At 67.5% G+C, this 56,706-nt stretch carries 50 protein-coding genes and 3 pseudogenes (1 of these 53 only partly in view); 18 read left to right on the top strand and 35 right to left on the bottom strand.

Features of this window, described 5'->3' with window-relative positions:
- The 10 genes from BLV25_RS13985 to BLV25_RS13940 all read right to left on the bottom strand — a co-directional run.
- Positions 1-520 carry the beginning of an FtsZ/tubulin family protein gene (locus BLV25_RS13985; protein WP_021074772.1) on the bottom strand. The gene continues 707 nt to the left of window position 1, outside the view, so 520 of the gene's 1,227 nt are visible here — the first part of the coding sequence; its start codon is at positions 518-520; the stop codon falls past the left edge of the window.
- Between the two features lie 14 nt (positions 521-534).
- A complete protein-coding gene (locus BLV25_RS13980) occupies positions 535-2,613 on the bottom strand; it encodes a hypothetical protein (protein ID WP_092734431.1) in 2,079 nt (692 codons plus the stop codon).
- Positions 2,610-3,707 (bottom strand): hypothetical protein, encoded by a 1,098-nt coding sequence (locus tag BLV25_RS13975; RefSeq protein ID WP_092734428.1) that lies wholly within the window; start codon positions 3,705-3,707, stop codon positions 2,610-2,612. The genes BLV25_RS13980 and BLV25_RS13975 overlap by 4 nt, the downstream gene beginning before the upstream one ends.
- Entirely contained in the window at positions 3,704-3,961 is a 258-nt protein-coding gene (locus BLV25_RS13970) for a hypothetical protein (RefSeq protein WP_021074775.1), read from the bottom strand. Before BLV25_RS13970 ends, BLV25_RS13975 begins: the two co-directional genes overlap by 4 nt.
- The gene (locus tag BLV25_RS13965) at positions 3,948-5,126 is read right to left on the bottom strand and encodes an FtsZ/tubulin family protein (RefSeq protein ID WP_092734425.1); all 1,179 of its coding nucleotides are present in this window, start codon (positions 5,124-5,126) and stop codon (positions 3,948-3,950) included. Before BLV25_RS13965 ends, BLV25_RS13970 begins: the two co-directional genes overlap by 14 nt.
- A gap of 239 nt (positions 5,127-5,365) precedes the next feature.
- The gene (locus BLV25_RS13960; protein ID WP_092734422.1) at positions 5,366-6,943 is read right to left on the bottom strand and encodes a coiled-coil domain-containing protein; all 1,578 of its coding nucleotides are present in this window, start codon (positions 6,941-6,943) and stop codon (positions 5,366-5,368) included.
- A gap of 6 nt (positions 6,944-6,949) precedes the next feature.
- A complete protein-coding gene (locus BLV25_RS13955; RefSeq protein WP_092734419.1) occupies positions 6,950-8,665 on the bottom strand; it encodes a cell division protein FtsZ in 1,716 nt (571 codons plus the stop codon).
- 117 nt (positions 8,666-8,782) lie between these two features.
- On the bottom strand, positions 8,783-10,810 hold the full coding sequence (locus tag BLV25_RS13950; protein ID WP_218128646.1) for a hypothetical protein: 2,028 nt from the start codon (positions 10,808-10,810) through the stop codon (positions 8,783-8,785).
- Positions 10,811-10,932: 122 nt separating this feature from the next.
- Positions 10,933-11,178 (bottom strand): DUF5816 domain-containing protein, encoded by a 246-nt coding sequence (locus tag BLV25_RS13945; RefSeq protein ID WP_021074779.1) that lies wholly within the window; start codon positions 11,176-11,178, stop codon positions 10,933-10,935.
- Positions 11,179-11,271: 93 nt separating this feature from the next.
- Complete coding sequence (locus BLV25_RS13940; RefSeq protein ID WP_021074780.1) at positions 11,272-11,649, bottom strand: HesB/IscA family protein; 378 nt, start codon at positions 11,647-11,649, stop codon at positions 11,272-11,274.
- A gap of 168 nt (positions 11,650-11,817) precedes the next feature.
- Between BLV25_RS13940 and BLV25_RS13935 the strand changes: the two genes are divergently transcribed.
- The 4 genes and pseudogenes from BLV25_RS13935 (at position 11,818) to BLV25_RS13920 (ending at position 14,814) form a co-directional block, all read left to right on the top strand.
- Positions 11,818-12,147: a 4Fe-4S dicluster domain-containing protein gene (locus BLV25_RS13935; RefSeq protein ID WP_021074781.1), complete on the top strand. Its 330-nt coding sequence runs from the start codon at positions 11,818-11,820 to the stop codon at positions 12,145-12,147.
- A gap of 312 nt (positions 12,148-12,459) precedes the next feature.
- Positions 12,460-12,846, top strand: a pseudogene (locus tag BLV25_RS13930) (ArsR/SmtB family transcription factor); the annotation flags it as partial.
- 136 nt (positions 12,847-12,982) lie between these two features.
- Entirely contained in the window at positions 12,983-14,131 is a 1,149-nt protein-coding gene (gene arsB / locus BLV25_RS13925) for an ACR3 family arsenite efflux transporter (RefSeq protein WP_092734413.1), read from the top strand.
- Between the two features lie 221 nt (positions 14,132-14,352).
- Positions 14,353-14,814: an arsenate-mycothiol transferase ArsC gene (locus BLV25_RS13920; protein WP_092734529.1), complete on the top strand. Its 462-nt coding sequence runs from the start codon at positions 14,353-14,355 to the stop codon at positions 14,812-14,814.
- 44 nt (positions 14,815-14,858) lie between these two features.
- Here the strand turns inward: BLV25_RS13920 and BLV25_RS13915 are convergent, their stop codons facing one another.
- The 13 genes from BLV25_RS13915 to BLV25_RS13855 form a co-directional block, all read right to left on the bottom strand.
- Entirely contained in the window at positions 14,859-16,067 is a 1,209-nt protein-coding gene (locus BLV25_RS13915) for a cystathionine gamma-synthase (protein ID WP_021074785.1), read from the bottom strand.
- 176 nt (positions 16,068-16,243) lie between these two features.
- On the bottom strand, positions 16,244-17,392 hold the full coding sequence (locus tag BLV25_RS13910) for a hypothetical protein (protein ID WP_092734410.1): 1,149 nt from the start codon (positions 17,390-17,392) through the stop codon (positions 16,244-16,246).
- Between the two features lie 96 nt (positions 17,393-17,488).
- Positions 17,489-19,633, bottom strand: coding sequence for a ribosome rescue protein RqcH (gene rqcH, locus BLV25_RS13905; protein WP_092734407.1), 2,145 nt, complete (start codon positions 19,631-19,633; stop codon positions 17,489-17,491).
- Between the two features lie 100 nt (positions 19,634-19,733).
- Entirely contained in the window at positions 19,734-20,114 is a 381-nt protein-coding gene (locus BLV25_RS13900; protein ID WP_092734403.1) for a CBS domain-containing protein, read from the bottom strand.
- A gap of 107 nt (positions 20,115-20,221) precedes the next feature.
- Positions 20,222-21,943: a tRNA uridine(34) 5-carboxymethylaminomethyl modification radical SAM/GNAT enzyme Elp3 gene (locus BLV25_RS13895; protein WP_021074789.1), complete on the bottom strand. Its 1,722-nt coding sequence runs from the start codon at positions 21,941-21,943 to the stop codon at positions 20,222-20,224.
- Between the two features lie 111 nt (positions 21,944-22,054).
- Entirely contained in the window at positions 22,055-24,271 is a 2,217-nt protein-coding gene (locus BLV25_RS13890) for a DHH family phosphoesterase (protein WP_092734400.1), read from the bottom strand.
- Between the two features lie 85 nt (positions 24,272-24,356).
- Positions 24,357-24,980 carry a YIP1 family protein gene (locus BLV25_RS13885; RefSeq protein WP_092734397.1) on the bottom strand — a complete coding sequence of 208 codons (624 nt, stop codon included), beginning with the start codon at positions 24,978-24,980 and terminating at the stop codon, positions 24,357-24,359.
- A 143-nt stretch (positions 24,981-25,123) separates the two neighbouring features.
- Positions 25,124-25,408 carry a hypothetical protein gene (locus BLV25_RS13880; protein WP_021074034.1) on the bottom strand — a complete coding sequence of 95 codons (285 nt, stop codon included), beginning with the start codon at positions 25,406-25,408 and terminating at the stop codon, positions 25,124-25,126.
- Positions 25,409-25,545: 137 nt separating this feature from the next.
- A complete protein-coding gene (fen, locus tag BLV25_RS13875) occupies positions 25,546-26,526 on the bottom strand; it encodes a flap endonuclease-1 (protein WP_092734394.1) in 981 nt (326 codons plus the stop codon).
- Positions 26,527-26,552: 26 nt separating this feature from the next.
- Positions 26,553-27,203 carry a GNAT family N-acetyltransferase gene (locus BLV25_RS13870; RefSeq protein ID WP_092734391.1) on the bottom strand — a complete coding sequence of 217 codons (651 nt, stop codon included), beginning with the start codon at positions 27,201-27,203 and terminating at the stop codon, positions 26,553-26,555.
- A gap of 59 nt (positions 27,204-27,262) precedes the next feature.
- Complete coding sequence (locus tag BLV25_RS13865; protein ID WP_092734388.1) at positions 27,263-27,625, bottom strand: hypothetical protein; 363 nt, start codon at positions 27,623-27,625, stop codon at positions 27,263-27,265.
- Positions 27,626-27,734: 109 nt separating this feature from the next.
- Positions 27,735-28,892, bottom strand: a complete 1,158-nt coding sequence (locus BLV25_RS13860) for an MFS transporter (protein WP_092734385.1) — start codon at positions 28,890-28,892, stop codon at positions 27,735-27,737.
- A 103-nt stretch (positions 28,893-28,995) separates the two neighbouring features.
- Positions 28,996-30,690 carry a spermidine synthase gene (locus BLV25_RS13855; RefSeq protein ID WP_092734382.1) on the bottom strand — a complete coding sequence of 565 codons (1,695 nt, stop codon included), beginning with the start codon at positions 30,688-30,690 and terminating at the stop codon, positions 28,996-28,998.
- A gap of 176 nt (positions 30,691-30,866) precedes the next feature.
- On the opposite strand from BLV25_RS13855, the gene hisD reads away from it, so the two are divergent.
- Both hisD and BLV25_RS13845 read left to right on the top strand, forming a co-directional pair.
- A complete protein-coding gene (hisD, locus tag BLV25_RS13850; protein ID WP_092734379.1) occupies positions 30,867-32,162 on the top strand; it encodes a histidinol dehydrogenase in 1,296 nt (431 codons plus the stop codon).
- Positions 32,163-32,303: 141 nt separating this feature from the next.
- Positions 32,304-32,657, top strand: a pseudogene (locus tag BLV25_RS13845) (UDP binding domain-containing protein); the annotation flags it as partial.
- A gap of 72 nt (positions 32,658-32,729) precedes the next feature.
- Here the strand turns inward: BLV25_RS13845 and BLV25_RS13840 are convergent.
- On the bottom strand, positions 32,730-32,972 hold the full coding sequence (locus BLV25_RS13840; protein WP_021074044.1) for a hypothetical protein: 243 nt from the start codon (positions 32,970-32,972) through the stop codon (positions 32,730-32,732).
- 148 nt (positions 32,973-33,120) lie between these two features.
- Entirely contained in the window at positions 33,121-34,479 is a 1,359-nt protein-coding gene (locus BLV25_RS13835) for an alkaline phosphatase family protein (RefSeq protein ID WP_092734376.1), read from the bottom strand.
- A 190-nt stretch (positions 34,480-34,669) separates the two neighbouring features.
- On the opposite strand from BLV25_RS13835, the gene BLV25_RS13830 reads away from it, so the two are divergent.
- Positions 34,670-35,641 carry a phosphoadenosine phosphosulfate reductase family protein gene (locus tag BLV25_RS13830; RefSeq protein ID WP_021074046.1) on the top strand — a complete coding sequence of 324 codons (972 nt, stop codon included), beginning with the start codon at positions 34,670-34,672 and terminating at the stop codon, positions 35,639-35,641.
- A gap of 58 nt (positions 35,642-35,699) precedes the next feature.
- On the opposite strand, the gene BLV25_RS13825 is transcribed toward BLV25_RS13830, so the two are convergent.
- Positions 35,700-36,149, bottom strand: a complete 450-nt coding sequence (locus tag BLV25_RS13825) for a hypothetical protein (RefSeq protein WP_021074047.1) — start codon at positions 36,147-36,149, stop codon at positions 35,700-35,702.
- Between the two features lie 2 nt (positions 36,150-36,151).
- On the bottom strand, positions 36,152-36,691 hold the full coding sequence (locus tag BLV25_RS13820) for a DUF7342 family protein (RefSeq protein WP_092734373.1): 540 nt from the start codon (positions 36,689-36,691) through the stop codon (positions 36,152-36,154).
- A gap of 96 nt (positions 36,692-36,787) precedes the next feature.
- On the opposite strand from BLV25_RS13820, the gene glmU reads away from it, so the two are divergent.
- The 3 genes from glmU (at position 36,788) to glmS (ending at position 41,243) form a co-directional block, all read left to right on the top strand.
- On the top strand, positions 36,788-38,035 hold the full coding sequence (gene glmU / locus BLV25_RS13815) for a bifunctional sugar-1-phosphate nucleotidylyltransferase/acetyltransferase (protein ID WP_092734526.1): 1,248 nt from the start codon (positions 36,788-36,790) through the stop codon (positions 38,033-38,035).
- Between the two features lie 104 nt (positions 38,036-38,139).
- Positions 38,140-39,315: a sugar phosphate nucleotidyltransferase gene (locus BLV25_RS13810; protein ID WP_092734370.1), complete on the top strand. Its 1,176-nt coding sequence runs from the start codon at positions 38,140-38,142 to the stop codon at positions 39,313-39,315.
- Positions 39,316-39,317: 2 nt separating this feature from the next.
- Positions 39,318-41,243 carry a glutamine--fructose-6-phosphate transaminase (isomerizing) gene (glmS, locus tag BLV25_RS13805; RefSeq protein ID WP_092734367.1) on the top strand — a complete coding sequence of 642 codons (1,926 nt, stop codon included), beginning with the start codon at positions 39,318-39,320 and terminating at the stop codon, positions 41,241-41,243.
- Positions 41,244-41,343: 100 nt separating this feature from the next.
- Here glmS and BLV25_RS13800 read toward each other — a convergent pair whose 3' ends face one another.
- The 3 genes from BLV25_RS13800 to BLV25_RS13790 form a co-directional block, all read right to left on the bottom strand.
- Positions 41,344-41,760, bottom strand: a complete 417-nt coding sequence (locus BLV25_RS13800; protein WP_092734364.1) for a PIN domain-containing protein — start codon at positions 41,758-41,760, stop codon at positions 41,344-41,346.
- A gap of 8 nt (positions 41,761-41,768) precedes the next feature.
- Positions 41,769-41,999, bottom strand: coding sequence for a hypothetical protein (locus BLV25_RS13795; protein ID WP_021074053.1), 231 nt, complete (start codon positions 41,997-41,999; stop codon positions 41,769-41,771).
- Between the two features lie 239 nt (positions 42,000-42,238).
- The gene (locus BLV25_RS13790; protein WP_092734361.1) at positions 42,239-43,789 is read right to left on the bottom strand and encodes an alkaline phosphatase family protein; all 1,551 of its coding nucleotides are present in this window, start codon (positions 43,787-43,789) and stop codon (positions 42,239-42,241) included.
- 155 nt (positions 43,790-43,944) lie between these two features.
- On the opposite strand from BLV25_RS13790, the gene BLV25_RS13785 reads away from it, so the two are divergent.
- The 6 genes from BLV25_RS13785 (at position 43,945) to BLV25_RS13760 (ending at position 48,027) form a co-directional block, all read left to right on the top strand.
- Positions 43,945-44,619: a glycosyltransferase family 2 protein gene (locus tag BLV25_RS13785; protein ID WP_092734358.1), complete on the top strand. Its 675-nt coding sequence runs from the start codon at positions 43,945-43,947 to the stop codon at positions 44,617-44,619.
- A 33-nt stretch (positions 44,620-44,652) separates the two neighbouring features.
- Positions 44,653-45,039 carry a DUF2304 domain-containing protein gene (locus tag BLV25_RS13780; RefSeq protein WP_021074056.1) on the top strand — a complete coding sequence of 129 codons (387 nt, stop codon included), beginning with the start codon at positions 44,653-44,655 and terminating at the stop codon, positions 45,037-45,039.
- The gene (locus BLV25_RS13775) at positions 45,032-45,889 is read left to right on the top strand and encodes a polysaccharide deacetylase family protein (protein WP_092734355.1); all 858 of its coding nucleotides are present in this window, start codon (positions 45,032-45,034) and stop codon (positions 45,887-45,889) included. The genes BLV25_RS13780 and BLV25_RS13775 overlap by 8 nt, the downstream gene beginning before the upstream one ends.
- A 1-nt stretch (position 45,890) precedes the next feature.
- The gene (locus BLV25_RS13770; RefSeq protein ID WP_021074058.1) at positions 45,891-46,919 is read left to right on the top strand and encodes a lysylphosphatidylglycerol synthase transmembrane domain-containing protein; all 1,029 of its coding nucleotides are present in this window, start codon (positions 45,891-45,893) and stop codon (positions 46,917-46,919) included.
- A gap of 377 nt (positions 46,920-47,296) precedes the next feature.
- Positions 47,297-47,593: an AbrB/MazE/SpoVT family DNA-binding domain-containing protein gene (locus BLV25_RS13765; RefSeq protein ID WP_092734352.1), complete on the top strand. Its 297-nt coding sequence runs from the start codon at positions 47,297-47,299 to the stop codon at positions 47,591-47,593.
- Complete coding sequence (locus BLV25_RS13760; protein ID WP_092734349.1) at positions 47,590-48,027, top strand: PIN domain-containing protein; 438 nt, start codon at positions 47,590-47,592, stop codon at positions 48,025-48,027. The genes BLV25_RS13765 and BLV25_RS13760 overlap by 4 nt, the downstream gene beginning before the upstream one ends.
- A 125-nt stretch (positions 48,028-48,152) precedes the next feature.
- Here the strand turns inward: BLV25_RS13760 and BLV25_RS13755 are convergent, their stop codons facing one another.
- From BLV25_RS13755 to BLV25_RS13745, 3 genes are all read right to left on the bottom strand, one after another.
- Positions 48,153-49,970, bottom strand: coding sequence for a glycosyltransferase family 39 protein (locus BLV25_RS13755; protein ID WP_092734346.1), 1,818 nt, complete (start codon positions 49,968-49,970; stop codon positions 48,153-48,155).
- A 350-nt stretch (positions 49,971-50,320) separates the two neighbouring features.
- Positions 50,321-51,238: an NAD-dependent epimerase/dehydratase family protein gene (locus BLV25_RS13750; protein WP_092734343.1), complete on the bottom strand. Its 918-nt coding sequence runs from the start codon at positions 51,236-51,238 to the stop codon at positions 50,321-50,323.
- A gap of 161 nt (positions 51,239-51,399) precedes the next feature.
- On the bottom strand, positions 51,400-52,611 hold the full coding sequence (locus BLV25_RS13745; protein WP_092734340.1) for a glycosyltransferase family 4 protein: 1,212 nt from the start codon (positions 52,609-52,611) through the stop codon (positions 51,400-51,402).
- 102 nt (positions 52,612-52,713) lie between these two features.
- Between BLV25_RS13745 and BLV25_RS13740 the strand changes: the two genes are divergently transcribed.
- Positions 52,714-53,757 (top strand): glycosyltransferase family 4 protein, encoded by a 1,044-nt coding sequence (locus tag BLV25_RS13740; protein ID WP_092734337.1) that lies wholly within the window; start codon positions 52,714-52,716, stop codon positions 53,755-53,757.
- Here the strand turns inward: BLV25_RS13740 and BLV25_RS13735 are convergent.
- Entirely contained in the window at positions 53,739-54,878 is a 1,140-nt protein-coding gene (locus tag BLV25_RS13735; RefSeq protein ID WP_092734334.1) for a glycosyltransferase family 4 protein, read from the bottom strand. The two genes, BLV25_RS13740 and BLV25_RS13735, sit on opposite strands and share 19 nt — an antisense overlap.
- 241 nt (positions 54,879-55,119) lie before the next feature.
- On the bottom strand, positions 55,120-55,905 hold the full coding sequence (locus BLV25_RS16945) for a glycosyltransferase family protein (RefSeq protein WP_143114463.1): 786 nt from the start codon (positions 55,903-55,905) through the stop codon (positions 55,120-55,122).
- 574 nt (positions 55,906-56,479) lie between these two features.
- Here BLV25_RS16945 and BLV25_RS13725 point away from each other — a divergent pair.
- Positions 56,480-56,706 (top strand): annotated as a pseudogene (locus BLV25_RS13725) (IS6 family transposase); the annotation flags it as partial.

Below are 56,706 nucleotides of genomic sequence, written 5' to 3'. Positions count from 1 at the left end.
CCGCGTTGAACTGCTGTTGGGGCGGCTCGTCCTCGTAGGGCCAGACGCCGATCGCCGCGTGGATGACGTCCTCCATCCACGGCTCGTAGGCGTCGCTGTCGATCCCGTTCTTGAACGTCCGGATCGTGTAGGGGATCGACCCGTTTCCGGTGCCGCCGCCAAGCGTCGCGATGTGCATGAACGCGTCGGCGGTCGGGACCACGCCGCGGATCGAGCGGATGATCTCGTCGATGCTCTCCTCGGCGAGCCGCTCGCCGTCGGCGAAGACGTTGCCCGCGCCCTCGTCGCTGCCGAAGACCATCGCGTGGTCGCCCAGCGAGTCGGAGTCCCCGAGGTTGTTCTCGAGGCGGTCGATCGTGTTCCGGATGTCCGTCCGGTTCGTGTTCATCACGAGGATCCGGTCCTCGACGCCGGGGTTCTCCCGGCGGTTGAAGAACTGCGAGGCGATGCGGCCGCCGCCCTCCCCGGATGCGATGACTGCCCAGCGCGTGTACGTGTCGGTTCGTTGTTGTCGTGACATGCTTTGTTGTGGGGTTACGCCACCTTCGTCACTTCGGTCTCGTCACACTCGACGTCCGAGGCGACGGGCGATTCCTGGAGGGTGTCGACGATCAGTTCGTCGGGGGCCGGCACCGCGAGATACCGGTTGCGGATCTGCGTGTAGGGGATCGACTCCCCCTCCGCGAGGTTGTGGCGAACGATGTTCGCGAGCCGGTTGCCGAACTGCTCGCCGTCGTAGACCAGGACCTCGCCGTCGGCCCGCGTGGCGGTCAGTCCCTCCTCCTCGGCCCACAGCGCGAGCAGACACGGCAGGAATCGGTCGCTCATCGGGAAGTCCATCGACGTCGAGAGGTACTCCGTCTCGCCGTACTCGGACTCGAAGAGGTCGCGGGCGTCCGGCAGCGCCTCGCGTGCGTCGTCCTCGATCCCCGCACAGACCTCCTCGCGGAGCGCGATCTCCGGGACCGTCGCCTCCAGCTCGACGTCCTCGTCGACCACGACCTCCCGCTCGACGGAGCCGTATCCCTCCTCGTCGGTCGTGACGGTGAGGTCGTACTCGCCGTAGGGAACCTCCTCGAAGGTGACGACGTCGAGGAGGTGGGTCTCGATCGTCCGCGACTCCTCGAGGGAGCCGCCGACGAGCGAGACGTCGATCCGCCGTTTTGGCCCGCCCTCGTCGAAGCCGGCCTGCACGGTGACGTCGTAGGCCTCGCCGAAGTCCTCGGCGACGAGCGCCGGCGTCGAGGGCTCGTAGCTGACGTCCTCGTGCAGGTCGGCGTACAGCTCCAGGAACGCGGCCGTCTGTTTGACGTGGAGGTCGTCGCCCTCCACGCGGCCGGTCGCGCGCAGCGTCTCCGTGATGTCGTCCTCGACCGTCCCGTACGCCTCCGCGACGGCCGCCTTCTCCTCGACGGCGTCGATCGCCGCCGACAGCTCGCCCGCCGCGTTGAGCCAAACCGACCGGTAGTCATCGAGGTCGCTTGCGGCCCGCAAATCGCTCACGTACGACTCGTCGGCCGCCGACTGGTACTCGTAGTAGTCGTCCGGCACGTCCGCGTTCGCGAGGGTCCGGAGATGCTCGTCGAGCTCCGTGCTCATCGACTCGATCATCTCGGTGCAGACGGAGCGCGTCTCCTCGGTGAGCTCCCGGACCCGCGCCATATCCAGCGCGGAATCGACCGTCTCGAGCTCCTCGTGGACGTCCTCGAGCTCCTCGAGAAGGGCCGGCGAGACGTAGTCGGTCACCACCGACGAGGCGGCGGTGTCGACGAACGACTCGAGGCTCGACCGCTCGCTCTCGAAGTCCGTCGAGAGGTCCCGCTCGAGGTCGTCCCGTGCGTCCAACAGCGCGTCGGCCACGGCGTGGTACTCGCCCTCCGCGAGGGCGTCGTCGGCCCGGCCGACGCCACGGTCGATCGGGTCGAGCGGAGCGTCGGTCGCCTCGGCGATGGCGTCGAGCTCGGCGGCGGCGTCGTCGATCGCCGCGTCCATCGCCGCATCGGCGTCGTCGATCGCGTCCAGCAGCGCCCCGAACGAGTTCCCGTCGGGGGCCTGCGGTTCACGAACGCGGTCGATCAGTCCGGCATCCTTGAGTCGGCGCTGCGCGTCCGCGCAGTCCTCGAGCTTCGTGTGGACGTGCGTCCGTGCCGAGTCGGCGATCTCCGATCGCAGCTCCGAGACGCGGTCCTCGAGTCGCTCGAGGTCGCGGACCTCGCCGGTCCCGGTCACCTCGAAGCGGTTCGCCGCTCGGTCGAACTCGACGCCCGCCTCCGCGAGCTGGTCGAGCAGATAGGTCACTTCCTCCTCGATCGGGTCGGTGTCCCACTCCGACAGCTCGCCGGCGAGCCGGTCGTACTCCCGGAGCAGGTCCCTGACGTCCTCGCCGACGCGTTGGGCCTTGCCCTCGAAGTACTGGGTCGTCCCGCCCCCGCCGGTCGCGGACGACTGCCGGGCGTAGACGATCGCCGCACCGATCACGACCGTCGGGATCGCGACGATCAGGGCGTAAAAACCGACCTCCGAGCCGAAATACCAGAACGCACCCAACCCGAGGATCGTCGTCACCAGCACGATGCCACCGATCTGTAGCGTGTATCGAACGTTGTTCTTCATAGGAGCACCTCCAGGAGCGTCGATCCGAGCAGGACCGACAGCACCGTTCCGGCGATGACGCCGAGGGCAGCGATGGCGAACGCCTTCTTCAGATCGCTCCAGCCGTACTCCACCGAGCTCCGTCGCCGTCGTTCCCGGCGGATCGACTCGAGGTCACGTTTCGCGATCCACTGGCCGATCCCGCCCCCGACCGCGCCGAACAGGAGGAACGACCCGAGTAGCGCGCCGATGGCGGTCAGCCTCGCGGTGCGGGCCTCCGCTTGGGCGGCGGCGAGGTAGCGCTCGACCGACGCATCAAGCGCCGCGAGCGTCCGTTCGTGGTGGGCCTCGTGCCGAACGAACCCCTGCGCCGCGCCGGCGGTTCCGTTCTGGGCGGCGACGAAGAGCGCGCCGGAGAGGTTTTCGCCGGCGGCGTTCAGATCGCGTCGCGTCTTGCTCGCCGCCGTCACGTTGCCGTCGGCGCCGGTCGGCGACGACGAGTTGGCCGCCTCCGAGAGGGTCGTCCGGATCCGGGCCGCGTCCGTCAGCGACCGGTTGTACGCCGCCAGCTCCTCCGCGATCGGCCCGCCGTTGTCGCTTCCGGTCACGAACCGCAGGGTGACCGGATCGTCGAGGTACGACAGCGTCGTCCGCTGGGGCGTCACGATCGTCAGCGTCGGCCCCTCGACGCCCTCGCGTTGCTCCTCGAACGTCGCGATGTCGCCCTCGAAGGCGACGTCCCCGGTTCGCACCGTGTAGTGATACTCGCCGGACCCCTCGATCGACAGCTCTTCGGCGTCCGCAAGGGTCCACGCGTCACCGGCCGGTTCCTCGCCGCTTCCCCCACAGAACACGACGCGTGCTTCCGTTCCCGGATACAGCTCGACCGTCTCTCCGGGACCGACAACGTCGCCGTTCTGGAGCAGCAGGAGCATCGAGAACTCGCTCGTCGCCGCGTCGCTCGAACACGCCGCGTCCGCATCCTGATAGCCGACGTCGGCCGCGACCCCGGCGACCGCGCCGCCGCTCGCCAAGGCGACGACCAGCCAGCAGGCGACGAGGCCGGCCAGAATCCGGGATCGCGTCGACCGCAGCTGTCCTTCAGTCGACCTCATCTGTCCTCCACCTCCTGGTGGTACGCACGGAGGCCGCCGATCACGGAGCCGGCGGCGAGCCCGAACCCCGCGCCGACGCCGACCAGCAGCGGTAGCTGGTCGGCGAGCGAGACCGCGGCCTTCGCCGTCGCCAGCCGCGAGGCGGGGTCGCTCCCGGCCGTGAGCGGGAGGAACAGCAGGACCGCGACGACGGCGGCGCTGCCGAGCGCGATCGCGATGGCGAACTGGTGGGCGGGACGGTCAGGCCGCTTCATACGTGTCGGCTATCTCCTCGATCTCCCGGATCCGGTCGAGGTCGGTTCGCTCGAACGTGTACACCGTCGTACACGACACGAGGTTGCGGCTCGTGGGCACCATCCCGAGGTTCACCTCCGAACAGTGCTCGTTCAGCCGGCGGCGGACCTCCGAGATCTCGATCTGATACTCGGGGTCGGCGATGTACTTCCGGGGCGCGCGGACGTGGCCGATCGCCTTCCTCGCGTCCCCGAAGGTGACGTCGTCGACGCTCTGTTTGGCCTGCGCGAGATACGCGAGCTCGGCCGCGTCGACCTGCTGGTCGCCGATGACCGGGAGGAAGTATCCCGGCAGCGACATCGTCATCTCGATCGAGCGGCCGATCGTCCCGTATCCCGGCTCCCCGTCCGGGCCGGCCCCGAACGACAGCGAGGTGACGATGTCCTGGATGTCGATGATCGGCGCGTCGATCTCGTCGTACTCGCCCGGGTCGATCCGCTCGACGACGGGGCCCGAGACCAGGTCGACGACCGACCCGGCGACGTACTCGTTGTACTCCGCGAACCGGCCCTCGGCGGAGTCCTCGTATCCGAGCCGCTGGTTGTCGACCAACAGGATCCCGTCGACCGTCTCCTCGAGCCGGTCGAGTCCGTAGACCGCGTTCGAGGCCTGCCGGCCGGCACTCACCGTCTCCTCCTCGTCGTCGCGCACGTGGACCGACTCCTGCGTGTTCGGCAACACGGCGACGGCGATCACCTTGACGTCGCCGGCCGCGTATCGGCGGATCGCGTCCACGACGTGCGGGGCGATCCCGCATCCCGTGCCGCCGCCGAGCCCGAGGAAGACGAACGCGAACGGAACGTTCCCCTCCTCGCCGAAGCGCTCCTCGAGCATCGGAACGAGCTGTTGTCCGTGCCGTTCCATCACGTCGTTCGCGCGTCGCGGCCGCCGTCCGAACCCGCCGGTGACGACCTCCTCGAACCCCGCCTGGGTCCCCGGAACCAGCCCGTCGGTCTCCGAGACCCCGATCCACTCGTCGTCCTCGATGTGTGTGAGGTTCTCGAGGTCGCGCACCGTGGAGTTCAACGCGAGCGGTGCCGCTTCGATGCGGATGCCCTCGTGGGCGAACACCTCGTCCACCAGGGCGCTGCCCGCCTGTCCCGTACCCACGAATAGATACACCATACCCGAAAGTCAGCTAATACGTCTGTAAACTACCACATATATCTTCCGAGTGCGCGAGTGGATCCCCGGCAGTGTCGGCCGGTTTCGTCGCCGGCCATATGACCGACTGGCGGTCCTTACCGACTGGCGTCCCTTACCGGGGGTGCTTGACTGGCGGTGCTCACCGGCAGCGTCCTCATCGGCAGCGACCCCACCGGAAGCGGTCCCACCGACAGCGGCCTCACCGGCGGTGCCGACGCCTAACCGCGGAGGCTTCGCAACATCACGCTGTACTGGTTCTGGTCGTAGAGCCCCTCGACGTGATCGATGACGGCCTCGGTCACCGCACAGATTCCGGCGGCCCGCTCCGGTCGCCCGGCATCCAGCCGGTCCTCGGCCTCGGTGAGGTACGTGTCCGCGATCGACAGGAAGTACAGCGGGATGCTGTGGTTGTGGTCCGACCGCTCCTCGACGTAGTCGGTTTCGATCGTCTCGCGGCGCTCGCGCAGCGACGACACGCGCTCGCTGACGGCCTCCGCGTCGGTCGCGGCCCCGTTTCCGGAGTCATCGGCCGAGTCCAACGTGGCCAGCAGCTGTCGGTCATAGAAGGTCAGCTCCTCGTGGGCCGCAAACAGGAGGACGCGGTTCGTCTCGTCGATCCGGTCGAGTCGCGACTCGAGTTCCTCGACGCGCTCCGCCAGCCGGTCGGCGACCGGACCGTCGTGGTCCGCCAGCCGGTCGTCGATCGACGTGGCGAGTTCGGAGACGTCGCCGGGGGAAACGCTGTCGAGCATGCTCCGTGCGGTGGCCATCTCGTCGAGCCGCGTGGCCGCCGTCTCGAGCGCGTCCGCCGCCGGATCGGTGCGCCCCGCTTCGAGCGCCTCGAAGAGGTCGCGCGCCTCGCGCGACCGCGGCGTCGCGGACTCGCGGGCGCGCCTGACGGCGGTCCGCACGTCCTCGTCGGCGTCCTCGTCTGCGCCCGTCACGGCGTCCCCGCCGGCGCCCGTCACGGCGTCCTCGTCGGTTCCCCTCCCGGAATCCGCCGTGGCCGCGGCGTCGAACCGAGCCGCCTCGGGTTTCGCGCCCCGGTCGAACGATCCGGCGTTCGGATCGGCGTCGAACCCGGACTCGCGCTCGCGGACCTTCCGCGTCGCCTCGCGGACCCGGCGGTCGAGGTCGTCGTCCTCGGTCACCTCGACGTCGACCGCCGTGAGCAGCTCCGACACCGCCTCGCGCAGTCGGTCGCGGTCGCTCTCCTCGCGCCGACGGCGGCGCGACTGGGACCGTCGGCGCTCGGCGAGTTCCGCGACCGAATCGATCCCGTCGGTTCGGTCGACGACGTCGCTCGCGCGTTCGTGTTCGTCGAGCCGATCGAGAGCCTCCTGCAGCGTCTCCTCGATCTGCGATTCGGAGGCCCGCCGCGCCCCGGCCAGCTGGTCGAGCAGCCGGCCGGAGACCGACGCGCTGGGGCGGACGTCCCGGGAGACGCTCCGGGCCGCCTGCCGCACCGTTTCGGCCTCGGTCGCCGCCCCGTCGCGTCCGCCCGCGCGCCCCGGCGTCGCCTCCTCGATCCGGATGCGGTCCGTCTCGATCGCGCGCCGCAGCGACTCGGCCTTCGAGACCGGGTCGGAGTCGGGCGACGGCTCCTGCGAATCCGGCAGGTCGGCGGCGGACACGATCCGGTCGATCGACTGCCCGAGCGAATCGAGCCGCCGTTCGACGTCGGTCGCGGACGGGGACGCGCCCAACCGGTCCGCGATCCGGTCGATGTCGTCGCCGTCGTCGCTCGACCGGTCGAAGAGGCCGAGCAGGACGACCGGCAGGATGCTCGTCGTCATCGGTGCTCAGGCCATGTTCTCCCGGCCGAGACAGGAGAACAGCGGTTCGACGTACTCCCAGATCTCCCGGAGGTTCTCCGCCTGCTGGCTGTTCCCCTCCTTGATGTTCTTCGCGTGGTCGTACATCCGCTCCAGCGAGGGCATCCGCGGGTTCCACAGCGTCCCCCACAGGTAGACGTCGTCGAGGTCGGGCGTGACGAGCTGCTCGACGTGGATGTCGACCGACTCCGTCCCCGGCTGGTTGGCGGCGTCGAGGAAGTCCTCGCTGGCGAGGATGTCCCGCGCGACGCCGTCGGAGACGAGCCGTGAGACCTCGTCCATCTTCCGTTCCGGTCCATACAGCAGGAAGGTGCCGCCCCACGCCGTCTCGGGGTCGAACTTCGCGAGCCGGTTCTGGTACAGCGCGTTCGAGATGAGCGTCTCCAGCTGCGAGCGGTTGATCGTCTCGCCGCGCGCCCGGCCGAGCACCGGCGCGAGGATCACGGCCGGCCGGTGGTCGGCGTCGAGGTCGAGCGGGTACTTGTCCTCGACGGGGCGGAAGCTGTCCGCGACGTCGAAGACGTCGCCGTGGATCGACATCGACGCGTCCTGCTTGACGAACTGCGGCGTCGACGACATCGTGAACGCCTCCAGAAAGGCCACGAGCGGCCGGTTGAGGTCGGCGTAGTGTGGCGGGTTGTACTCCTGGAGCCCGTCGATCCGGGGGGTGATGTCCGCGCCGGCGGCCTCGAGCCGTTCGTTGTCGAACGGGACGATCGCGTCGACCGCTGCCGACATCCTGGCCAGTCCCACGACGCCGTTCACGCGCGCCTTCCCGCCGGACATTCCGTCGTTCCCGCCCTCGGAGGGGATCACGACGGACGACAGCAGCGCCTTGGAGATGACGTAATCGTTGTTGAGCACCTCCTCGCGGATCTTTCGGGCCAGCACCGGCGTGGATCCGCAACCGGTGCCCTTCGTGACGCTGTGGACGAACATGATCGCCTGCGCGTCCTGGATCGTCTGGGGGTCCATGTCCCACCGCTCCCGGAAGGGGTTCCGGCCGTCCTCGAAGTCCCGCTCCATCACCTGCTTGCCGTGGTCCCACCGACGACCCATCCCCTGGTAGCCGTGGGCTCCCTGGCCGATGATCGCGTTCATCATCAGCTGTTGGCGCGAGTAGCCCCGCTCCTCCTGGGCGTAGTAGGTCTGTTCAAGCTCGGCGATGTTCGTGTTGAGGATGCCGTAGCCGGCCAGCCCGCCCTCCCAGATGAGCGCGCGGTTCTCGTTGTTCCGGCGCAGCGTGTCGCGGCGCAGCAACACCGCGTCGAGGATGTTGTTTCCCGCGCCGCCGACGCCGATCATGAACCACTTCTTTCCGTAGCTGTCCTCGAAGTCGACGTCGGACTCCACGTCGGTGGGCGGGCTGGCGTCGGTTGGTGGGTCGGCGTCGGTCGGCGGGGTGGCGTCGGGCGCCGATCCTGGACCCGACTCGGCGGGCGGGGCCGTCGGCGCATCGCCGGGATCGCCGGTCCCCGCCGAGTCCGCTGCCGGCTCGGTCGCTCCGTCCGCGGCCGCGTCCGGCTCGGAGACCGGCTCGCCGTCCTCGAAGAGCCGTTCGTACCGGTCGGCGTAGACCGCGCGGATCGCCGGCTGTTCGTCCCGGTGCGTGGCGAGGAGGTGTTCGTCGAGGTCGCCCTCCTCCCACTGTGTGTCGGATAGTGAGCAGATCTTACAGCGCATAGGCCCGTTCGTACCCTATATCTGTCAGGACGATAGCTTAAGTCTACGGGAACTGCGGATCCTCACGCCGCCCGTCCCGTCGGCCGTCCGACTCATCCGTCGCGTCACCTCCCGCGGTCACCCGTATCGCTCGGTGAACCGCTCGCGGGCCGTCCGGATCGCGGTCGTCGCCTGCCGCTCGTCGGCGACGACCACCTCGAAGAACGCCGGCGGTTCGGGGTCCTGGAGGTCAACCTCGGCTATCAGGTCCGACTGGTTGCGGAGGAACCGCTCGACGTTCCTGAGCATATCGGGGTCCGCGATCGTCGAGGGCAGGTCCGCGATCTGGTACTGGACCCGCGATCCGTCGGTGGACCGGGCGTGCTCCTCGAGTTCCCGCAGGAAGTACAGCGCGGCGTCGAGGACCTCCTCGGGCCGTTTGGCGGTCCCGTCCCGGTCGTCCTCCGCCGCGGCGCCCTCGGCAGCGGCGCCGCCACGATCGGCCCGGTCGGTTGCGTCGTGGTCGGCGCTGCCGGCGACGCCGCGTCCGTTTCCTCCGGTTCCGTCGCCGCCGGACGTGCGTCCGGCCGCTCCGCCGGGGCCGGTCGGTCCCGTCGCGCCGGCCGGCGAGTCGAACGCCGATCCGTCCCCGTCGTCCCCGTCGCCGATCCGGACTCGGTCATCCTCGACGCTGACGGTCGTGTCGTGTGCCTCGGCCATCGTCTCCGCGACGGGAGCGACGGCGTCCGGGTTTACCGTCGCCGGGATGTCGACGCTGGATCCTCCGTGTTGGACGCGGCCGTCGAGGGCACGGAGGAACTCCGCGGCCGTGACCAGGCGTTCGCTCTCCTCGTCGGCCCGGTCGAGCAGCCGCTCGCACTCGTCGAACGCGCAGTCGTGGAGCGCGTCGGTGGCGTCCGAGAGCGTTCGTTCGATCGCGGTGCGTCCCGTGATCGATTCCACGCGGTTCTCGACGAGGACGCCGCGCGCGCTCGACCGAACCGATTCCGGGAGCCGGTCGAGCTGCTCCTCCACCGTCTCGAGCCGCGACCGAACGCGCTGTATCGTCCCGTCCGCGCGCTCCTCGTGGTCCGCGAGGAACGACTCGATGCGGTCCAGATGGGCGGCCGCCGCGCCGATCGCCTCGCCGACGTCGGGGAGGGGAACGCCGCGGTCGAGCCGTTCCTGGAGGACCCCGTTGAGGTCGTCGGTCCTGACCGCGTCGCCGTCCGGCGGCAGCGACACCTCGCGGTACTCCGTGGGGAGGTTCGCGAGGGTGTAGGCCCCGCCGTACCGCGACCGGACCGTGACGTCGCCGAACTCGGTTCGCACGCCGGAGACGACGCGCCGTCGGAGCTCGGACGCGATCCGGTCGACCTCCGCCTCCGGGTCCAGCGAGTCGATCCGTGATTCGAGCTTCGAGACCTCCTCCCGACGCCGGTCGGGGTCCTCGATCCGCTGAATGCGGTCGATCTCCGCGAGGAGGTCGTCACACCGGTCGTGGAAGCGGTCGGCCGCCGATTCGGCCTCGCCGACGCCGGTCGGCGCGACCGGCTCGAGGGCGTCCAACGACCCGATTCGCTGCTCGAAGACCGTCTCGAAGCGCTCCCGGGCGTCGCCGATGCGCGCCTCCTGGTCCCCGAGCCGCCCGGAGGTCTCCTCGAGGACCTCCTCGGACCAGTCGTGGATCCACGCCGCGGAGCCGACGAGCGCGGTCGCGATCACGGGGATCGCGAAGAAGCCGACGAGCTGTCCGGCCCCGACCCCCGACCCGAACAGCGACGAGTAGACGCCGAAGAACAACACGAGATAGAGGATCGACGCGAGCCCGGCCGCGCCGAACGCGAGGTCGCGGTGGTCGAGGACGATCATCGCGGCGCCCTGGACGACCCACGCGATCGTGATGAGCACGAACAGCGCCGCGACGAGCGACGGCTGGTCCTTGAACACCTCCGCGGCCTGGAAGACGACGTCGATCGAGTAGATCGGGTCGAGCACGCCGCGGAGCCCGAGCGTTTCGGAGGTCCAGTCGAGCAGCGACAGCACCGTCTGCACGAAGGTCACGAGCAACGGGATTCCGGCGATCCCCCACGCGACGACCGAGACGTCGAGGTCGTCGAGACCGGACCCGGAACCGAAGTCGGCGTCGAGGTCGAGATCCGTCATTATTTGGACAAGACGGGCGATGCATATTAAAAGTGTGTAGGCGGCCGGCGTCGGTCACGCTCGGGTAAGCCGGAGCCGCCGGGGTCGGTCACGCTCCGGAGAGTCGGAAACGCCGGCGTCGGTCACTCGTGGGCGGCGTCCCACTCCTCGGGCTTGCGCATGTTGCCGCACTCGTTGCACTCGATGCGTCCCATCGTGTCCATCGCGGTATCGAGGCTCTCACAGTTCCCGCACAGGAATCCCCAGCGCTCCTCGCCGCGCTCGTCGGCGTAGACGATATAAAAGGGAGCCTCGCTTCCGCGATCGCCCGCGGTGCGATCGACGTAGACCCGGTCGCCGTCGGGCGACGTTACGGCTTCGCGTTCCATACGGGACGATGCTCGAGCAGCGGTATAAACCGTGCCGTCTCGACCGGAGCGGGCCGGGTCGGTCGGTTCCGGCGAGTCGTGACTACGTCCGGATCACGTCCGGAACGACTCCCCGCAGCCGCACTCGGAGACGACGTTGGGGTTCTCGACGTGGAAGCCCGCGGCCTGGAGCCCCGACTCGTAATCGAGCGTGCTGCCGCCGATGTAGTTCTCGCTCGACGGGTCGACGAACACGCGCAGCCCGTGTCGCTCGACCACGAGGTCGTCCGCTTCCGGCTCCGTGTCGAACCGCATTCCGTAGGAGAGCCCCGCGCAGCCGCCCTGCTGGACGAACAGCCGCAGTCCGCCGACGTCGGCGTCCATCCCCTCCTGACGCATCAACTCGAGCGCCTGCTCGGCGGCGTCCGGGGTCACCTCGACGGTGGATCCCGAGTTCGCGTCACCGTCGCCGTCGGCCGTCTCGGTACTCATACGAAGACGTTCGGCGTCGACGATAAAAACCCTGGCGCTCGCTCGAGTCGAGCGACCGGTCCGCCGCCGTTCACGGCGGCCCCTCCGCCACGCCGCGGGAAGCGTCCCGTCACGCCGCGTTCCGTCCCCGGTCGTTTAAATATCGAGGGCCACTCGTTCCGAACACCGATGGGCATCGATCCGAACTTCGAAACCAACCGCGAGGACGTGGGCGAGGAACACGAGGTCACGGTGTGGGGGCCGACCGACCCGCCCGAGGAGCTGGGGATCCGGGGGACGCACGTCGCGGTCGATTTCGACATCTGTCTGGCCGACGGCGCGTGTCTCGAGGACTGTCCGGTCGACGTCTTCGACTGGGTCGATACCCCGGGCCACCCCGAAAGCGAGCGCAAGGCGAACCCGACCGACGAGGAGCAGTGCATCGACTGTATGCTCTGCGTCGACGTCTGCCCGGTCGACGCGATCGACGTCGACCCCGGCCGCGAAAACCGCGTCTGAGACGGCCCGCTTCACGAGGATCTCACTTCAGCTTTCATTCAACCGAACTCCGGCGGCGTGATTTCGTTTCATTCATCCGATCTCGCCGGCGTGACCGCCGTTCTTCGCCCTCGTTCCACCATCGTCGCCGTCACGATCGGCCGTGTTCCCGACCGACTATTCATTTAAATCAGCGGAAACGAGGCCGTCGGTCGTTCAACCACGATCGACATCGGACCCCGGATCGATCCGTGAGTCCGTATATACCGGTTGGGTACCCTATATATACGCGAACCGAAACGATTACTTGAACAGTCATTCAACCGATCGGTGATGGCACACGCGACACGACGGCTCCGGCGCTACCTCGAGGACGAGCTCGAGGAGTGTCGGAGCGAGGACGTCGACCGGCGTCTGGCGGAGCTCGACACGCTCGAGGCAGCGCTCGGAGCCGACCGGGTGGACGCCGAGTTGGACGTCCTCTCGGCGCTGGCGGCCGAGACGCGGTACACCCTCACCCGCGTCCTCGTGGCGGCCGGCGAGGAGCTGTGCGTCTGTGAGCTCAACGCGGTCGTCGACGTGAGCGAGAGCGGGCTCAGCCACGCGCTCTCGACGCTTGCCGACGCCGGGCTCGTCACCGGCCGGACGGACGGGCGCTGGCGGAAGTACCGCGCGACCAACCGCGCGGTGGCGCTCGTGACCGTTCTCGAGGGGAGCGTCGACGTCGGTGGCCGCATCGACGCCGACGCGGCCACGGATGATCCGGGCGCCGGCACGAACGCCGGCACGGGAGCCGCGATCGAGGATGAGTAGGGTCGACCGATGTGTGAGGGCGGCCGATGAGTGAGGTCGACCGATGAGTGAGATCGCCCACGACCACGGCCCGAACTGCGGCTGTGACGCCTGCGGCGACCCGCGGTCGATGGATTTCCTCGACAAGTATCTCACCGTCTGGATCCTCGGCGCGATGGCGGTCGGCGTCGGCCTCGGCTCCGTGGCGCCCTCGGTCACCGGCCCCATTCGGGACCTCCACCTCGTGGAGATCGGCCTGGTCCTGATGATGTACCCGCCGCTGGCGAAGGCCGACTACTCGCGGCTGCCGACGGTCTTCAGCAACTGGCGGGTGCTCGGCCTGAGTCTGGTCCAGAACTGGCTGATCGGCCCGACGCTGATGGTCGGCCTCGCGGTCGTCTTCTTCGGCGGCGTCGTGCCCGGTCTGCCGGCCCGTCCGGAGTTCTTCCTCGGGCTCGTGTTCATCGGAATGGCCCGGTGCATCGCGATGGTCCTCGTCTGGAACGAGCTCGCGGACGGCTCGACCGAGTACGTCACCGGCCTGGTGGCGTTCAACAGCCTCTTTCAGATCCTCACCTACGGCGTGTACGTCTGGTTCTTCGCGCTGGTGCTCCCGCCGCTTTTGGGTCTGGAGTCACTCGTCGCCGGCATCACGGCCTTCGACGTCACGCCGATGCAGGTGTTCCGCGCGATCGTCGTCTTCCTCGGGATCCCGTTCCTCGCCGGCTTCCTGACCCGCTTCGTCGGAACGCGGCACAAGGGCGCGGACTGGTACGAGGAGACCGTCGTTCCCGCGATCGACCCGCTCACCCTGATCGCGCTGCTGTTCACGATCGTCGTGATGTTCGCCACTCAGGGCGGCGCCATCGTCGCCGCGCCGGGCGACGTCCTGCTGATCGCCGTCCCGCTGACGATCTACTTCGTGGTGATGTTCCTCGTGAGCTTCGGAATGGGTCGAGGGATCGGCGCCGACTACTCCACGACGACCGCGATCGGCTTCACCGCCGCCTCGAACAACTTCGAGCTCGCGATCGCCGTCGCGGTTGCCGTCTTCGGCGTCGGCTCCGGCGTCGCCTTCGCGACCGTCGTCGGCCCCCTGATCGAGGTACCCGTGCTGCTGGCGCTCGTGAACGTGGCGCTGTTCTTCCGGCGTCGATTCGACTGGGACGGCTTCGACGCCGGCAGCCTCGAGCCCCCGTCGACGGACGACTAGCGGACGCGGACACCATCCCGGATCGATCAACCAACGAACCAACCAACGAACCATCCATGCCAACCCATCCCGACTCCACCGATCGAACCACCGCATCGAACGGGACGACCGACTCCGCTGCCGGAACCGGCGCCACTGGCACGACCGACGCCGCCGAAACCGACGCCGCCGAAACCGACTCCATCGAAACCGACGCCGCCGACACGATCCGCGTCGCGTTTATGTGCGTCCGAAACGCCGGTCGGTCCCAGATGGCGACCGCCTTCGCGGAACGCGAACGCGACCGTCGCGGGCTGACCGACCGGGTCGAGATCGTCACTGGCGGCACCCGACCGGCCGACCGCGTCCACGAGGCGGTCGTCGAGGTGATGACCGAGGTCGACGTCGATCTGGCGGACCGGACGCCACGGGAGATCACGATCGCGGAGTTGCGTTCCTGCGACTACGTCGCGACGATGGGCTGTTCGACGCTCGACGTCGGCGAGCTCGGCGCGGACGCCGACGTCGACGTCCGTGACTGGGCGTTGCCGGATCCGGACGGGAAGGACCTCGATCGCGTGCGGGAGATCCGTGAGGATATCGCCGGCCGTGTCGACGACCTTTTTAAGGAACTCGTCGATACGATGGACGCGAACGCCGGCGATCCGGCGGATCCGAGTTCCCCCGACGCCGACGCGGCCTAACGCCCTGGATCCGACCGTCCGACGATCGAAAACGTCGGCGCAGTTTAAAAGGCCGCGTCGAACGCCTGCTGGAGATCCGCCTTCATATCGTCGACGTGTTCGATCCCGACGGAGACGCGGATGAGTCCGTCGGAGAGCCCGGCCGCGAGACGCTCCTCGCGGGGGATCGCGGCGTGGGTCATCGCGGCGGGCTGTTCGATCAGGCTCTCGACGCCGCCCAGCGACTCCGCGAGCGTGAACACCTCGGTCTCGGCGACGACCGTCGAGCCCTGCTCGAGGGTGCCGTCGAGCTCGAAGGACAGCATTCCGCCGAAGTCGTCCATCTGCTCGCTCGCGAGCTCGTGTTGCGGGTGGCTCTCGAGACCCGGGTAATACACCCGCTCGACCGCCTCGTGGTCCGCGAGCCACCGGGCGAGTTCGGCGGCGTTCTTACAGTGCCGATCCATCCGGACCGGGAGCGTCTTGATCCCGCGGAGCACGAGGAAGCTGTCGAAGGGGCCGGGCGTCGCGCCCACCGAGTTCTGGTAGAACCCGAGCTTCTCGTCGAGGCCCTTCCCGTCCACGATGAGCGCGCCGCCGATCGTGTCGGAGTGGCCGCCGAGGTACTTCGTCAGCGACTGCGAGACGACGTCGGCTCCCAACTCGAGCGGACGCTGGAGGTACGGCGTCGCGAAGGTGTTGTCGACCGCACACAGCGCGTCGCCCTCGTGGGCGATCTCGGAGAGGGCCTCGATGTCGTTGACGTTCATCAGGGGGTTCGTCGGCGTCTCGACCCACACGAGCTCGGTCTCCGGGCGCATCGCGTCCGCCACCGCCTCGTGGTCCGTCGTGTCCACGAAGGTGGTCTCGATGTCGTACTGTTCGTACACCTGCGTCAGGATGCGGTGGGTCCCGCCGTAGACGTCGTCGCCCGCGACGACGTGGTCGCCGGACTCGAGCAGGTTGAGGACGGTGTTGATCGCCGCCATCCCGGAGGCGAAACACCGCGCGTCGGTCCCCGACTCGAGGTCGGCCAGGTTCGCCTCGAGGTCGGTCCGCGTCGGGTTTCCGGTCCGGGAGTACTCGTAGCCGCGGTGCTCCCCGGGCGCGTCCTGTTTATAGGTGGAGTTGGCGTGGATGGGCGTCATCAACGCGCCGGTCTCCGGGTCGGGCTCCTGGCCCGCGTGGATCGCCCGCGTCTCGAACCGGCGGTCGCCCCGGCCGCCGTCGGTCACGTCGTCGCCGTCCGCCTCGCGATCGGTCTCGTCGCTCATACCGGATCCTGTGTCGGGCGCCCGTGTGACTCTTGTCCTTTCCGTCCGCGCTTGCCGTCGTCTCGGTCGGTCTGCCCTCCGGTTCGCTCGCCCTCCCGGTCGGCTTGCCCTCCCGGTTCGTCCGGCTGTCCTCCCGGTTCGCCCGGCTGCCCTCCCGGTTCGCCCGGCCGCCCCCGTCACTCGTCGCCCGTGACGTTGGCGCCGATGTCGACCCCGTCGTCGGGGATCGGGAGGTCCCCGTCGTCCATCGGGATCGGGTCCTCGGTCTCCTGGGAGACGGAGACGATCGAGCTGTCGGTGATCCACAGCTCGGCCGCGTAGTATGCGTCGCCGACCGCGTAGTGGCTGCGCCACCCCGCGGCGTCGAGCTCTGACGGGATCGTTCGATCCTTGAACTCCAGCCGGGAGAGCACGGCGTCGAAGGCGTCGGAGATCGGTTCCTGCTCGCGGTATCCCGCCGCAGTCCGCGAGGTCGCGATCAGGTCCCGCTGGGCGGTCGAGAGCGACCCCGGATCGAAGCGGGCCGCGACGTGTTCGGCCTTGAGGTGTGACCGAAACGCCCCCGGGTCGTCGGTCACCGGATCGAGATCGTGGACGTACCGGGTCGTCCCCACGGTCTGCGGCGCCGCGTGTAGCTGCACCGGCAGCTCCGAGGGCACGCCCCCGCCGTCGGTCGTGTTCGCCGGGTCGACCACCGCAGCCGGGTCGACCACCGCGTGCCGGAACGGCGGGTCCGGGACCAGCTCGCTCGCTCCCGGGTCCAGCGGATCGAAGAAGACGACGCCGCGCCGGTACGCTCGGATCTCCGACTGCTCGCGGTCCTCGAGGTGTGCGATCACGGCGGTACGTGCGATCCGGTCGACGATCCGTCGGTCGGTCGCCGAGAGGCCCGCCCGCGGCGTCGCGGTGATTTCGGCGTCGGCCGGTCGCTCCGCGAGCGGTTCCATCCACACGACCCATCGGTCGAGCGTCGCCGGTTCGGACGCGACCCGAACGCGGTGGTACGTCCCGTCCGCGACCAGGTAGGCCGGCACGTATCCGCCCTGTCCGCTCGGCAGCGTCTCCAGCAATGGCTCCTCGAGCGTCGTCACGCGGCCGGTCTCGCGGAGCGTTCCGATCAATCGTCCGACGGCGACGCGGTCGTAGTGAAACGCGTCCGACCGCCGCGGCACGCCGAACAGGTCCGTCAGGGTCGTGCCCTCGGCCGGCGCGCTCCGAAACGCGTACCGCGTCGTTCCGAGGCGCTTGCATCCGGCGATCGACGTCCCCGCGGCGACGCCGAGGGACGCGAGGAGGCGACGGCGAGTCACGCCGGGACGCGGCATACCCCAGGCTGTCGAGTCAGGAATAAAGGTCTTTTCCGCCGCCTACCCGATGATCCCCGTTTCCGTCGCCTACCCGATGATCTCCGTTTCCGTCGCCTATCCGATGATCTCCGATCCGCCGGGCGGGAGGAACTCCTGGATCAGGTCCGCGCTCGCGACCTTCCGGACGAACGACTGGTCGGCGAACCGCTGCTTGAACTCCCGGTAAACCATCATCGCGGCGTCGTTCTGGGCGTACATCCCCGGCTCCAACTCGACGCTGGTCGCCACGCGGTCGCGGATCGCCGACGGCGGCCCCCCGATCACCTGCGTCACCGGTTCACACTGGACTCCGACCGCGACCCGGCAGGGGACGTCCTCGAAGTAGGTCCGGTCGCCGCGGATCGCGAACCCGCCCTTCTCGAGGAACTCGCCGCTCTCGGGCGTCTTCGAGACCTGGTCCGGCTCGACCATGTACGCGTCGCCGGCCCCGCGGCCGTCCTTCCAGTCCGAGGAGTACGAGACCGCGAACTGCGCCGCCTCCTCGAGGCTTGTTTCTGGAAAGTCGACCGGCTCCGAGGGCTCGGAGGGGCCGGACGCCTTCAGGAGGGTCACCGGTCCGCCGTGTGCCTGCGTGTGGAAGAAGCGGTCGTGTTTGTCCATATATTTCTTGACGAGTTCCTCGTTCTGGTCGGCGTTGCGCCCGCCGATCACGAGGAAGTCGTCCGACGTCCGGAACCACCGGAACCGCTCGTACCAGTCGTCGGTCGTCCGAATGGGGATCGACGAGCGCGACAGCCAGTCGATCTCGCGATCCGCCTCGTCCGCGTCCTCGTCGCCACCCTTGCCCTCCTCCTCGGCCGCTCCGGGCGCGCCGTCGGCCGCCTCCCACTCGGCCTTGCGCTCGCGAACCGCGGCGAGGTCCTCGCGGGTCGACTCGATCGCCTCCCGAGCGCCGGCCTTCTTCTCCTCGATCCGCTTGGCCTCCTGGTAGAGCCGGTCGGCGTTGACCTCGACGCCGGCGGTCGCGTCCAGCTCGATGGTGGTGTCGTCGATCCGGACCGTCACGGTTCCCTCGCTGCCGTCGACGTCCTCGACCGCCTCCGCCGCGGGAATGTCCCGTTCGGCCCCCTCCGCGAGCGTCTCCGCGATCGCGTCCCAGCCCAGGCCGTCCTCGCGGGCGGACTGCACGGTCGAGAGCACCTCGTCGACCAGGTCGTAGTTCGCGTACAGCAGCTCGGCGCGCTCGCGCTCGCGTTCGGCCTCGGCCTCGAAGTCCTCGATGGCCGACTCCTGCTGTTCGATGATGCGCTTCTGTTTGGCGATCTCCGCCTCGAAGTCCGGTTTTTCGGGCTCGGTCGCCCCGGTCCCGCCGTCCTCGCCGCCGCCCCCGCCGTCCCGGTCGAACCGGTAGAAGTACTCGTCGAGGGCTGCGTTGAACGAGTCGAACCCCTCGCTCGGCAGGTCCTCCCGTTCGGCGAGCGGGAACGGCGTCACGTCGACGACCCGGCCGTCCTCCTCGTAGACGCGGGGGTCGAACTCGCCCGACCGGAGGCGCTCGTCGATCCGGGCGATCGCGTTATGGAGGTCCCGGTAGACCGACTCGTCGGCGTCCGCGATGGCGAGCGTCTTCTCGACGCCGGCCCGCGAACAGACCTCCTCGGCGTAGAGCCCGCCGAGGTTCAGCTGCGTCGCGAGGGTCCGCACCACGTCGGTGTCCGACTCGTCCATCCGCCGCGAGAAGGCGTCGAGGGAGACGTCGAGCGGGTTGAGCCGGGAGGAGGGGTACTCGTACTGGGCCCCCGGCGCGACGGTCCGGGACTTCAGCCGGACCGTCGAGAGCGCCTGGACGACCTCGCCGGTCTCGTCGAGCACCGCGACGTTCCCTTGCCCGAACAGCTCCGCGACGATCCGGGTGTCCTCGTCGCCGCGCTCGAAGTCGAAGGTGAGGATCCGGTCGAACTCGTACTGCTCGACGCCGACGAAGTCGGCCCCCGAGAGCCGGTTCCGCAGCATCTTCGCGAAGTTCGGCGGGCGCCCCGGCGCGTCCGGCACGTGCTCGGCGTCCGCGACGTGTGCCCGCTTGCACTCGTCGACCTCGATCAGCAGCTCGACCCGGCCGTGGTCGAAGTCGCGCAGCTTCAGCCGGAGGAGGCTCTCGGGATAGAGATAGGCCTTGTCGACCTTCGCGCCCGTGTACCGCCCGAGCTCGGTGACGAGCGCGCGCAGGTCGATGCTCGACAGTTCCCGTTTCGGTTCCATACCGGACCCACGCGTGGCCGCGGAAAAGGCGTGTCGTTCCGGGCCCCGCAAGCGGTCGTCCGCCCCCGTGAACCGGTTACTCGTCCGACTCCCGACGTCCTCACGCGAGCTGCGTGGTGAGGTCCGTCGTGGAGACCATCCCGACGTAGTCGCCGTCGTCGTCGATCACCGGGAGGTGTTTGATCCCGAAGGTGGTCATCATCGCGGCCGCCTCCGTCAGCTCCTCGGCCGTGGTGATCCGCTCGACCGGCGCCGTCATCACGTCCGCGACCGTGGTCGTCTTGAGGTCCGACTCCTCGGCGACGGCCGCGACGACGTCCGTGGTGGTGACGATCCCGGCGTCGACCCCCGGGACGAACAGCGCGTTGATGTTCCGGTCGCGCATTCGCTCGGCGGCCTCCCGAACGCTCGCGTCCGCGGCGATCGTCTCCAGCGGGGACGTCATCACGTCCGCGACGAGGGTCTTCGTGGTTGATGCCATGGCTGATCACGGACCGCCCCGCGCTTGTGCCTTTCCCTCGCGTGGTCGGAGCGCCCGCTGCCTCTCACGGCGTCCCCCGTCGGTCCGCGCGGCCTCGCGCCCGCCGGTCACAGTCGCTTCGAGACGTAGGGGCCGTCCTGGTGGTAGCCGAGCTTGTCGCGGTAGTACTGCCGGGCGCCGATCCCGGAGATGACCGCGACCTTCGGGAAGCCGGCGTCGCGAGCCAGCTCCTCCGCGTGCTTGATGAGCCGACGCCCGTACCCCTTGTGCTGCCAGTCGCTGCCGCCCGCGCCCGCGTCCTCGCCGATCGCCGCCTCGCTGCCGTAGACGTGGAGCTCCCGGACGATCGCCGCGTCCGCCAGCTCGCGCCGGACCGGGTCGGTTTCGGTGCCCGGCGTGCCGGGCTGGCCGGTCGCGTAGGAGGGGAACCGGAGCCGGCAGAAGCCGACGAGGAGGTCGCGCACCGGGTCCTCGAACGCGATGAAGTGCTCGGTGCCGCCGGCGACCTCGTAGGTCGTGGTCGACAGCTCGATCGCGTCCGGGTCCGGGTCGGCGTCGTTCATCCCGACCTCCCGCGACCGGACGTCACGGATCTCGATGCCCTTCTCCGCCGCCCGCTGCTCGGCGAGCTGCCGGAGGTTCGACTTCCAGACGCCCGCGTCGATGAAGTCCGCCGGAATGTCCCGCTGGACGCGCTGGAGACGGGTGTACTCCGGGATCTCGCCCATAATTTCGGCGATCAGGTCCGCGGCCGTTTCGTTATCGAGGGGCTCGTACTCGTCGTTGTACCAGCTGTCGTACACGCGGGTTCCCCGAACCACGAGCGTCGGATAGATCTTCAGGTAGTCGGGCCGCCAGTCGGGGTTCCCGAAGAGCTGCCGGAAGTCCTCCAGGCACATCTCCCGGGTCATTCCGGGCTGGCCCGGCATCATGTGGAACCCGACCTTGAAGCCGGCGTCGCGGAGCCGCCGGTTGGCGTCCTTCGAGGCCTGCGTGCCGTGGCCGCGATGCATCTCGCGGTTGATCCGCTCGTAGGTCGTCTGGACGCCCACCTCGACCTTCGTGCCGCCGAGGTCGAGCATTCGGTCGATCTGCTCGGGGTCACACCAGTCGGGCTTCGTCTCGAAGGTGGTTCCGATGTTGCGGATCTCGTTCGTCTCGTTCTCGGCGATCACGTCCTCGAGGTACCGGAACTCGTACTCGGCGGGGTCCTGCGCGAACGACTCCTCCTCCGCCGGCTCCGGCTCGGAGTCGAGGTCGTAGTCGTTCATCGCCTCGAGGGCGCGCTTGACGAACCACTCCTGGTAGTCGTGTGAGCGGGCCGTCATCGTGCCGCCCATCAGGATGAGCTCGACCTTGTCGACGGGGTGACCGATCGCACGGAGCTGCTCGAGCCGGAGGGTGACCTGACCGTAGGGGTCGTAATCGTTCTGTTCGCCGCGGGCGGCGGCCGGCTCGTGGCCGGTGTACGACTGCGCCGAGGAGAACTCCGAAGCCGGCCCGCCCGGGCAGTAGAGGCATTTCCCGTGGGGACACAGCTCCGGCGAGGTCATGATCGCGACCGGGGAGACGCCGGAGGCGGTCCGAACCGGCTTGCGGCGCACGACGCGTTCGACCTCCTCGCGGGCCTCCTCGGGCGCGTGCTCGAGGATGTCGGTGTTCTTCGGCACCTTCGGCGAGGAGTGGGTCGAGCAGACGTCGAGCTTGGCCGACTCGAGGTCGTCCCGGTCGATCTCGCCGGCGACGATCCGCTCGGCGAGCTCCTCACAGGCGGCGACGAACGCCTCGGGAGCGTCGGCGGATCCCTCGCTCTGGGCGTCGGTACTCATTGTGCGTGGATCGGCGGGATTCGTGGTTAAGGGTGTCGCTCCGATGACTCGCAGCCGTCGGAGTCGAGGTCGTCGTCGGAGTCAGGGAGCGAGAGATGCGGCCGGCGCGAACTAGACGAGGGCGGCGACGGCGGCGATCACGGCGTCCTCGACCGCGTCGCGCTCGCCCGAGAGGAACTCGATCGTTCCGTCACGGACGCTCGCGGTCGTGACGTCGGCCTCCGGAGCGATCTCCGCGGCGTCGGCGGCGACCTCGCGGACGGAGAGGTCCGCGGTCGACCGGAGGTACAGCTCGTCGGTTCCGATGCCGAGCGTGATCGACTCGCCGTCCGCCTCGCGCGTCCGCCGGTGGAGCGTCTCGATCAGCAGCGCCGTCGGCGGGAAGTCGTAGCGGTGGGTGTAGGCGTCGGTGTCGAGAACGGTGAACCGGACGCCGTCGACGTTCTCGGTGTGGAGGTTCTCCCGTGCGGTGGCCAGCTCGGTCTCGAGCTTCTCGCGGAACTGCTCGGAGACGTGGGCCGCCAGGTCGCCGGCGTCGTCGAACAGCAGGTCCTCGACGAGCTCGCGTTTGTCCTCGTAGGACTGGTAGTACGCCTCGAGCGCGATCGCCTCCCGAAGCTCGGCGACGCGGTCGGCGTCGTAGCCGGCGTCGGCGGCGAGGTCGGCGTATGCCGCCGGCGCGTCCTCCCAGTAGCTCACGGCCGGGAGGTGGCGGAGGTCGTCGTGGACGTCGCCGTTGACGGTCGCGGCCAGCGAGGCCGCCAGCGCGCCCGTCGAGAGGTCGCCGTCGACGTCGGCGAGCTCCGGCGAGACGAGCGTATCGACCGACTCGCGGGTCTCGGAGTCCGCGACCGCGGCGTCGATGACGACCGACGCGGCGTCGTAGACGTCGAGCAGCCCGATCCCGTCGGCCGACTCCACGGTCGATCCGGTGCCGACGAGCACGAAGAGGGGGAGCTTCTCGTCGTGTCGGTCGCGGTCCTGTAGCATCCGGGTGACGTCCGTGGTCGCGTCGTCCATCTCGTAGACGGACCCCTCGAGCGGGCGCCGGGTGAAGTAGTGGTAGACCGCGTCGCGCTTCGCGTGTTCATCGCGGATGAGCGGCAGCGTCGCGCGCTCGATCGCCGCGCCGGCGACGTAGCCGTCGGCCGTGGCGGGGTGGCGAACCACGATCGGGCGGGACTCCAGAACGGCCCGGCGGATCGCCTCCGCGGCGTCGAGGACGTCGTCGGCCAGCGCCGTGACGGTCTCGTCCCCGACGAGCGCGTCGAGTTCGTCCGGACGGGCACGCTCGGAGAGCGCCTCGGCGAGGCGGCGTTCGACCGTCTCAGCCTCCGATCCCTCGAGAACGGCAAGCCCTTCGGTCTCGATCTGGATCTCCTCGCGGCGGCGCTCGACCTCGCCGTCGATCCGAACGACGTCGCCGAGCTCGACGCCCGGGTACGCCCGGACGCCGGCCTCGACGAAGGCGGCGACGTCGACGACGCCGGTCTCGTCGCGGACCTCGAAGACGGTCGGACCGCCGGTCTGGCGGACGCTGACGACCTCGCCCTCGATGCGGACCGGTTCCGACACCAGCTCGCCGAGCGTCTCGATCGGCACGCGGTCGTACTCCGCGGTCGGCGTGGGCTCGTCCGCGTCGGCCTCGTCGGCGGCCGCTTCTTCCGTCTCGGTCTCCCCGACGGGAGCGGTCGTCCCGGCGGCGTCGGCGGTCGCCTCGGTCTCGGCGCCCTCGTCAGCAGCCGCGCTCTCGGCGGCGCCGGCGTCCGCCGACGCGGCGGCCGCGCCGTCACCGCCGTGCGCGTTTCCCTCGTCGTCGGCTTCGGTCGACGTTTCGGCCGGTTCCTCGTCCGTCCCGTCTTCCGCCGCTTCGTCCGTCTCCTCTTCCGCCGCTTCGTCCTCGTCGGCCTGGTCGCCTTCGTTCGCCGCCTCGTCCTCGTCCGCCTCGTCCTCGGGCAGTCGCGAGGTTCCGTCCTCCTGGACGAGCGTGCCGCGGAACTCCCGCATCGACTGGCGGATCGACCAGCCGAGGTCGACGTTGCCGTTGTCGCGGACGTTCTTCACCTGGACGAAAACGGTGTCGCCGGGCTCCCACTCGAGCGACTCGAGCCGCTGGTCGAGCTCGGAGCGGTGCAACAGCCCGGTGACGCCGGGGGCGAGGTCGACGAAGACGCCGAAGTCGGCGTAGCCGTCCACGGTGCCGCGGTAGAATCGGTTCGAAACGAGTTCGTGCGGGCTGTCCCCGCGAAAGTCGAACACGACGTCCTCCTCGTGGGAGTCGCAGATGCGACCGTCCACGGAGGCGCCGCAGATGATACAGGATCCCATTTGTTGTCGTAGAAACCCTCCCGCCTAAAACGGTTGTCGAAAGCCGGTCGGCGTGTGAGGCGCAACCAATCGCCCGGAACGGCGGTTACCAGCCCGTCAGCGCCCGAAACGCGAACAGCGACCGATAGCCGAATCCGAACCCGACGATCGCCGGCGGAAGACCGGCGAGCAGAACGCGAGGCCAGGACAGGCCGTGAATGCGTCGGAACCCGATCGCGAGCAATCCGGTGGCGTAGATCGCACACGCGGCCCGGAGCGCCGGAACCGGCGGTCCGGCGACCGCGAAGGGCGCGGACGCGTACGCGACGACCTGGACGGTCTCGCTCACGCCGCCCCGGTCCGCGGTCCCGATCGACCCGGTCGACGTCCGACGCAGGCTCGCGACGATGACGGCCACCACGCCGGTGACCGCCGTCAGGTGGAGCCCGACCGGCGCGGCCAACACCGCGACGAGAACCAGCGTCACTGTTGCGGAGACCGCGGCCGAGCCGGCGATCGCCGGAATCGCGGTCGGGTCGGCGAGGAACCAGCCGGCGGTGAACGCCACCGCGACGGCAACCGCGAACGTCAGCCCCGGTGCCTGGTCGCCCGGGCTCACGCCGTTCCGGAAGAACCGCCCCGGCCGCAGGATGACCTCGATCCACGCCCGCGCCAGCCCGCGCGGACCGCGGTCGCGCCCGCCGCTCGGATTCTCGATCCACGTGGTCACGGCTCCCCGTTGGAACGGCGCGCGTAGAACGATTGCGATCGACCGCAGCAGCCGGCGATCGACGATCCGAATCGGATCAGTGCGACGTCGAGAACCCGGCGCTAGCCCTCGCGAAATCGGCGCTAGCCCTCACGGAATCGACGTTAGCCCTCAACGCCGTTGGCGGTTCCACCGGCGTCGGCCGTGCCGCCGGCGTTTTCAGCACCCGCACCGTCGGCACCGGCGCCGCCCTCGCCGCCGGGGGTCAGCTCGGAGATCGTTTCACCCAGTCCGCCCTCGCCGCCGCCGAACGACCGGATCGCGTCGTGGATGTCGCCCACGAAGTCGGGCACGGCGCCCGGCAGGTCGGCCGGCGGTCCGGCGAGCGCGATGGCGTCCGCCAGGTCGGTACTCCAGGTCGCCAGCAGCAGCGGGTCCATCTCGAACATTGCAACTCGGGGTACTGGCCGGGGGATAATGAGGGGTGGCAGTCGTGAACCCGATTTTGGCCGAATTGTGGCGATTCAACCGCTCTATCGGGGTTTTAAATCCGGATTAACCGTCCGCGACGAGGTCAGGGGGACGCTCACGTCCACCGGTCGAGGCCGGTCTGTGCGATCGACTCCTCGATGCGTTCGAATCCGCGCTCGACCTCGTCCGGATCGACCTCCCACTCCTCGGTCACGTACCGGCGGGCCGCCTCGAGGTCGGGATCGAGGGTCGTGTCGATCGCGTAGTCCTCGCGGACCGGCGGGTCGAGAAAGAGGTTCCGGATCGCCACCGCGTCGGGGATGCTCTCCCCGCGCGCCTCGAGGACGCCCCAGAGGTCGCCGTGCTCCTCGATCTCCGAGACGGCCGTCTTCGGGCCGATGCCCGCGATCCCCTCGTTGAAGTCGGTGCCGCAGAGCATCGCGACGTCGACGAGCCCCTCGCGCGTCAGCCCGAGGGTCTCGAGGGTCGCGTCCAGCTCCATCAGCTCCGGGTTCCCCTTGCTGGTGAGCTGCCGGAGCGTGGCGGGGGCGCCGAACAGCAGCGTGTCGTAGTCCTCGCTGCCCGCGTAGTCGACGTCGCCGACCGCGTTCATGTGGGCACACTGCGCCTCGCCCTCCGCCGGCGCCTCGATCACGGGCACGTCGAGGCGGTCGAGCAGGCCACGCGTCGTCTCCTGGATGACGTCGGTCAGCCGCTGGGTGCGCGCCTCCAGCCGGGCGGCCTCGACCGCGTCCCCGCGTTCCTCGGCCGCCGCGAGCCGATCCTCCGCCGCCTCCCGTTTCTCCCGGCGGTCGGCGATCTCCCGGCTTTTGAAATCGGTCACCTCGCCGTCGAAGACGAAGACCGGCACGATGTCGTGTTCGAAGAACTTCGGGAGCCCCTGAACGATCCCCACGAGGTTCGCGACCTCGGTTCCCTCGGCGGTCGTGTAGACGTCGTCACGCGTCCACTTGACCGTCGTCGTCAGGTATCGATACAGCCAGTTGTGCGCGTCCACCGCGACGACGCTCCCCTCGACGTCCGCGAACTCGACGTCGCGGATCGACGCCAGCGATCGCAGGTCGGCGTTTCCCATCGTTCGGGGTTCGTCGGCGCGACGACTTAAAAAGCCCCCTCGACCAGCGGCGGCGGATCGCTCCCCACGCGCTCGGCGAGGAACGACGTTTCCGGCTCCCCACGATCGCGCGTCCGATAGACGTCCAGCCCCGATCGATACGTCCCGGCGTCGCGGTCGGCCGGCGCGTCGACCGGCCGCTCGAGCACCAGCTCCGCGACCCCGGTCTCACGGCCGGTGAACGCGAAGCCGACCTTATAAAGCGCCTCGTACGCGAACGGGTTGTTCACCCCGATCCGGATCCGGTCGACGGCGTCGGCGTCGGAGTCACGTTCGCGAACGCGCTGCACCAGTTCAGCGATGAGTCGCGGGCCGAGTCCCTCCCCGCGTCGTGCCGTGTGCACCGACACGTATCGGATCCACAGGCTGCTCGGGTCCGTGCGGTCCGGGTTGAAGGCGACCGCGGCGACGACGTCGTCCGCGAGGGAGGCGGATTCGGCGTCGTCATTCGGCCGCGGCGCGGGGTCGGGACGCGACGGATCGGGCTCCCAATCCGGTGCGACCGTGTTCGGGCTGTCAGCCCGGATCACGGCCACGCCGGTCCCCGAGGTCGCGAACTTGCCGGCGTAGCTGAACGCCCGGTAGTCGAGCCGGAGCGTCGGGTCCTCGTCGGGCCAGCCGAGCAGTTCGAACTCCATCCTACGTTACGCTTCGCGCGCGGACCCTTGAGCGTGACCGTCACAGTTGAGCGTGACCGTCACAGACCGATGCCGAGGAAGATCGACGCTATCAGGCCCAACGCGAGGAGGAACCCCACCGAGAGGAGTACGCCGACGACGATCAGCAGCGGGCTGCCGTCGGACGAGTACGTTCCACCGACTTGCCTGCGGGAGTTCGTGATGACACGTCGAACGTGGAACGGAGCCACGATATGTGCAAGCAGTCCGAAATGAGCGGTAAAGAAGCACAGAGCCGCAATCCCCGTCTTGCCGACCAGATAGTAGGCTGCCGGCGGGTAGACGAGTGCGACCAGCGTCGTGGTGTTCTTCCCGCGTGCAGCCACCTTCCGTAGTTCATACTGTTGATACTCGTTCAGTTGCCCGGATGTTCCCGAATTCATGGCTATGTCCGCTATGCGACAACATATAAATTCAATGTTATTTATTTTATGTAATTATATATGGTTGGGATCATCGAGGAGTGGGATCGACGACACCGAGGAAGCCCCGTCAAGCCGGAAGCCGCCCGGTCCGTTCGAGACCGGCAAGCAGGGATAGGGTAACGAGGAGGCCGATCGCGGCCGTCACGAACACCGCGTCGTAGGTGTAGCCACGTTCTATCAGGGTTCCGAGAACCGCCGACCCGACCGACTGCGACAGCATCCAGACGGCGCTGAAGACGGCGTAGGCGCTTCCGCGGGTCGAATCCGGCAGCGCGGTCAGGACGTAGGCGTCCGTCGCCGGGAAGATGGCGTGGATGACGAACCCGATGACGGCGGAGACCACCGCGAGCGCGACGAGGCCGTCGACGGCGACCAGCACCAGGAGGCTCGCCGCGAAGGCGCCGCCGATGCCCAGCAGCACCGGGACCGACGGCAGGCGGTCGACCACTTCGCCGGCCACGAGGAAGGCGGGGACGCCGGCCGCGAAGACGATCGTCAGCATCGCGGACGCTGCCGCCCGCGACAGGCCGCGGGACCGCATATAGAGTTCATAGAAGTTGAACACGCCCTGCCAGACGAAGACGGCGACGCCGGCAAGCCCCAACGCGGCGAGGATGATCCGCCACTCCGAGCGCGCGCCCGCGATGAGCGATCGGTCCGCCGCCCCGGCGGCGGGCAGCTCGGTCGCGCGAGCCTGGATCGCAGTATAAACGGTCACCACGGCGGCGCCGACGGCGATCGTCCAGATCGCGTACCGCCAGTCGATCCCCACCCAGACGGCGACGAGGGGTGCCGCCGCCACGGCGGCCAGCTGGGTCGCCCCGCCGTGGATCCCGATCACGCGGCCGATCCGGCTCGGAAACAGTTCGCTCAAAAGCGGGTTCGCCGCGACGAAGTACGCCCCGGAGGCGGCCCCCATGAGGAAGGCCCCGACCATCAGCTGCGGGACGGTCACGGCCGCGCCGGTGAGCGCCGCCGACGCCGCGAGTATCCCCCCCGAGATCAGGACGAGATGATGTCGCGGGACGCGCGTGAGGAGCCACCCGGCCGGAAGCCGGAGCGATGCACTCCCGAGCCACGTGAGCGTCACGATCAGGCCCGCGGTCGCCTCGCCGATGCCGAACTCGGCGATGAAGACGTTCAAAAGCGGCGCGAAGACGACTCTCGCGAGGTTCAGAAAGAAGACGAGCCCGCACAGCGACCCCAGCAGGCGACGACGACTCACGGCGACCGTTCGAACGGCGGCGGGTCAAGCGTTCCGGATCCGGCTCGTCGGGGCTGTGGCTCCTATTTTTAAGTAGAAATTCGCAGGCACCGAGCGGCGATCTTCAATCGGCGAGGGGCGGTGCGGATTCGGCCGGCGCGGACTCCAGACGCACCGGTGAGACGCGCTGTCGATCGCCACCGTTCTCGGGAACGCCGCCGTCGCCCCCGCTGCCCGCCGAGGCGTTCTCGACCGACCCGGCCTCGTCGATCACGTATCGCTGGCCGACCATCGGGTCGAGCAGCGCGTCCACGGGCGCGTAGTCGTCCCGGAGGATCGGCGCGTCGCCGACGTCCTCCTCGGCGCGGTAGTCGTCGATCTCGGCGGACAGGTCGATCCCGATGTCGCGGCGCTCGTTGCGTTCCCGAAGGGTCTCCTCCGTCACGACCGCGGAATCCTTCGTCGCGACCATCTCGATGTTCTGGATGACGCCGCCGCCGGCGGTCGGGAACGAGTAGACGTTGGGATAGACCGCGTTCATCGTGGCGTACTCCGCGCGATAGAACCGCGAGGCCGGACCGCTGGGTGCGGAGATGACGTTCGCGAAGACCATCCCGTCCTCGCTCAGCCGGTCGTGCGACAGCTCCATGAACTCCTTGGTGGTGAGCTGGAAGGGGACCTTGTCCTTCTTGTAGGCGTCCAGGACGATCAGGTCGTAGGTCTCGTTCGTGTTTCGGAGGTATCGCCGACCGTCGTCGTTGTGGATCCGCAGCTGTTCGGACTCCTCGACGTCGAAGTAGCGCTTCGCGACGTCGATCACCTCGGGGTCGATCTCGACGACGTCGACCGTGGCGTCGTACTCCTCGACGAACCGCTTCGGGCCGGTGAATCCGCCACCGCCGATGAACAGGACGCGGTCGATGTCGTCGGGGTCGTCGGCGAAGAGGTACGGCAGGTGGAAGTATCGCGTGTAGGAGAACACGTGTCGGTCCGGGTCCGACAGGTCCATCGCGCTGTGGCGCTGGCCGTCGAGGTAGAGGGTTCGCGTGTCGCCGCTGTCGATGACCTCGAGCTGCTGGTAGGGCGTCTGCGTCTGGTAGACGACCTGTCCCTCGGGGGAGACGCCGGCCGCGCCGCTGGAGAACGCCGCCACGAGGACGACGAGGACGCCGAGGACCGTGAGGATCGAGTCCCGGGAGGGCGACGGCAACAGCAGGACTGCGGCAGTGGCGACGAGCAGCAGCCCGAAGACGAGCCCGATCGCGTCGACGCCGAGGCTCGGGATCAGGAAGTAGGTCGTTCCGAACGCGCCGACGATGCTGCCGATCGTTCCGACCGCGTAGACGTGGCCCGAGGCCCGACCGAGCCCCTCCTTCCGGGAGAGCTCCGCCCCGTAGGGACTGATGAACCCGAGCAGGTACGTCGGCGGGCCGAACAGCAGGACGACCGCGGGCAGCGACGCGACCCGGCTCGGCAGGGGGAACGCCACCGTCGACCGCAACAACAGGTCGCCGGCGAACACGAGCAGCGCGACCCAGACGGCGGTGCCCAACAGCAGCCGCGCCAGCCGTCGATCGGTCGCCTCCTCGGTCGCGAGCTTCCCCCCGCGGTGGTAGCCGGCGCTCAGCGCGGCGAGGAAGACGCCGATGATCGTGCCCCACGTGTAGATGCTGCTCCCGAACTGCGGGGCGATGATCCGGCCCGCGAGGATCTCGAGGCCCATGCTCGCGACGCCCGAGACGAACACCGCCGCCTCGGGTTTGCTCACGCGACCGTCGAGAACCGCCGCCGGGGTCGAAACCGGGGAGGGATCAGCCATTACCGTCGCTCGGGCGCGGATCGTGTTAAGGGTTGGCGACGGGGTGATCGGTCCCGGCCACGACCACGCGGTGCCGCTCCCGACCGCGACCGCACGGTTCCGATCCCCACATCCGGAACGCCTTTTTCGACGTATCGCCCAGTGGTAGGTATGACTACACGGATGGAGCGATACCGATGACCGAGGAGGGCGTTCCCACCGTCCGGCCGATCGCCGACCTCTCCCCCGACGACAGGCGCGCGTTCTTCGAGCGTGACGCCGGGATCGGGGCGATCCGCGACGACGTTCGAGACATCGTCGAGCGCGTCCGGACCGAGGGCGACGTCGCGATCCGGGAGTTCGCCGAGGCGTTCGACGACGTCTCGGTCGGCAACATCGACGCCACCGACGCAGCCGAGCGGGCACACGCCGAGCTGGAGGACGCCGACGATCCCCGGCTCGACGCGATCCAGGAGGCGGCCGCGAACGTCCGCGCCTTCCACGAGCGGCAGGTTCCTGACGACTACCGCGAGACGGTCGACGGACGCGAGCTCGGCCGCCGATTCCGGCCGATCGAGCGCGCGGGCGTGTACGTTCCCGGCGGGACCGCGGCGTACCCCTCGAGCGCGATCATGGGCGTCGTTCCCGCGACCGTCGCCGGCGTGGACCACGTCGCGGTGGCGACCCCGCCGGCGGAGGAGATCAACCCGGTCACGCTCGCGGCCATCCACGAGGCCGGCGCGGACGCGGTCTACCAGGTCGGCGGCGCGCAGGCGATCGCCGCGCTCGCGTACGGCACCGAGACGGTCACCGGCGTCCAGACGGTCGTCGGCCCCGGCAACCGCTGGGTGACGGCCGCGAAGGCCGAGGTTCGCGGCGACGTCGAGATCGACTTCCTCGCCGGCCCGAGCGAGATCCTCGTGCTCGCCGACGGGACCGCCGACCCGGAGTTCGTGGCCGCGGACCTGCTCGCCCAGGCCGAACACGACGCGAACGCCTCCGTGGTCGCAGTGACCGACGACGAGGCCACGGCGGAGGCGGTCGTCGAGGCGATCGACGACGGGATCGAGGGCCGCGAGCGCGCGGACACGATCCGCGAGGCTCTCTCGGCGGACGCCTCGGGCGTGCTCCTCGCCCGGTCGATGTCGGAGGCGGTGCTGTTCGCCGAGGAGTACGCCGCGGAGCACCTCTCGATCCAGGCCGACGACGACGAGGCGCTGCTCGACCGGATCACGAACGTCGGCTCGGCGTTCCTCGGCCCGTACTCGCCGGTCGCCGCGGGCGATTACGCCGCGGGCCCGAATCACGTGCTCCCGACCAACGGCGGCGCGAAGCGCTACGGCGGCCTCTCGACGGAGACGTTCCTCCGGTCCTCGACCGTGCAGCGGCTCGACCGCGAGGCGCTCGCGGATCTGGCGGACACGATCACGACGCTCGCCGAGGCGGAGGGGCTCGAGGCGCACGCCGAGAGCGTCCGACGGCGGCTCGAATAGGGCTTCGGCGCCCTACGTCGTTGCCGTTCCGTCCGCGTCGACCGGCGTCTCGTCGGTTTCGTCGCTCGTTTCCGTCTCGGATCCCGCGTCGCCGTCGGTGGTGAGCCGGCGTTCGGCCTCGTCGCGATCCTCGGGATAGCCGACGTCGCAGGCGAGCGCGTGGCGGTGTTGGGCCTCGCTTTTAAACCCGGGACGGACGACGTCCGCAACTCGCGCGCGATCCCGGTGATCGAGGGGCTTCGCGAGCGGGGCGCCAAGGTCGTCGGCTACGACCCGATCGCGACCGAAACTATGCGCGAGCGATTCCCCGACCTCGAATACGCCCCCGACGCAGCCACGGCGCTCGAGGGTGCCGCGGCCGCGGTCGTCGTAACCGACTGGGACGAGTTCGCGGCGCTTGACGAGGAGTTCGACGCGATGACCGATCCCGTGGTGGTCGACGGCCGCCGAATCATCGAACGGCGCGAGGGGATCACTTATGAGGGCCTGACGTGATGACCGGCAAACGGCGGGGTCGACGGTGATGAAGACGATCGTGAATCGCCGTGCGGTTCGATCACGCGCCAACTAGTCGCCGTCGACCGGCTCCCGATCCGGATCCGAGTCGGAGTTCGATCCGGACGTTCCCCCTCGGGTTCCGGACAGGTGGTCCCAGATCTCGGTACAGCCGGCGCCGACGGGCACGTCACGGAGGTGATCCGCGTCGTCGTGGGGATCGTCCGTCTCCTCCTCACGACGACGATCTTTCTCGGCCGCCGTCGCGGCCGTCTCGTCGGCGGCGGAGTCCTCGTCCGGATCGGGAGCGGTCATCGATCGACGGTCGGTGCTCCTCAGCGTTAACTGTTGTCACGGAACGTGGGACGAACGGCACGAACCGACTGCAAAGAACGACCGTCGGGAACGACCGTCGGGAACGACCGCCAGGAACGACCGTCGGGAACGACGATCCGGTCGTCGATCAGTCCGCGCGCAGCGACTCGCCGTCGAAGGCCGACCGGTCCGCGTCGACGTCGAGCTGGTCGAGGATGGTCGGGGCGACGTCGAAGAGGTTCACGTCGTCGCCGACCGTCACGTCCGCGTCGGTCGTGAACAGGCTGGCGTTGCCGAACTTGTGCATCCCGTTCCGGGGGCCCTCGCTGAAGACGTCCTTGTCGGTCCCGAAGCCGGCTTTCAAATCGAATCCGTCCGCGGGGATGACCACGAGGTCGGGTGCGATGTCGGTATGGTTGCCCGAGAAGGCCTCCTCGCCCTTCACGATCCGGTCGCAGACGGCCCGGCCGTCGGGGGCCTCCAGGGATTCGAGGTCGGCGATCAGCTCGTCACGGACGTCCTCGTAGTCGGCCTCGGCGACGCTCCCGCGGGGTTCGCGTCCCTCGAGGTTGAGGAACAGGCGACCGGGGATGAGCGAGTAGGCTCGCGCGTCGTCCGCGATGTCCTCGAGTCCGTCCGGATCGTCGGCGTCCGCCGCGTACGAGAGCCAGCCCGCCTCCTCGAGCCACCGGTTGACGTCGACCTCGAACTCCTCACGGGTGAAGCCGTGGTCGGAGGCGACCACGAGCTCGGTGTCGTCGTCGAGCCGGTCGCGGATCGCGCCGATCGCGGCGTCGAGCTCACGGTAGAACTCGAGGAACTCCGCGGCGTACTCGCCGTCGGTCGCGTAGTCGCCGAACAGGAAGTGGTTGACCCGGTCGGGGGTCATGAAGACCCCGAAGAAGAGGTCCCAGTCGTCCGCCTCGACGTAGTGTTCGAAGACCTTCCGTCGGCCCTCGAGCGTTTCGTGGGCGTTCTCGATGAAGGCGGTCTTGTCGTCGTCGTGGCCGAGCTTCGCGTCGGCGTCGATCGCGTAGTCGTACCGCTCGAGCGTTTGACGGACCTCGTCGTCGCTGGCGGCCTTCTCGATCGACGGCGAGAGGAAGCCCGAGACCTGCCGCTGGATCCGGCTCGAGGGCGGGAACGTCACGGGCACGTTCAGGACGGTCGCGTCACGGCCGTCCTCGGTCACCAGATCCCACAGCCGGGTCGCCTCGACGTGGCTCCCCATCGGGACGTACGTGTCGTAGGAGTCTCGTTCGCGGTCCTGGAAGCCGTACACGCCGGTCTTTCCGGGATTCTGGCCGGTTGTCAGGCTCGGCCAGCAGGCGCTCGACTCCGGCGGGACGATGCTCTCGATCTGCCCCGACGCGCCCTCCTCGGCGATGGCGTGGAGGTTCTCGAAGACGTCCGGGTGATCGTCGATCAACTCGTAGGGCACCCCGTCGATCCCGAGGAAGACGACGCGATCGTCGGAGCCGCCGCGGAGCTTGTCGAACAGACCCATATCCGACAGGGGTTGCTCGTCGGGGTTAGCCCTTCGGATACGCGACGAATACTGCTGGAAGATGGGACGCACCGCGGCCGACGCCGACCACGACCCCGGCAATCGTTCGTTTTCTTATAAATACTGCGGGATGCCGGATCCACGAAACCAGGTAGAAAGCCTGATACGTCCCCGTTTGTACCGTTCCGGTATGTCGTCGGAGTTTCCGGAGTACGTCGACGTCGAGTACGATGACGGCGAGGGTGAGTCGCCCGATGATTACCCGTCGCTGCAGCACAAGATCGAGAAGGCGATCGAGGTGACGAAGCGGGGGCTCGAGCAGTACGAGAACCCGGCCGTGATGTGGACCGGCGGCAAGGACTCCACGCTGACGCTCTACTTCATCAACGAGGTCGCCGAGGAGTACGGCTACGAGAAGCCGACGGCGGTCTTCATCGACCACTTCCAGCACTTCGACGAGATCACCGACTTCGTCGAGCACTGGGCCGACGAGTGGGACATCGACGTCGTCTACGCGCGCAACGAGGACGTCGGCGAGTACGTCGACGCCAACGGCCTCGAGCCCGGCGACGACGTCCCGATCGCGGCGCTGAACGAGCAGAACCAGCACCACGTCCGCGACATCCTCGAGTACGAGGACGAGGAGTTCCCGTTCCTGCTCGACACCTACGTCGGCAACCACCTGCTGAAGACGGTCGCGCTCAACAACGCCCTCGAGGAACACGGCATCGACGGCGTCATCTCCGGCGTCCGCTGGGACGAGCAGGAAGCTCGCGCCGACGAGACGTTCTTCTCGCCGCGCCACGACCCCGACATCTACCCGCCCCACGACCGGATCCAACCCATCCTCCAGTTCGCCGAGCGCGACGTCTGGGACGCGTTCTGGTACTACGTCGTCCCCGACTCCGTGGCGGGCTTCCCCGAGGACGGCTACGTGCCCGAGTCCGCTGAGGATCTCCCGGACGGGATCGATCAGGACGACGTGCCGATCTCGCCGAAATACTTCGCCGGCTTCCGGTCGCTGGGCAGCGAGGTCTCCACCGAGAAGACGACCGGCGAGCCCGCCTGGCTGCAGGATCTGGAGAACACGACCGAGCGCGCGGGCCGCGCCCAGGACAAGGAGGACCTGATGGAGCGCCTGCGCGACCTCGGCTATATGTAGGCCTCTCGGGCCCGGGAAACGACGACGTTCACCGGGTTAGCCGAATTCGTCCGCCGGGTTAGTCGACTTCATCCCATACGTTCCCGATCCGGTCGTATATCCACGGCACAACCACGTTCGCGACCGTCGTGAGGAGGTCCGCCGGATATTCCCGGTTGCTGCCGGCGTCGTGAGTCGCCGATGGCGGCGCGTGGAAGTGATCCCGTGTGTATTCCTCGCTTCGGTGCCGATCCCACCGACAACACCACTCGGTTCCGTGGTGATCCTCGACGTAGCTCACGTGGAAATCCCCGTTAGTGTACGACTGGACTTCGACGTACGCCTCCGCGACGCGATCGGGTGGATAGTGGGTCGCCTCGAGCGTGATCACGATCGACTCCGGAGGCGTCGCCGGAAAGACCGAGATCTCGTCGATCCAGTCCTCGGACGCCAGTAGTGAGGCCAATTCACGGAGTACCGCCCGGTTCGGGTCTCGAGTATGCGTCCCGTTGGAATCCGTCTCGACCACCGTCAGACGGCCTCGTCGACGATCGAGTCGCTCCGTCGGACGCGGCGGAGATCGGAGATCTCCTCCCGGATCGCCTCCCAGTTTCGGCAGTCGAGCCAGACCTGCTCGGCATCACCGTGGTCGTCGTCGGCCGCGATCGATAGCGGATCGACCGCCGACGGCCGCTCGGCGTCATACCGATCGCGGTACGCCGCGTCCTCGGAGAGCAACTCGCGGAGCCGGCGATCGCGTTCTCCCTCGGGGAGCGAGGCCAACCGGTTGAGGCGACGCCACTCGAAGTACGATTCGTTTCGTTCGAACGTGTCGGGGTCACTCGTCACGCGTTCGAGGACGCCGATGTCCGCGAGCCGCGCGAGGTGGCGCCGGGCTGCGTTCGGCGAACAGTCGGCCCGCTCCGCGACCTCGCTGACGCCCGTCGGCTCGGTCAACCCGAGCGCGACGCGATGGACGCGTTCGTCGGTGGGCGCCTCCGAGAGCCGATCGGCCACGGAGTCGGAGAAATCCTCCGTTGGCGGTCCATACCGATCGGGATCCGAGTTCATACAAGAATATATGCGCGCCACCGTATATATATGCTCGGCGTCGATCCGATCGCGCCATCGCAGCGACTAAACCCGGGCCCGTTCTCGCAGTCGAGTATGTACGGCGTCGTGCTTGCGGCCGGCCGCGGGACTCGGATGCGACCACTGACCGACCGGCGTCCGAAGCCCTTGCTTCCGGTCGGCGATCGGTCGCTGCTTGCGGGCGTGTTGGACGCCTGTCTGCCGGTCGTCGACGAGTTCGTGATCGTGACCGGCTACCGCGGGGCGGCCATCGAGGACGCGATCGGCGACAGCTACGCGGGCGCGCCCGTCAACTACGTCGAGCAGGCCGACCCGGCGGGCACCGCGCACGCGGTCCTGCAGGCGAAGGGGATCGTCGACGACGACTTCCTCGTCGTCAACGGCGACGTGGTGATCGAGGAGTCGCTTCCCCGATCGCTGGCCGAGGCGGACGGGACCGCGATCGCGGTCACCGAGGTCGAGGACCCACGGTCGTACGGCGTGGTCTCGTTGGCGGACGACGGTGGAACGACCGACGACGCGGCGACCCACGAGAGCACCGGAGCCGAGCACCCGACCCTCGAGACGATCGTCGAGAAGCCGGCCGACCCCCCGACGAACCTGGCGAACGTGGGCTGTTACGCCTTCGAGGCGGACGCCTTCGACGCGCTCGAGGCGACCGGCGAGAGCGAGCGCGGCGAGTTCGAGCTGACCGAGACGCTGGAGATCCTGCTCGACCGCGGGACCGGGATCTCGGTCGTCGAGTACGATGGGCGGTGGCTCGACGTCGGGCGCCCCTGGGAGCTGCTCGAGGCCACCGAGGCGGTTCTCGAGGACCTGTCGGGCCGCGTCGACGGCGAGGTCGCGGCCGACGCAACCCTCGATGGAGAAGTGCTGGTCGAGGCGGGCGCCCGGGTCCACTCGGGCGTGACGATCGAGGGGCCGGCGATCGTCCGGTCCGGCGCCGAGGTCGGACCGAACGCCTACGTCCGCGGATCGACCGTTATCGGTCCCGACGTCCGGGTCGGCCACGCGGTCGAGGTGAAGAATTCGGTGGTGATGGCCGGGTCCGCCGTCGGCCACCTCGCGTACGTCGGCGACTCCGTGATCGACCGCGAGGTGAACTTCGGGGCCGGGACGGTCGTCGCGAACCTGCGCCACGACGACGCGACGGTCCGGATGACCGTCAAGGGCGAGCGCGTCGACACCGGTCGGCGAAAGCTCGGCGTCGTGCTCGGCGAGGGCGTCAAGACCGGGATCGACACGAACCTGAACGCCGGCGTCGTGCTCGGCGTCGAGGAGACGACCGATCCCGGCGAGACGGTCACTCGGGATCGGCGGTAGATCTCCGGGAGACGGTCACTCGAAAGGGGTATTGGATTCCCGGCGCAAGCGGCGAGGGCGTCCGAGTGGTGAGGATTTATGCCGCGAGGTCGTCTCCCTCCGGTATGACCGACGACTCCGTGACCGCCGTGGTGTTGGCGGCCGGCGAGGGGCGGCGCCTGGAGCCGCTCACGAACCGGCGGCCCAAGCCGATGCTGCCAGTGGCCACCCGGCCGATCCTCGAGTACGTGATCGAGGCGATCCGCGAGGCCGGAATCGACCGGATCGTGCTGGTGGTGGGGTACCGCCAGGAACGCATCCGGAACCACTTCGGCGACGGCGACGACTGGGACGTGGACGTCGAGTACGTCGAACAGGCCAACCAGCTCGGAACCGGCCACGCCCTCCTGCAGGCCGAGCCCGCCGTCGGAGACCGGTTCGTCGTGTTGAACGGCGACCGGATCGTCGATGCCGACCTCGTTCGCCGCGTTCGCGAGGCGACCGTCGGCGGGGACACGCCGGTGATGGCCGTCACCGACGTCGACCATCCCCGCGAGTACGGCGTCGTCACCCTCGACGGCGCGGACCGCGTCACCGGAATCGCCGAGAAGCCCGAGGCACCCGTCAGCACGAGCCGGATCAACGCGGGCGTCTACGGCTTCACGGCGGCCGTCTTCGACGCGATCCGGGAGACCTCGCCCACGGGCGAGCTCGCGCTCACCGACACGCTCGACCGGATCGCCGACGAGGACCCGATCACGGCGATCGGCTACCGCGGGCAGTGGCTCGACGTCTCGTACCTCTGGGACCTGCTTCGGGTCAACGCCTCCCTCGTGGGAACTGACGGCGGCGCAAACGCCGGGATCGACGCCGATTCTTCCCCCGAGATCGCCGACGACGTGGTCGTTGGCGACGACGTCCGTCTCGGCGCGAACGCGGTGGTCGGCGGCGGGAGCGCCCTCGGCGAGAACGCAACGGTCGGCCCGAACGCGGTCGTCGAGGGCTCGGTCGTGTTCCCCGACGCGGTCATCGAGGCCGGGGCGGTGGTGCGTGACGCGGTCGTCGCCGGAAACGCTCGCGTGGGCGCCAACGCCACGATCGCCGGCGGCCGGGCGACCGTGGTCGTCGACGACGAGGTCCACCCGGACGTCCGTCTCGGCGGCGTCGTCGGCGACAACGCGACCGTCGGCGGCGGCGCGACGCTCGTGCCCGGCACGGTCCTCGGCGACGTCTCGCGGGTCGACCCCGGCGCCGTGGTGAGCGGCACGATCGAGCCCGACGCGGTCGTCCGGAGGGGATAACGATGTGCGGCATCATCGGCTACGTCGGCGACGAGGCGGCGGCCCCGATCGTGTACCAGGGGCTCGAGAACCTGGAGTACCGCGGCTACGACTCCGCGGGGATCGCGCTCGTGAACGGTGCCCGTGCGACCGGTGGCTCACGTGCGACCGGTGGCTCACGTACGACCGGTGACGTCGCCCCTGACGTCGCCGCTGACGGCGGCCTCACCGTCGCCAAGCGCTCCGGCGAGGTCTCGAATCTGACCGTCCCCGACGCGCCCGACGCGACCTGCGGGATCGGTCACACGCGCTGGAGCACGCACGGACCCCCCACGGACGCGAACGCCCACCCGCACGTCGACTGCGCGGAGTCGATCGCGGTCGTCCACAACGGGATCATCGAGAACCACGAGACGCTGAAGGCGGAGCTCGGCGACCACGAGTTCACGAGTCAGACCGACACCGAGGTCGTTCCCCACCTCCTCGAGACGGAGCTGTCGGAGACCGCCGGCGAGGACGCCCCGGACCTTCGAACCGCGGTCGAGCGCGTCGTCGACCGCCTCGAGGGGAGCTACGCGGTCTGTGCGATTCACGCCGACGAGAACCGGATCGTCGCCGCCCGGGACGGGAGTCCGCTCGTGGTCGGCCACGGCGAGGACGCCGCCTTCCTCGCCAGCGACGTGACCGCGTTCCTCGAACATACCCGCGAGGTGACCTACCTCGAGGACGGCGACGTGGTCGACCTCTCGGCCGACGGCGACGTCGAGGTGTTCGCGCCGTCGGACGACGCGGCGGAGTCCCTCCCCCGCCGGCCGGTCGATCGATCGGTCGAGACGGTCGAATGGGAGGCCGACGCCGCGGAGAAGGCCGGCTACGAACACTACATGCGCAAGGAGATCCACGAGCAGCCGACGGCGCTTCGGCAGACGCTGTCGGGACGCGTGGACGTCGACCGGGCCCGCGTCGATCTGGACGTCTCGCTCCCCGAGGCGTTCCTCGAACGGGTCGAGGAGGTGCAGATCGTCGCCTGCGGAACCTCTTATTACGCCGGGCGGTACGCCGCCCGACTGATCGAATCCTTCGCGGACGTGCGGACCACCGTCGAGATCGCCAGCGAGTACGAGTTCGGGGCCGGACGGGACCCCGACCGGACGCTGACGATCGCGGTCACTCAGAGCGGGGAGACGGCCGACACGCTGGGGGCGATCCGGCGGGCGGATTCCGCGGGCGCGCGGACGCTCGCGGTCACCAACACGCTCGGCAGCAGCGTCACGCGCGCGGTCGACGACGCGGTCTTCATCAGGGCCGGGCCGGAGATCGGCGTCGCCGCGACGAAGACGTTCGCCTCGCAGGTGACGACGCTGGCGCTGCTCGCCGTCGCGCTCGGCCGCGAGCGCGGGACGCTGTCGGCCGCCCGCGCGCGGTCGGTGCTGGAGGACCTCCGCGGCCTGCCGGGGGCCGTCCAGCAGGCGCTCGACGCCGAGGCCGACGTGGTGACGGCGGCCGAGCGGTACTGCGACGAGGACGCCTTCTTCTTCCTCGGCCGCGATCTGGGCGTGCCCGTCGCGCTCGAGGGCGCGTTGAAGCTCAAGGAGATCGCCTACGACCACGCCGAGGGGTTCCCTGCCGGCGAGCTGAAACACGGCCCGCTGGCGCTCGTCACCGACCGGACGCCGGTCCTCGCCGTCCTGACCGAGGGCGGCGCACCGGCCGAGACGATGACCAACGTGACCGAGGCACAGACGCGCGGCGCGGACGCCATCGGCTGCGTCTCTGCCGACCGGGAGTTCGGAACGCTCGACGTCGCCTTCGAGGTGCCGGACGTGGGCCTGTTGGAGCCGCTCGTGGCGAACGTCTACTTCCAGCTGTTCGCCTACCACGTCGCCAACGAGAAGGGTCGGGCGATCGACAAGCCGCGGAACCTCGCGAAGAGCGTGACGGTCGAGTAGCTGCTTCTCGAAACGAATAAGCGCCGGTGAGGATTTCGAGTGCCTGAAACGCGGCTACGAAGACCACGCCGACTACCAAGAAAATTAGTCACACATTGAATCAGAATGTGTCGAACGAGTCGATCACGTCGCTCGTCGAGTACGTCTCAACCAGATCCTGTTCGTCGAAGTCCGAGTCGTCACTCCAGATGGCCGCATCGCAGGCAATCGCACACGCCAGATAGAGCACATCATCCGGATCAGTGTCACCGATTGATTCGTCCGCACTCTCGATAGCTGGATGGAACTCGCTGGCGGAGGTAACCTCAATGTATTGGAACAGAAGATCGATGAACTGTGCCACTCTGGCCGGTTCCATCCCTGACTTCTCGACGATCAGACCCTCGTAGTTCCCGATTTCGTCGTGGACGAACGCCGGTGTCAAAAGGGTGGGTTCGAGCGTGACGATGAGCTCTCGAGTTTTTGAATCAGCGATGAGTGCAGAGATGACGATGTTAGCGTCGAGAACCAACTTCATCCGTCGATTTACGCCGATTCCGTATCAACGCGCGTCCGTCCACTCTCGTTGATTTTGTTGGCGATATCCTGTACGTCACTCTCGGTGAGGTTACTCTCACTGGTGAGTTCGTCCATCACTTCGAGCGCCTCGATCTTCTCTTGGATGGCCTGTCGCGTGACTTCACTCCAGTTGATTTCGGGGTGCTTTTCCATACGCTCTTTCAGGTCGTCATCCACGTTGACCGTGATAGTCGGCATACAGAAAACTATGTAAACACAGGATACTGTGTCTTTCGGTGTCTCTCATACTCAGTGATTTTGGCCGCCTCACGCCTCAAAGATCGAATCGGTCGATAGTCGACCCGGAGCCTGCAGCGCCCATCCGGCTTTCGAACGATCAATACCGATAGGTAGCGTCGGGTTCCTTATAAACCAACTTTGGCTGTCCGGTTTGATAACCGAAACGAACGCGTGAATCTCCCGGTTCCGCCTGACGGTCACTCCATATAGCCGAGCTGCGTGAGCCGTTCCTCGACGCCGTCGGTGACGTCGTCCCCGTCGCCCCGGTCCCACGCGATCGGCTCGCGGGTCTCCGGCTCGGGATCGCCGGCCACGATCGGCAGGGGATCGCCGTCCATATCCGAGGGCACCGCACAGCCGGCGGCGGTCAGCAGCGTCGGCGCCATATCGAGGATGCTGATGCGGTCGATCTCCCCGGCAGCCTCGAAGTCGGGGCCGGACGCGAGGAAGATCCCGTTGCGTGTGTTCTCCGCCCGCCAGCGGTCCGGCCCGGAGCGGACGGTGCCGCCGCCGATGCCGTCGTTAACGTGGACGCCGTCCCGCTGGTCGACGACGACGTCCGGGGCGCTCGCGGTTCCCAGGAAGGGGCCGTCGTAGACGTCCTCGGCGCGGTGCACGCCGTCGAAGATGGGGCCGTATTCGTCGGTGACCGTTCGGAGATCGGCGATCAAGTCCTCGCGAACCGATTCGCGGTCGAACGCCGGGTTCAGATAGATCGGTCCCTGCCCGCTGGCGAGCGCACGCGTCTCCGCGAGGTCGACCGCGTCGAGCTTCCGGTCGCGCTTGAGCCCGGCGCTCTGCGGCACGAGCTTCTGGATCCGTTCGGGAACGACGGACGCGAGCAGGTCGACCGCGCCCAGCCGCTTGGCGACCGCGAGGACGTGCTCGCGGTCGAGTCCGATACGCTGGAACGCGCCGTCGACGGTGCGTTCGCGAGCCTGGTAGCCGTTCTCGGCGAGCCACTCGTTGATGTAGAACTCGGTGGTGGTCGGCCCGCAGCCGTGGTCGGACATCAACACGAGGTTCGTGTCGTCCAGCTCCGCGATCCGGCCGACCCACTCGTCGATGATGTCGTACGCGCGCCGGGTCGGCTCGTCGTTCCAGAAGAAGTGCTGGAGCACGTTGAGGTAAAACAGCGTGACGTGGACGAACTCCAGATCCTCCTCCTCGAGCAGCGTCAGCGCGACCTCGAACCGCAGCTCGAGCAGCTCGAGGATCGCCTCGACCTCGGCGCCCCGCTCCTCGTTCGAGGAGAGGAGGGGATCGGGGTGCACCCGGTAGTCGAACCGCTCCTCGAGCTCCTCCGCGAGCCCCGCGGGGGTGGCGTAGCCGCCGTCGATCGACCGGTATTCCCCCTCGACGGCGTCGGGACCGCCGGCGACGACGGGGCCGTCGATGTCGCGGGGGGGATACATCGTCGGCATGTTGACGACGCCGGCGCGCTTGCCCGCGTCGTTGAGGTAGTCCCACAGCTCCGGCGTCTCGAAGTCGCCGCCGTTCGTGACGTCGATCGTGCCCGCCTCGAGGTTCACCCGCTCGAACCAGAAGACGCCGAACTTGCCGGGGTTCTTCCCCGAGGAGTAACACTTCCAGTTCGGGAAGGTAACCGGCGGGAGACAGCTCTCCGTCTCGGCGTAGGCGCTTGCCGCGCGGAGCGCGGCGAGGTTGGGCAGCTCCCCGTTTTCGATCCACGGGTCGAGGAGATCCCAGCTGGCGCCGTCGAGCCCGACCACGACCGTCCTGCTCATACCTGCGCTCACTCGATCGACTCCCAAGTCGCTTTCGTCGTCGGTGCGGGGGCGTGACGTCCGGTGGTATCACGTGGAGTCCGCGAACCGACCGAATCGACCGGATCGACCGGGGAGCGATATCCCTAAGTGCGGCCCGGCGATTCCCTCCACCAGTGCGAACGGTAGCCGTCCTCCCCGCGTACGACGAGGCCGAGACCATCGGCCCGGTCATCGAGGGGACACGCGAGCACGTCGACGAGGTCGTCGTCGTCGACGACGGCTCCAGCGACGGCACCCCCGACGTCGCGACCGACCACGGCGCCACCGTCATCGAGCACGTCTTCAACACGGGCGTCGGCGGCGCGGTCAGGACGGGCTACCGATACGCGATCCGGAACGACTACGATCTCGTCGTCCAGATCGACGCGGACGGCCAACACGATCCCGCCCAGATCCCGCGGCTGCTCGAGGCGGCCGCGGACGCCGATATGGTCATCGCCAGCCGATACCTCAACGAGAGCTTCGAGGAGTACGGGTTCGTGCGCAAGCTGGGGATCAGCTTCTTCACCACGGTCGTCAACGCGCTCGGCGGCGTCGACATCACCGACGTGACGAGCGGCTTCCGGGTGTACCGTGTCGACGCGCTGGCCGATATCCTCCACCGATCGGACAGGCATTGGGCGGTCGAACAGACGCTGGAGGCTGCGCGGAGCGGCCAGCGGATCACGGAGGTCTCCGTGGCGATGCCCACCCGCGAGACGGGCGACTCGCAGTTCACGTTCGAGACGTTCCTGTTGTATCCCCTCCGGATGACCGACGTCGTGCTGCGCGTGCTCCTGTTCAGATAGCGAGACTCACCATCATACCCAGTACCGATACCTATGGCCGATTATACCATCGTCAACGTCGTCGCGCTGCTCGTCGGGCTCCTCTTCGTCGGGACCGGCGTCCACCTGGTTCGGACCGGCCGGGAGTCGGTCGCGGCGTTCCTGCTCACCACGGCGGTCGGGTTCGGCCTCGTCTTCGTCGCCCTCTTTCCCGGCGCGTTCGATCTGGTCGCGCGGGTGCTCGGGCTCGAGCTGCGCGCGCGGGCGATCCTCGTCATCTCGAACCTGACGCTGTTCGTGCTGGTGACGTACCTGCTGAACCGCATCGGGCGGCTGTCCGACCGCGTCTCCAGGCTGAACGAGCGGCTCAGCCTGCTCGACCGCGAGCTCGAAGACCGCACGTTCGAGGACCGCGAGTTTGAGGATCGAACCGATGAGTGATCGGGCGGTCCTCTCGGTCGATTTCGAGCTGTTCGAGCACACGCCGGCGTATCGGGGCGCCGACGGCGACGGAACCAGCGAGGCGGAGACGTCGGGCGTGGGCCTCGACGGCGCGCGCTTCCTCCGCGAGGCGCTGGGGGAGCGGGACGCGACCGCGACCGCCTTCGTCGTCTCGGAGGTCGCCGCGGAGCATCCCGACGCGGTCAGTGCGTTCGCCGCGGCGGGACACGAGATCGGGTCACATACCCACTCGCATCGACTCCTCACCGACCTCGATCCCGACGAGCGCCGGCGTGAGCTGCGGGAGTCCCGGAAGCTCCTGATCGACGTCACCGGCGCGCGCGTCGACGGGTTCCGCGCGCCGGCGTTCGACGTCGGGCCGGACCACTTCTCGATGGTGGCCGAGACCGGCTACGCCTACGACGCCAGCGTCGTCCCGTGTCGGCGGATTCCGGGCTGGTACGGCGGCGAGCACGACCGCCAGCGCCCCGGCCCGGCGACCGCGTTCGATCCCGAAGCGCCGTCGGACCTTGCCGTGGCCCCGACCGCCGTGATGCCCGGACTCCGACTCCCGCTGACCGGGACGTGGCTCCGGCTGTTCGGCCCGCGATACACGACCCTCGGGATGCGGCTGCTCGCCCGCCGCGGGATCACGCCCGTGTTGTACGTCCACCCGTGGGAGTTCGTCGACCTCCCCGAACTCGAGGGCGTCCCCCGGCGCGTGTACGTCCGGACCGGCGACTGGATGCGTCGGGCCGTCGAGCGGATCCTCGCGACGTCGTTCACCTTCACGAGCGTTCGACGGGTGCTCGCGGACGCCGGGCTCGTTGATTCGCCGGAGGGAGTCTAGCGTGCCCCGCCGCACGCCGCGGGACGTGGCGGTGGCGGCGCTGCAGTACGGGCTCGGCCTCGCGGCGCTCGCGTGGGTGCTGACGCAGGTGCCGGTCGGGGAGACGGTCGCGACGCTCGGGCGGCTGGACGCGCGCACGGTCGCGGCGCTGCTGGCGCTGTCGGTCGCGGGGCTTCTCGGGCGGTTTTACTCCTGGCACGTGCTGTTGGCGCGGGCGGGGATCCGGTCGGTCCGCGCCGCCGCCAGCGTCGACCTGACGGTCTACTTCCTGAACCAACTGCTGCCCTCGCGGCTCTCGGGGCGGGTGGCCGCGCCGTTCGTGATCCGGAGCCGAACCGGGTTGAACTACGCCGACGCGACGTCGGTCTCCGGGGTCCACACCGGAGCCTACGCGGTGCTGTACGGGATCGTGGCTGCGGCCGGCCTGCTGGCGGGGTATTCGCGGCTGCCGACCGGGATCGTCCTCCTGCTGGCGATCTCGACCGGACTCTACCTCGCGGCCGGCGGCGCGGTCCTGCTCGCCGGGACGAACCTGACGCTGCTCGACCGCCTCGTGTCGATGCTGGAGGGCATCGCCACCCGGATCCCCCGCGTCGGGCCGGCGATCGCGGCGCGGGTGGACGGCGTGCGTGGCTTCGCGGCCGAGTCGAGCGCGTCCTTCCGGGATCTGGCGGCCGACCCGAGCGTGTGGGCGCGCTACGCCGCGGGCTGGATCCTCTTCACCGTCGTGGCGCCCGGCGGGCGCGTGCTCGTCGCGCTGGCCGCGCTCGGAGCCGGCTTCGAGCCGGCCGCCCTGTTGCCCCTCTACCTGGTCGCCGCCTACAGCGTGACGCTACTGCCCCTGACGCCCGGCGGGATCGGCGTCACCGAGGCGACCACGACCGTGGTTCTCGTCGCGTTCGGCGTGCCCGAGACGGTCGCCGTCCCGGTCGTGCTCCTCGACCGCGCGCTCGGCGTCTACCTGCCCGCGCTGGCCGGATGGTACCCCGCGGTCGGGTTGGGACCGACGCCGGCGCCGGGCGAGGAGTGATGTGGATGGGGCGGCGCGTCGCAAGCGGATGCCGGTTCCGCACTGGCCACGCCAACCGGACACGACGTGGTGTACGGTCTGGCGCCTCAGTACACCGATTCGTTCCGCGAGGAGGTACACCGATCTGCGATCTCCTGTACTGGCAACTCGTCAATATCGACGTCGGTCGGCGCACGGTGGCCATCTCGGTCCGTTTCGTCGGTTGAAGTTCTCTGTTGCATTGCTGGTTCGACCAGCACGGTCTCCGGTGTTCCTCCCACCGGGACTCTTCCGAGAGTCACTCCCGCGCTACTGATACAGTGGAGCAGTATATAAAGCCACAAATCGTTTGACTGCGGTAGCTTTAGTAATACAGGGACTTATAGGTACTACTAGCGATGGCAAGTAGTACAAATGAACCGAGAGTAGTACGCGTGTCTCGGAAGGGGCAGGCCACGATCCCGAAGGGGCTGCGAGAGAAGTTCGGGATCGAGACGCCGGGCGAGGTGTTCGTCTACGAGGAGCAGGGCCGTATCATCATCGAGCCGGTTCCGTCGCCGGATGAGCTACATGGAATCCACGCCGGCGAGCACGAACGCGGTGAAGTGTTGGAGCGGGTTCGTGAGATGAAGGACGAAGAAAAACGCAAGGAAGCGGAGCGAGTTGAACGACTACGCCCGTCCGAGGACGTATGAGCGGCGGGTACGTCTTCGATACTGAAGCCATCATCGCCTTCCTGTACAACGAACCCGGCCACGAAGCCGTCGCTGAGTTTCTCGACGAGGTCTTCACCGGCGACGCTGACGGATTCCTTACCGAGACGAATGCGAGTGAAGCGTTCTATCTCGTTGCTCGGTTCGAAGGCGTCGATGACGTTCCGACGGACGCCTCGCTGCGGGAAGCTGACCGAGACATTCGTGCTCTTGAACGGCAGGGATTGGAGCTTGAAGCGGCTGACTGGCGACTGGCAGCGGAAGTAAAAGCCGATGGGAGCATCTCACTTGCCGATGCATACGCCGTTGCGCTCGCCCACGAACGTGACGCGACGCTCGTCGCCGGGGCTGACGATGATTTTGACGAGCTTCCTATCGAAGTTGCCCTGCAACGGTTCCGAGACCACGGTGTGTGAATCGCCTCGGGGTCAAGCCCCGAGACGTCACTCTTCCGGGAGAATAACCGGCGTGCCGCGGTTGGCCGATAAAAGAACGATCACGGACGCACCGCGGCTGAAACGAGAGCACGACCGCACCGCGGCTAGAACGGCGGGTCCCGGTCGGCCGGACACGACCCGGTCCGCTCGAGGACGATGGTGTACTGGTTGGCCGCGAGCTCCTGCTCGTCGGCGTACTGGTCCGTCTGCGGGACGACGCCGTAGCGGAGCAGGTCCCGTGCTGAGCCAGGTTCGGCCCGGTCGGGGACGTAGTTCGGCGGCCGGGGGCCGAACTCCGCGACGATCTCGTAGTTGTACTCCTCCTCGAGCAGCGACCGGATATATCGGTGCTGGCGCGCGCCGTTCCGGTAGTAGGTGTCGTCGACGAGGTACAGCAGGTCGCGGTAGCCCAGCTGGATGTAGTCCGGACACGGGTCGGTTCCGATCCCCTCGGGTTGGGCGACCGGACTGGCCGACAGCTCGTAGGGGATCGCGGTGTCCTGGAAGTCCACGCGGTAGGTTTCGACGGTCGCGTCCGGCTCCGCGTTCTCCAGGAGCCAGTCCTCGGCTTGGTCGCGGGGCATATCGGCGTAGCCGCCGACGCCGACGACCGCGTAGCCGCCCGCGGTCACGAGCAGGACCGCCATCAGGGGCCGGGCGATCGCCGGACGGCTCGCCTCGAGGGCGGTCAGCCGGTCGGCAAGCAGCAGCGCGACGAGCGGGAACGTCGGCAGCAGGTGGTGCACCCGGAAGTCGTGCCACTGCGAGAACAGCAGGAGGTACGTTCCCAGCAGCGCCAGGACGAGGAGCGCGCCGTCGCGGCCGTTTTCCCGGCCCCGGAGCCCAGGTATGATCGCGAGAACGCTCGCGAGGACGCCGCCGATCCCCGCCACCAGCAGCGGGATCGAGAGCGCGCTGAGGTAGCCGCGGAGGAACCACCACCAGATCGGTGCGTCCGGACCGGTGGTGTGGGTGGCGCGGGCGACCGGGTCGACGAAGACGCGCTCGAGGACGAGGTCGGGCGCCCCCACGAGCGCCGTCGGGAAGCCGAGGACGATACACAGCAAGCCGGCGAGGGCGCTGGCGACGATCGTCCGCAGCGTTCCGGGCTCGGCGAGGGAAGCGAGGGCGGCGTGCCAGGGGCGGTCGGCCCGGCGCGCGCGCAGCGGGAACGCGAGCCCGATGAGGGGCACCACCGGCACCGCGGTGAGCTTGAACGCGATCGCGACGCCCCCGGCGGCGCCCGCGACCAGAACCAGCGTCTCGTCGCCGATCTGGACGTACCGCAGCGCCAGATAGAGCGCGAGCAGGACGAAGAACAGCGCCGGCATGTCCTCCCCGCCCTCGTGGGCGATCGTGAGGAAGCCGAACGTGAGCGTGAGCAGCAGCGCCGCGAGGTCGCCGGTCCGGCGGTCGAACGCGGCGGCGCCGATCCGGTAGGTCAGGTAGACGCAGCCGACCGAAAGCGCCACGTTCGCGAGCCTGACGAGGACGATCGACCACGTCCAGATCCACGCCGGCACCGACTGCCAGGCGGCGTAGAAGCCGAACTCGTAGCTCGGGACCCCGAGCGCGGCGACCGCCTCCAGATCGCCGAGGACCGCCGCCGCGAGGACCACCGGCAGGAGCGCGAGCCCGAAGAGGTAGAACGTCGCGCCGAAGGGCACTCGACTCCAGGTCACGCCCTCCCGAAGCGCTGCCAGGCTCGGCTCCTCGAGCACGCGCCCGTAGGCGACGAGGACGTCGAGGATCCGGCTCTTCTCGTCGCGCGTGGCGAAGTTTGGCGCCCGATGCCAGATCCAGAACCCGCAGAGGACGACCGCCAGCAGGAGCACGTACGGGAGGTACGGATCCTCCCGGAGGTCCGCGAGCACCCGCCGGCGTGCCTGCCCCGGGAGGTCGCGAAGGCGAGACCGCGTCATACCCGTGGGGTGAGCGTGACGGCTGAAAGGTCTGTTCCGTTGGAGTGGCGAGTGGATCGGGATGGTGGGTGGAACGGAACAGAGGGTGGGACGTGATGGAGGGAACGCTATACGCGGATCACGACCGTGACTGCCGTCGATGACACAAGACCTATTTAGGGCGACCTAAAAGAAGGCGTGATGACGTCGTTGGAAACCCTTCCGGAGGTTTGCTGTCCCGAGTGCGATCGATCCCTCGAAGCGGGGGATCACAAAGGCCGGAGCGCGTTGGTCTGTCAGCGGTGCTCGCGTCTGGGCGTCGTGCTGTTCGAGGCGGCCTAAGCCTCGATCGGGCATCCGTCTGTCACCGATCACGATGATCGATAGGGCTCACAGACCAGCTCGACGCCCTCCTCGAAGCCGACCTCGGGCTCCCAGCCGGTGGCCTCGCGGAACTTCGAGGCGTCCGCCATCGTGTCGTGGACGTAATCGTCGAAGGGGCACTCGATGTAGACGGGATCGACGTCGGTGCCGAGCGCGTCGTTGATCATCGTGACCATCTCGTTGAAGCTGTAGGCCTCCTCGGTACCGACGTTATAGACGCCCGTGAGTTCGTGATCAGCCGCGAGCTCGCAGGCGCGGGCGACGTCGCGAACGTGCGTGAAATCTCGCGTCTGGGTGCCGTCCCCGAACAGCTCCGGAGCTTCTCCGTTGGCGATCGTGTCTGCGAACTGCGCGACGGTGTTGGCGTACTCGCCTTTATGTTCCTCGTTGCCGCCGAATCCCTGATAGACGGAGAAGAAGCGGAGGCCGGCCATATTCATCCCGTGGTGGTTCGCGTAATACTCCGCGTAGCGTTCCCGGGCGAGCTTGGAGGCCTCGTAGGCGGTCTCCGCCTCGACGGCCATACTCTCGGGCGAGGGTTCGGTCCGGCTGCCGTAGATGGACGAGGTGGAGGCGTAGACGACCGTCTCACAGCCCTGCTCGCGGGCGCGCTCGACGGCGTTGACGAACCCCTCGACGTTGACTCGGCAGCCACGCTGAGGATTCTCCTCGTGCATGTTTCTTGAGGAGAGCGCGGCGAGATGGAAGAGGACGTCGACGTCGGCGGGGTAGTCGTCCTCGAGGACGGACGCCTCGACGAATTCGACGTCGCCATCGAGGTTCTCGGGCGTGCCGAGATAGATGTCGTCGACGGCGATCACGTCGTTGTCCGCGGCGAGGCGGTTCGCGAGGTTCGAGCCGATGAAGCCCGCGCCGCCCGTGACGAGGACGCGTTGGTTATGCATAAGTGGGGTTCTTCAGGCGGCAAGGATTACGATGTCGGTTTCGTATCTTCAGTGTTGCGTACTCATCGTCGCAAATACCGTCAGCGACTGAAACAGCAACTCCCCGTCGTTGTAATTGCCAGCGTTGACGAGAATAACTGGATTCTACTTGGGGCGGGGTCTCAGAACGGGCCGAACTCTTCGACGACGAACTCTCGGAGTGCTCTCGAGGAAGCCTCCCACGTATATCGGTCTGCAGCCAGTCGGCGGCCCGCGTCCCCGACCCGTCGCCGTCGGCCCGGGTCCTCGGCGAGGGCGGTAATTCTCTCGGGGAAGTTGTCGATGTCGGCGACCAGCAGTTCTTCGCCGGCAGTTCCGTCAAGTCCGCGGGCGCCGAATCGAGTGGAGACGACGGGAAGGCTTCGCGCGAAGTAGTCGATAAGTTTGATGTTCGTTCCCCCGCCGGACAGCATCGGGTTGAGCGCAATGTCGGCGGCGTCGAAGTGTGCCTCGAATTCGGCCTCGACGTAGCCGGTGGTGGTGAGGTTGTCGGGCAACGAGGGCCTGTCGAGCGCGTTCCCCACCGAACCCAGCACGAGGAACTGTGCGTCGAAGTCGGCATCCGCGAGTTCGTGTGCCATATCGACGACCGCCTCCGCGGCCTCCACGTTCGGTCGGTAGTTGCTGCCCATAAATAGAGAGACAATAGCGTCGGAAGCGATCCCGTATCGTTGTCGGATGCACTCCGCCACGTCGCTATCTGGACGGTGGGAACGAAGACTGTCCTCGTAGGTACCGTTGGGAGCGACCAGAATCGGCCCGCTCGGATCGTATCGCTCCCGGTAGACCTCGGCGTCGTGTTCGCTCGTGCAAACGATCGCGTCGGTTTCCTCGACCGATCGGCGTTCGAGGCGGTCGACCTCCCGTTCGACCCGTTCGGTAAGTACCGGCTGCTCGATGTCGCCGAATCGTTCGGTTTCTACGTTGTGGCTAGAGAAAATTATTGGCGTGCTGGCGGGAACGTGATCGAGCACGTACGGCATCTGCCACGGTTCCCGAGCTAGTACGACATCCGCGTCCTCGAACATCGCATCGATTCCGTCATTCGCGATGCGAAGTGATCGATGGGCGAGCAGATTCGGGTATCCGAGCAGCATCGGGGCTTTCATCGCCTCGTGGAGAGGGTTGAGGTGACGGTGCTCGTCGTAGCCGTCAGCGATCCGGACGTGGCGTCGTAGGTCTAATGATTTGTACATCGCCGGCGATCCACCCTGACAGTAGCGCTGGACGGTATGCCCGTCTCCGGGGAACTCCTTGACGAGCCCGTGAGTTCGGTGGTCGCCGCCCATCCTCGGAGGGTAGGTGACGTAGGGGGCGACTTGGCAGAGATGCATAGATCCGATACCGGCAGGTCGATCCATAGGGGTGTTGGTTCAGCAGAACTGTTTCCGCTCCCGAAAGGGATAATGTAGGGGTATTCGTACGGATACTGAACTGTGAGAATTTGCCACGTCTCCCCGCGATACGCTCCACACACGGGTGGTGTCGAGACTCAGGTTCAGGAACTGAGCGAGCGACTAGCCGCTCGTGGACACGAGGTGACCGTCGAAACGGCTGGCAGGACTCCCGATCTTCCGAAACGTGAACGGCGAAACGGAGTTACCGTTCACCGTCACTACGGACTCTCACCCAACGAGGCGTTTCACTTCGCGCCTCAGCTTGCGAACCCCCGACTCTGGAGCGAATACGACGTTCTCCACGTTCACAACGTCCACACACTCAGTTTCTCCTGTGCAGTTTTGAGTAGTCGAACCCCCACGGTAGCGACGACGTACTACCACGGTCACAGTGCGAGTGGGTTCCGCGACCGGCTCCTGGACGCGTATCGTCCGATCCTCCGGCGTGCACTGAAGAGCGTCCACGAGGTCGTTTCGGTCAGCGAGTGGGAGCGACGACAGGTGCAGTCGGATCTCGGTGTCGACAGTTCGGTGATCCCGCTTGGGGTCGAGGTCAGTCGGTTCGAGGGGGCCGACCCAGTGGTGCGTGATCGTCCCTATCTCCTCTGTGTCGCGCGTCTGGAGGACTACAAGGGCGTTCAGCACGTCATCTCGGCGCTTCCGGAGCTTCCCGAGTACGATCTCTTGGTCGCTGGCGACGGGCCGTACCGAGACACGCTCGAGGAGCTCGCCGTGGAAGTAGGGGTTAACGACCGGGTGGAGTTCTTGGGCAACGTCGATCACGAGCGCTTACCCGCGTACTACGCGGGCGCGGACGTACACCTCTCGCTCTCCTCGTTCGAGTCGTTCGGGCTCACGGTTGCGGAGTCACTGGCGTCCGGGACGCCGTGTGTGTTGAGATCTGAGACTGCGTTGAGAGACTGGTGCCGCGGGGACGATGTCGAATGTGTCGCGAAAGTGGACCCTGACACCGTCGCGACAGCGGTTCGGAACGGTGGTGAACTCGCCGCGCCAACAGGACCAGTCGAGTCGTGGGACGACGTGACTGACTCGTACGAGGAGATTTACGAATCGACGTTCTGAGTCCCGAGTGCATCCTCGATGGCGGAGATGAACCCGTCGACCATCCTGTCGTAGTCGTACTCCGAGATCACGTCCGCGGCAGCGTCGCCCATCTCTGTCCGCAGCTCCTCGTCGGTGAGGAGTCGTTCGAGCCGATCACCGAGAACGTGGGGGTTCCGCTCCGGGACGATGTACCCGTTTTCGCCGTCCTTCACGACGCCTGCCGCGGCGATCCCGACCTGACTGGAGGTCACGACGGGCGTTCCGGACGCCATCGCTTCCGTCACGACCAGCCCCCACGGTTCGCGGAATATCTCCGTTTGGACGGACGGGAGCACGAACACGTCGGCCAGCCCGTAGTACGGCGGGAGGTCTTCGTTCTCCACGTATCCCGGGAAGAGAACGGTATCCAGATCGTCGGCTCGTTTCTCCAACTCCTTCCTTCGGTCGCCGTCCCCGACCAAGAGGAGGTACGGCGTCGGTTCGACCTCGTCGACGATCTCCCGAAACGCGTCGATTAGGTATTCGAGTCCTTTCTCCTTCACGTGGCGTCCGACGTACAGCGCTACCGGGACGTCTTCGGGGACATCGAGCTGATCGCGTAACTCTTCGGCGTCCTCTGCGCACGGTTTCCGGAAGTACTCGATGTCGGTCGTGTTCCACGCGAGGTGGATCTTCCCCCGATCGATTCCGAGATCCGTCACGTAGTCCCGGATGTGTGGTCCGTAGACGGCGATGGAGTCCGCCCCCTGGTAGATACGCCGGATGAGTGGGAACGTCACCGTCCTGAGTGTCGTCTTCGGGACGGTCCACTCGCCGGTCCAGAGAACGAACGGCGTTCCGGTCGCTTTCGCGTAGAGGTAGGAGGCGTGGGCTGCGAACTGTTCGACGGGGCCGGAGACGACGACGTCGGGAGCGTACTGCCAGAGCCGGTAGAGAACTGTCGGCGCAAACTCGTAGTGCTCGCGAGGGGCCCAGTGCGGGAGGACCTCGTACTCGAAGTCGCCGTACGCTCGCCACCCCTGTTTGTGGTCGGTGAAGAACACCTTCGAGTCGAGTGTGAGTCGTTCTTCGAAGCGTTCGAAGAACCCCGTTCGGTAGTGGGGGCACTGGTGGGTGACGAACGCGAGCGTATCAGACATACAAGACAGAGCGAAACGCATTCACTTAATGTCCGGGTTATGTGTGGTTGCCTATGACACTGCGTAGTTAAGACGATGTGGGTGTTGTCAGCCTCTATACGGCCGGCCAGTTCGGGTGTCGGAAGAGGTTCTCTGGGGGTTCGTCGTTCGGAGAACTCGTAAATGACATATATTTGAAATGGTATATTTATTAGATTAATATTCGATTGAACTAGTCGGCGAGTGAATTTCCGGAAGGAGACTACGAGATCTCCCGAAAGAGGCAATCGACCCGCCGCCGGTAATTGTGCTGCTCCCTTACTTTCCGAGAGAAATCATTGAACTCCGACCGGATACTCTGGTCTGATCTTTGCCGGAACTCCTGCATCGTATCTCTCAATTCATCTCCAGACGAAACCTGATATGGATACTCAAACCCGAGTACGTTCGAGAGGTTGTCGTGTTTTTTCAGGATCAGTGGAGTTCCAGATGCCAACGTCTCAAAAACACGGTTGTTCACCATTCCCCACGACTTTTGCCCTTCCTTATGCATCCCCAACGTGACTTTTTTCGTATTATACCAACAGTTTAATTCTTCAGGAAATCTGAAATGGGAAACTGATTCGAAATTCGGAGAATCACGGTACGGCCCAAGCATCATCTCCTCTTTCTTCGATATTTTGTGGCCTAATGTTCCTGCATAGCCGATTCCACTACGGTCAAATCCTAACGGTTCAAATGCATAAGTTCCAAGGGGGAAACGAATTGTTTCGAATCCCGCTTGTTGAGCCTCCTTCTCTGTTGTCTCGGATGGGCAGAGGATGATGTCCGGTCGGACAGAGACTCTGTCGAGATAATCATCAAGGAACCGTTCCGGTGAATCGTCGAGATTCCCGAAAGACCACCACCAGAAAAGGTTCAAATCACCTTGAACCGGTTCATACGCTGGTGCCATAGCTCCCGTAGAAATCACAATATCCTCCAATTCAGGGTCCCCCTGGCTTCGAAAGTAATTCTGTATTGCACGGCCGAACTGTCTGATTATCATTAAGTCTCCCAGTCCGCCACCATGAATAGTAATAGAAGTGTCTGCTGCGTTGTACTGCCAATAGTTTTCTCCGGGGACTTGGTTACCTCTACTGGGAAGTAATGAGTTCAGTATACGCTGAACGAAGCGATTAGGAAAGGACATAGGAGATACCTACGGAGGGGCGTGGTAAGTATTTCACGTACCATAAGATCCCAAGAGAGGTGGTCGGACTGAGATATTTCACCCTGATGAATCGGCCGGAATATCAAACACCTTCCGCCGTTAACTACTTTATGACTGATTTAGTTACAGATATAAAACCCTCGTTAGGGGATATTCTATTCCCAAGTGTGCGTGAGCCGGTTCTACAGTAGTTTGGTCATCATCAGTCGGTAAGCGCACCAAAGTGGACCGAACGGGTCGTACACTACTATTGTCGCGTGGGGAACTACTTGGTAAGTAAGCCAAACTGGACCGCTACTTAACTGAACAGCATCTTCGGTGGTCAATTACCATCTAAAAGTTTCGTAAAGGACTCCGGCGGTGTTTAGTTAAGCGTGAAAAGCGAGGCGGGTGAATTTCTTGCTGGTCTATGGCAGAAATTGCCCGCCTCACCGGTCATAGAGAGTGGATTGATTTGGATTTTGTGGAGCGAGAGCGGACACCCGAGTCCGCGATGGCGTTGGGTATTCAATCGCACGTTGCGGGACTCTCGCTGTCGAATACCGTCGATTTACTCGATTCACTGGGTGTCCAACGCAGTCGAAAAGCCGTCCACGATTGGGTTCAAAAAGCCGATCTACAGCCAGAATCCGGTAA

This window comes from Halopenitus persicus (assembly GCF_900107205.1).
In the GTDB taxonomy this organism is placed as follows: Archaea; Halobacteriota; Halobacteria; order Halobacteriales; family Haloferacaceae; genus Halopenitus; species Halopenitus persicus.
This window is presented reverse-complemented; position numbering and strand designations above follow the sequence as displayed.

Bases quoted from the DNA above. Each gene is read 5' to 3' on its own strand.
- BLV25_RS13980 (WP_092734431.1), bottom strand. From the start codon at position 2,613: ATGAAGAACAACGTTCGATACACGCTACAGATCGGTGGCATCGTGCTG.
- BLV25_RS13975 (WP_092734428.1), bottom strand. From the start codon at position 3,707: ATGAGGTCGACTGAAGGACAGCTGCGGTCGACGCGATCCCGGATTCTG.
- BLV25_RS13970 (WP_021074775.1), bottom strand. From the start codon at position 3,961: ATGAAGCGGCCTGACCGTCCCGCCCACCAGTTCGCCATCGCGATCGCG.
- BLV25_RS13965 (WP_092734425.1), bottom strand. From the start codon at position 5,126: ATGGTGTATCTATTCGTGGGTACGGGACAGGCGGGCAGCGCCCTGGTG.
- BLV25_RS13960 (WP_092734422.1), bottom strand. From the start codon at position 6,943: ATGACGACGAGCATCCTGCCGGTCGTCCTGCTCGGCCTCTTCGACCGG.
- BLV25_RS13955 (WP_092734419.1), bottom strand. From the start codon at position 8,665: ATGCGCTGTAAGATCTGCTCACTATCCGACACACAGTGGGAGGAGGGC.
- BLV25_RS13950 (WP_218128646.1), bottom strand. From the start codon at position 10,810: ATGACGGATCTCGACCTCGACGCCGACTTCGGTTCCGGGTCCGGTCTC.
- BLV25_RS13945 (WP_021074779.1), bottom strand. From the start codon at position 11,178: ATGGAACGCGAAGCCGTAACGTCGCCCGACGGCGACCGGGTCTACGTC.
- BLV25_RS13940 (WP_021074780.1), bottom strand. From the start codon at position 11,649: ATGAGTACCGAGACGGCCGACGGCGACGGTGACGCGAACTCGGGATCC.
- BLV25_RS13935 (WP_021074781.1), top strand. From the start codon at position 11,818: ATGGGCATCGATCCGAACTTCGAAACCAACCGCGAGGACGTGGGCGAG.
- arsB (WP_092734413.1), top strand. From the start codon at position 12,983: ATGAGTGAGATCGCCCACGACCACGGCCCGAACTGCGGCTGTGACGCC.
- BLV25_RS13920 (WP_092734529.1), top strand. From the start codon at position 14,353: ATGTGCGTCCGAAACGCCGGTCGGTCCCAGATGGCGACCGCCTTCGCG.
- BLV25_RS13915 (WP_021074785.1), bottom strand. From the start codon at position 16,067: ATGAGCGACGAGACCGATCGCGAGGCGGACGGCGACGACGTGACCGAC.
- BLV25_RS13910 (WP_092734410.1), bottom strand. From the start codon at position 17,392: ATGCCGCGTCCCGGCGTGACTCGCCGTCGCCTCCTCGCGTCCCTCGGC.
- rqcH (WP_092734407.1), bottom strand. From the start codon at position 19,633: ATGGAACCGAAACGGGAACTGTCGAGCATCGACCTGCGCGCGCTCGTC.
- BLV25_RS13900 (WP_092734403.1), bottom strand. From the start codon at position 20,114: ATGGCATCAACCACGAAGACCCTCGTCGCGGACGTGATGACGTCCCCG.
- BLV25_RS13895 (WP_021074789.1), bottom strand. From the start codon at position 21,943: ATGAGTACCGACGCCCAGAGCGAGGGATCCGCCGACGCTCCCGAGGCG.
- BLV25_RS13890 (WP_092734400.1), bottom strand. From the start codon at position 24,271: ATGGGATCCTGTATCATCTGCGGCGCCTCCGTGGACGGTCGCATCTGC.
- BLV25_RS13880 (WP_021074034.1), bottom strand. From the start codon at position 25,408: ATGTTCGAGATGGACCCGCTGCTGCTGGCGACCTGGAGTACCGACCTG.
- fen (WP_092734394.1), bottom strand. From the start codon at position 26,526: ATGGGAAACGCCGACCTGCGATCGCTGGCGTCGATCCGCGACGTCGAG.
- BLV25_RS13870 (WP_092734391.1), bottom strand. From the start codon at position 27,203: ATGGAGTTCGAACTGCTCGGCTGGCCCGACGAGGACCCGACGCTCCGG.
- BLV25_RS13865 (WP_092734388.1), bottom strand. From the start codon at position 27,625: ATGAATTCGGGAACATCCGGGCAACTGAACGAGTATCAACAGTATGAA.
- BLV25_RS13855 (WP_092734382.1), bottom strand. From the start codon at position 30,690: ATGGCTGATCCCTCCCCGGTTTCGACCCCGGCGGCGGTTCTCGACGGT.
- hisD (WP_092734379.1), top strand. From the start codon at position 30,867: ATGACCGAGGAGGGCGTTCCCACCGTCCGGCCGATCGCCGACCTCTCC.
- BLV25_RS13840 (WP_021074044.1), bottom strand. From the start codon at position 32,972: ATGACCGCTCCCGATCCGGACGAGGACTCCGCCGCCGACGAGACGGCC.
- BLV25_RS13835 (WP_092734376.1), bottom strand. From the start codon at position 34,479: ATGGGTCTGTTCGACAAGCTCCGCGGCGGCTCCGACGATCGCGTCGTC.
- BLV25_RS13830 (WP_021074046.1), top strand. From the start codon at position 34,670: ATGTCGTCGGAGTTTCCGGAGTACGTCGACGTCGAGTACGATGACGGC.
- BLV25_RS13820 (WP_092734373.1), bottom strand. From the start codon at position 36,691: ATGAACTCGGATCCCGATCGGTATGGACCGCCAACGGAGGATTTCTCC.
- glmU (WP_092734526.1), top strand. From the start codon at position 36,788: ATGTACGGCGTCGTGCTTGCGGCCGGCCGCGGGACTCGGATGCGACCA.
- BLV25_RS13810 (WP_092734370.1), top strand. From the start codon at position 38,140: ATGACCGACGACTCCGTGACCGCCGTGGTGTTGGCGGCCGGCGAGGGG.
- glmS (WP_092734367.1), top strand. From the start codon at position 39,318: ATGTGCGGCATCATCGGCTACGTCGGCGACGAGGCGGCGGCCCCGATC.
- BLV25_RS13800 (WP_092734364.1), bottom strand. From the start codon at position 41,760: ATGAAGTTGGTTCTCGACGCTAACATCGTCATCTCTGCACTCATCGCT.
- BLV25_RS13795 (WP_021074053.1), bottom strand. From the start codon at position 41,999: ATGCCGACTATCACGGTCAACGTGGATGACGACCTGAAAGAGCGTATG.
- BLV25_RS13790 (WP_092734361.1), bottom strand. From the start codon at position 43,789: ATGAGCAGGACGGTCGTGGTCGGGCTCGACGGCGCCAGCTGGGATCTC.
- BLV25_RS13780 (WP_021074056.1), top strand. From the start codon at position 44,653: ATGGCCGATTATACCATCGTCAACGTCGTCGCGCTGCTCGTCGGGCTC.
- BLV25_RS13775 (WP_092734355.1), top strand. From the start codon at position 45,032: ATGAGTGATCGGGCGGTCCTCTCGGTCGATTTCGAGCTGTTCGAGCAC.
- BLV25_RS13765 (WP_092734352.1), top strand. From the start codon at position 47,297: ATGGCAAGTAGTACAAATGAACCGAGAGTAGTACGCGTGTCTCGGAAG.
- BLV25_RS13760 (WP_092734349.1), top strand. From the start codon at position 47,590: ATGAGCGGCGGGTACGTCTTCGATACTGAAGCCATCATCGCCTTCCTG.
- BLV25_RS13755 (WP_092734346.1), bottom strand. From the start codon at position 49,970: ATGACGCGGTCTCGCCTTCGCGACCTCCCGGGGCAGGCACGCCGGCGG.
- BLV25_RS13750 (WP_092734343.1), bottom strand. From the start codon at position 51,238: ATGCATAACCAACGCGTCCTCGTCACGGGCGGCGCGGGCTTCATCGGC.
- BLV25_RS13745 (WP_092734340.1), bottom strand. From the start codon at position 52,611: ATGCATCTCTGCCAAGTCGCCCCCTACGTCACCTACCCTCCGAGGATG.
- BLV25_RS13735 (WP_092734334.1), bottom strand. From the start codon at position 54,878: ATGTCTGATACGCTCGCGTTCGTCACCCACCAGTGCCCCCACTACCGA.
- BLV25_RS16945 (WP_143114463.1), bottom strand. From the start codon at position 55,905: ATGATAATCAGACAGTTCGGCCGTGCAATACAGAATTACTTTCGAAGC.